This is a genomic window from Portibacter marinus, assembly GCF_021533195.1.
Taxonomy (GTDB): domain Bacteria; phylum Bacteroidota; class Bacteroidia; order Chitinophagales; family Saprospiraceae; genus Portibacter; species Portibacter marinus.
In genome coordinates this window covers 865,072-922,742 of sequence record NZ_JAJNKB010000001.1, presented here as the reverse complement: position 1 = coordinate 922,742, position 57,671 = coordinate 865,072, and the positions used below count along the sequence as shown (strand labels likewise).

Sequence of the window (57,671 nt, the reverse complement as noted above, 5' to 3'; positions counted from 1 at the left end):
AATGAATCAGACATCTCATCTATTTTCGTCACCACATTAGAAGATGAGACACCTGATACGCTAGCACCAACACCACCTACCAATTTAGTAGGGGCCCCAAGTTTTAATTCTGTATTACTGAGTTGGGATGCAGCAATAGATGATACAAAAGTGAATGGATATATCGTTTATCTGGATGGAGAGTACTTTGATTCTCTGGGAAGCAGTGCCTTGTCAGTTCTCGTAGGTGGATTGAATGCAAGTGAACTTTACACATTTGGTGTATCTGCTTTCGATCTCGCAGGGAACGTATCTGAAACGACAGAAATAACTGTGATGACGACTGAACCACTTGAGACTGCGGAACCTGGTTTGGTTGCACATTATCCATTCAATAACAATGCTGAGGATGCCACTCCATACATGAATCACGGGAATATAGGTGGTGATCCGACTTTTGAAGATGCAACACACCCTCATGGAGGTACAAATATCAAGTTTAATGGTCAGGATTCAATATTGGCACCTAATGGCGTACACTTGCTATCAGACTTCACCTCAATCGCTTTTTGGATTAGAGTTGATTCCACTAACCTTAGTGATGCTGAAGCTTACGTGCTTGACTTTGGACATTGGGACGAAAGACTTAAGATTTCACTACCTCAACATTTGAAGATCGTTTTCACCACCAATAGTAAAAACCAACAGTTTGATAACTTCATATCCGACATGGATAGTGGAGATGGAAATGAAATGGTTAAAAGTTTTTGGTGGCACGTTACGATGGTGCATGATGGGGATAACGACATCATTTATGTCAATGGTGTGGAGGCCAATAAAAAACCAGTAAATGGAATATTAAACAATACCGCAAGACCACTGGGTATTGGAAATAACCCAATAGATGGTGGTCAATTTTTCCTTGGTGGATTAGATGAAGTAAAAATTTACAATCGTGCATTGACACCGGAAGAAGTCACTAAGCTTTACGATAATAATACTGTTGGCGTCTATGATGAGATCGTCATCCAAAAGTATGTAGACAAAGTATTTCCTAATCCGGCTGTTGATGTTTTAACCATCACACACGGATTGCCGGATAAACATGATGTCACGTTAAACATTTACGACGGGCAGGGAAGACAAGTCGGAAAGCAGGTGGTAAAAAGATCAATAATTGCCCAGGGAAGTTTAGAGGTGAATGTGAGAAATCTTAAAAGTGGTGTTTATTATATGAACTTCAATTATGGAGGAAAGAATCTCGGTTCTTTGCCATTTATAAAGATGTAATTGAATTTCCGATATTGATTTAATTGCTGCCCCTGTCGTTTTGACAGGGGCAGTTACTCAAACAGTCAAACAAAAATGGAGAAAAGATTCACTGCGAACCCTATCATCACCAAAGCAGATTTAGAGCCAAGTAGGAGTGACTGGCAAATAGATTGTGTTATGAACCCCGGGGCTTTCACCTTTGATGGAAAAATTTGGCTTCTTCTAAGGGTGGCAGAAAGACCCATTCAAAAGAAAGGAAAAATCTCTTTACCCATTTATACGGTGGACGGAGATGTACATATTATCGAGTTTGATGAAAACGATTCCAGCTGGGATACCTCTGATCCAAGAAAATTTTTGCACGATGGTTCTACTTACTTGTCCACTATTTCCCATTTGAGATTGGTTTGCAGCGAAGATGGCATTCATTTTGACAAGCCTGACGACATACCTGATATCCTTTCAAGCCAAGGAATTTATGAAACCTATGGTATTGAAGATTGTAGAGTGAGTCAGATCGAAAATCAATATTATTTAACGTATACTCAAGTCTCAGAGCTTGGAGTTGGCGTTGGAATGAGAACGACCAAAGACTGGATTAACTTTGTAAAGACAGATATGATCTTTCTCCCCCATAACAAAGACTGTGCATTATTCGAGGAAACGATCAATGGGCAGTACTTTGCTTTGAATCGACCTTCTGGAGTTGGATTAGGTGGTAATTTCATTTGGTTGTCTTCTTCTCCAGACCTTTATCACTGGGGAAATCACCATTGTCTTATGATGACCAGAGAAGGTATGTGGGATAGTGAGAGGGTAGGTGCCGGCACCTCACCCATAAAAACTGAAGATGGCTGGCTTATGATCTATCATGGTGCAGATCAAGATAGCAGATACTGTTTGGGAGCAGCACTACTGGACTTGAACAATCCTACTAAAGTTATTGCCAGGTCAGTTAAACCATTAATGGAACCAGAAGCACCTTATGAAAAAGAAGGGTTTTTTAAGAAAGTGATCTTTACTAATGGACATATCGTACAAGGTGATCGAGTGACCGTATATTATGGTGCTGCTGACGAAGTGATATGTGGTGCTACATTTTCAATCGAGGAAATATTGGAATCCATACTAACGGAATCACTTGCAGAATGAGGCTAGCCAATGGATATGATGTATAAAAGCGTGATCATATTTTTGCTTGTCTTTGTTGCAATGAGCTGTGATAGGTCATCCAGGAAGGATGCTGGTGACCTGGTTTATTGGTCGTCCAATAATGGCGGGGAAATAGAGTTTGCCAGGTGGGCCGTGGACACTTGGAACAACCAAAATCAAGTCCTTGTCAGTTATCAACCCATTCCCGAAGGTCAGACCAGTGAAGAAATACTCCTGGCAGCTGTGGTGGCTGGTACTACTCCAGATATTTACTCCAATATATGGCAGGGTGCTGTCGAGTTTTATAGGGTTTCTGATGTATTGGTGGCCATGGATACCCTAGATGGTTTCATGGAATTTTTAAAGGAACGATGTGATTCAGCCACCATCGCCGAAATTACAGCGGATGATGGTCATATTTACCAGTTCCCATGGAAAATTAATCCCATCATGACCATTTACAACAAAAATTTGATCAAAGAAATCGGATTATCAGACCCACCGAAAACATATTCCTCCTTTCTAAGAGCGGCTGAGGCCTTTCAAAAGGATCAGGACGGAGATGGATACGTTGATCAATGGTTTGGCAACACATCGGTGAAATTGGCCTGGCACCAAAGACTTTTTAATTTTTATCCTCTTTATCTGGCGGCTTCGGGCGGTATGCCTCTGATCAAAGATGGAAAAGCCCATTTTAATAACCGATTCGCAGTGGAAGCCTTTCGATTCCTTCAGACCATGTATGAAAACAATTACTTTTCGAAGCAATCTCAATCTGCCGGCCAGGATTTGTTTGTTGCACAGAAATACGCGACGAAATGGACCGGCCCATGGGAAATTCAATACCTGGATCGCTTTACAGGTGATGATTTTGAATACGACTTCTACCATATACCGGTTCCCGATGGTCATAAAGGTCCTATTTATACCTATTGCGATCCAAAAAATATGGTGATATTTAATACTTGCAAAAATCCTCAAGCGGCCTTTGAATTTATTAAGTCGATGACTACAACGGAAGCTGATCTAAAGTTTCTAAATCTCACGAATCAATTGCCCAGAAGAAAAAACTTATCCGATTTGCCATCTTATAAGCCCTATTTTAGTAGAAATCCAAAAATGGAAACATTCGTCAAACAAGCCGAACACATCAAAGGCGTGGGCAACAGTGAAGTGATGACAGAGATTTTAGACATCATTTCACAGGAATATGAAGCTTGTGTTTTGTATCAAATGAAAAGTCCCGAGGAAGCCATTGCTGACGCGGAAAGAACGGTCAATGTTTTATTGAGAGTCGAGTCATGAAAGCTTTTTGGAATAAAATATCACCCTACCTGATCATATCTCCGTACATCATCCATCTGGGATTATTTGTTCTGTTTCCGGTTATTTTTTCCATTGTTCTGGTGTTGCATAAATGGAATATCATTTCGCCTATGGAATATGTAGGACTGGATAATTTCCAACGCCTGTTTAGCGATCGGCTGTTTTGGAAGGCGTTGTGGAATACTTTTATCTTTATTTTGGTGCATATTCCATTACAAATTGTAATAGCACTTTTTCTAGCCTACTTCCTGAACGAAAAGATATTGGCACGCTCATTTTTTAGGGCAGCATTCTTTATGCCAGTCGTGATTTCCGGTGTGGTCATTACCATTTTGTGGCAACAATTGTATGGGCTGGAAAGTGGCGTAATCAATCGAATGCTGATATCATTAGGATTAAATAGAGTGGAATGGTTGTCTAATCCCAACATCGCCATGATATCTATTGCGATCATGGCTACATGGAAAAATGTCGGTTTATATGTCATCTTGTTTCTCGTGGGCCTGCAGACGGTTCCCAGAAGTTATTATGAAGCTGCAGAGGTAGAGGGAGCTAGTGCCTGGCAGCAATTCAGATACATCACGATACCTGCGATTAACCCGACTATTTTTATGGTTGTGATCCTGTCTACAATAGGTGGTTTTAGTCTTTTCATCGAGCCATACATTATGACCGATGGCGGTCCCTTGAATAGCACTTTATCAGCGATGCTGTACATTTACAAACAGGCATTTGGCTACTATCATATGGGGTACTCTGCTACGCTAAGTATCTTCTTCGCCATCATCATCATGGGAGTGGTAGTTGTTCAGAAAATTTTTGTGGAAAATGAAGAGCATTGACGGATGAGAAGACTTAAGAAAATATTGTTTTATTTCATTTTAACCATTGCAGCCCTTACCTTTTTGTATCCATTCTATTGGATGATTGTGGCCTCTCTTACTCCTGAAGAAAATATTGGAAACCTCAGTCTAGTACCACAAGGTCTTACCTTTGATCACTACAGCGACATGGTTGAAAAAATACCAATATGGAGAGCTTTGTTCAACAGTTTATTGGTCGCTACCATCAGTACATTTGGAGTTTTGGTTTTTGGGTCAATGACGGGTTACGCATTGGCTAAAATGCGCTTCAAAGGGCGCAATTTGCTTTTTTTCACGATCATTTTTACAATGACCCTGCCTTTCCAAATCACATTGATACCTAATTATATAATTATGGTCAATTTTAAATGGGTGGATACTTTAGCTGCTTTGATTGTACCGGCATTGAACAGTGCTTTTGCAATATTGCTGTTTCGGCAGGCATTTCTGACCATCCCGGATGACTTGATCCATGCAGCCCGAGTGGATGGATGCGGTGATTTAAGAATCATTTTTCAGATCCTTTGGCCTAATATTTTGCCAAGTCTGATAACTGTAGGTATTTTAACTTTTATGACCTCCTGGAACGATGTGCTTTGGCCATTAATCGTCATCAGACAGGAGGAACTAATGACGATGCCTCAATTGGTCACCCTATTCGCCGTAGGAGGAAGATCTGAAGCACAATTAGGTGTAAAATTGGCATCTGCGGTTTTACTCGCACTACCCATAATAATTGCTTACATCTTTTTACAGAAATATTTTATCCAAAGCATGGCCTCATCCGGAATAAAAGCTTAATGAAATGAAAACAGACAATGATAATAAGGTAGGGATAAAGCGGACGCATGTTAGATTATACGCAGACGTTCGTAAGGTTTTATTAAGATATCTCGATTTTGGACTAGACAGGCAAAGAATCATGCCCATCTATGACCACATCCGTAAAATGAGTGACGAACAAGTTGCTGAGGAACTGGAAAGGGTATACCAACTTTTTAGTCATAGGCATGATAACCTCGAAGACAGGTTGGATCAGAATTATACAAGAGTATCTGAAGTTCTACCCCAATCGCTTGAAAAGCAGAGGCGACTGCTCCTGGGTTCCTATTTTACGCATGAATACAGTGTTCAGGCTGCTGCACTTTTTAACCCTTCTATTGTGCCACATCCCGATCGTAAGGGTGTGGATGACAAGGACATTAGGTTTGTGTTATCTTTAAGATCAACCGGCGAGGGACACATCTCTTCCATTTCTTTCTGTGAAGGAATTTCAAAATCATCTGGTGAAATTGAGTTGGACGAAATGAGTAATAAAATGAGCAGTGGTAAAATAGGGTTTGCTGAAGACTACTATAGCGTACAATTCGATGAGGACTTGCCACTCAGTGGAAGAGTCTTATTTCCGCAGACCCGGGAAGAGAGAATGGGAATGGAAGATGTCAGATTTGTTTACATGGAAGATGAAAAAAAATATATAGGGACTTACACTGCTTATGATGGCTTTAAAATCAAACCGGAGATCATCGTCACCAAAGATTTTAAAGACTTCAGAATTGGAGGTCTGAAGGGATCTGCTGTGACCAATAAAGGACTGGCTCTATTTCCCAAAAAGATTGATGGTAAATATGCCATGATAGGCAGACAAGGAGGCAGAAACCTTTCCATTATGTTTTCTGATGATCTCTATCATTGGGACGATTCCGAACTACTACAGGAACCGCAAAGAACCTGGGAGTTGTTGCAAATTGGGAATAATGGAAGCCCTATAGAAACAGAAGCGGGTTGGCTGTTGCTGACTCATGGGGTAGGACCTATGAGAAGGTACACCTTAAGCATGAGCCTGCTGGACCTAGAGAATCCCGCAAAATTGATCGCCAGTCTTGAGCAGCCACTGATGAGTCCTAATGAAGAAGAAAGGGAGGGCTATGTGCCTAATGTGCTCTACACTTGTGGCATGATGAAGCAAGGACAGGAATTAATTATACCTTATGCTATGTCAGATAGTGCAATTAGTTTCGCGCGAATATCCATTCCTGAAGTTCTCAACCACCTTAAAAAACAAGCATGAGATTGATCTATCCGATTATCGCCATACTGTTGTGGAACTGCAATCCAACAGAAAAAAAGGCCGCTGATATTATTAATGGTGATCACCTTCATCATCTTTATGAATCCTTTGTTAAGGATGGGAAAGAAATCGGAACCATTTGGATATACTGCGAAGCGCCTGATTATCATTTGGTCACAGATGATGACGAAGGATACACGTGCGTGGACGATGTAGCAAGAAGCCTTGTCTTTTATGCTAAAGAATATGAGAACTCACCCAATGACAGCATCTTAAATAAGATTATTCCATTGACGAGATTTGTCCTTGATATGCAAGCAGAGAACGGATTCTTCTATAATTTTATATTCCCCGATAAATCTATAAATAAGACGCATGAGAATAGTGTAGCCGAGGCCAATTGGTGGTCCTGGAGGGCATTCTGGTCACTATCTGAATTGATGAAGTTAGAAAATGCCCAATTGGATGACATTAAGATAGAGGCTCAAACCGCCTTAGATGACTTACTACCTCACATGATAGAAATATGTGTGGATAGAACAGATACCTTTATGATAGAAGGGATTTCCAGCCCAATTTGCATCCGTGAGATGGGAGGTGATCAAGTGGCTCTTGTGATGATAGGCCTTTCTAATTACTACAAATTGCATCCGGATCAAGCTGTTCGAGATCAATTGATTAATTTGGGTGAAATATTAATGGCCCAACAATTGGGAGCTGTAGACACTTTCCCTTATTATGCATCGATGTCCTGGCAAAACATATGGCATGGCTGGGGTAATTCCCAAGCCTATGCATTATTGAAAACGGGTGCGATTGTCAACGATGATCGCATGATTGAGGCGGGTTTGAGAGAAGTTTTGAATTTCTTTCCACATTTTCTCTCAGAAAAACCCAGCTATTTCAGACTCGCTAAATCACCAGGAGGCTATGAAGTTTTAGAGACAGATCGATTTCCTCAAATTGCTTATAATTTGAGGCCGATGATCTACGCGGCCATTGAAGCATACCGACTGGACCCGAAGGAAGAATATAAGGAAATAGCTCTGGAATTGGGGGATTGGTTTTTTGGTTCTAATCAGGCGGGGGTGACCATGTATGATTACGCTACAGGCAGAACATTTGATGGAATCGTTTCACCGGAACAAGTCAACCGTAATTCAGGTGCAGAATCCACCATCGAAGCCTTGCTATCCATTCAGGCTTTGAGGGAATTTACAGAATGGACTAATCGTCACCTCAAAAAATAAGGCAGCTAATGGCAAGTGTTAAATTCAATCAGGTAACGAAATCTTATGGAAAACAAGAAGTAATACAATCTACCTCTTTTGAAATACAGGACAAAGAGTTTGTAGTTTTAGTGGGACCGTCCGGATGCGGAAAATCTACCATGCTTCGAATGATCGCCGGTCTGGAAGAAATTACGACTGGCACTATTGAGATAGGAGATACAGTGGTGAATAAATTACCGCCCAAAGATCGGGATATTGCCATTGTTTTCCAGAATTACGCACTGTATCCTCATATGACTGCATATGAAAATATGGCCTTTGGACTAAAAATTCGGGGAATGAGCAAAAGCGTCATTGAAGAAAAGGTCATGAAGGCTGCTAAAATTTTAGACATTGAGGACTTATTGGACCGCAAACCTAAGGCGATGTCAGGAGGTCAAAGACAAAGAATCGCTATAGGTAGAGCCATCGTTCGTAATCCGAAGGTTTTTCTATTTGATGAACCATTGAGTAATCTGGATGCCAAGTTACGAGGACAGATGAGGTTAGAAATATCGTTATTGCACAAGAAGCTTCAAGCGACAATGGTCTATGTCACGCATGATCAGGTGGAAGCCATGACATTGGGAGATCGGATCATAGTATTGAACAAGGGTGTAATTCAACAGATTGATACGCCGCAAAATCTTTATAATCATCCGACCAATCAGTTTGTTGCGGGATTTATTGGTTCGCCTACGATGAATTTCATGAAGGGTAAGATTTACCAGGAAGATGAAATAGAGGTCTTTATCTCAGAAGACCAAAGTTTTAGGTTGAGCTTAAACACAGTTTACGGCTTGAACCCATATCAAAATGTGATATTGGGCATAAGGCCGGAGCATATCTTTTCAAGTCAAACTTTATTGAAGAATCCACTCCAATTCCAGGCTGAAGTGCGGTGGGTAGAGCTATTAGGACATGAAGGTTTTGCATTTTTCGATTTAGGAGGTCAACAGTTATCAGCAAGGTTGAGAGCGGATGAGCTTAAGGATCCACCATTTTCTAAGAAGCTTTATATAGAAGGTGAACGCTTGCACATCTTTGATGCAGATACTGGGTTGAACTTGATGTAACCGATTTAATTTACTCAAAAAACGCAATACTGCCTCCAACCCAGGTTTTATTTTTATTGTATTTCACGCCAACCATCTTTCCTTTGGTCAGCCTGGCGAGATTGCATACCACATCGAAGCGTTGCGTTTCAGAATTTAAGATGGTCATCATTCTGATCTCACACATCGCCGGATCATCCATGGTTTTGATTGCTGGCTTATATTTTACTTTCTTCTGTATGATATAATTATCTCGATCTTGTATTTCATCAAGAATTTCAGGGGTCAAGTCAAGTAAAACTCCAGAACCGGCAAAGGAAAATAATGGTTTTAACACAAAATCTTCCAGATTCGACGGGTATCGTTCAAGTTGATTCAAGTAATAGGATTCGGGAACGTATTTATTCTTAAGCAGTGGTAGGGTATACTTGCTAATTCTAAAGAACCACGAAGGGTGTCCTATCCATTCAACATCTACATCATCACTGAACCTGAATTGTCGTTCTAAATCAGTCCTTTGATTCAGTTCATCAAATATCACCCTATTGAAAATCTTTAAAATCCTAATCTTTTCTCCTGCTTCATTGATATAAAAAAGCGACCTACCTTCCTTAATCAATTTGGTGATACAAAGCTCTTTAATCCCGATCATCTTTTGGGCACATAAAAAGTCAATCCTGGTGGTTTGTTTCTCGGGTTCAACTTCTAATAAAACCACCTGGTGAGCTGGCGTATCTCCAACTATCTCTTTCTCTAAAATATCCAGGTATTGTGCACGGTCGAGACCTTCAGGAAACACTGAGTATTCGGCAGGAATGTCATAGTACTTCTGATACATTGCCCCAAGTAGATCCTGGTAGAAGTAAAGCGAAGGGAAGCCCTGCAATTCTATCAATTTCGGATGAACCTCGCCGTCTTCGTCTTCACACAGGCCAAAATCCAGTTGAATAAACCGACACGGGTTGTCATATGCAGGCATATTCAAAGAAGGATGATCCAAGATAGCCTTAGTAGCATCTCCAAATTCAGGGCCTGAGATGTACTTTAGGATAACCGCACACGCGTCGAGTAGTTTTGCTTTTAGGTCTCTATTGATAAATACTGGTGTCTCTGCTATTCGAAAAGGTGGTGTGTGATCTACCGTTTCGACGATTTCAGTAATAAACTTTTTATATTTTTCTTCAGTGTAGTTCTTATTAAAGGTCTCCCGATAAGTAGCGATCATATTAAATTCAATTCTTCCTTCCTAGTTTTGAGGGAAGTTAGAGAATTTCTGATAAACTGTGGCAATAAGGTTTCATGAGTCAATTTAATTTTTTCTGGATCTTCCAGTTGGGCCAAGGTTTCCTCGTATTTCTGAAGATTAAAATTTTTGATAATCTTAATCTTATTTTCTTCAGTCAATAGATGATTTTTCATGCCATATGGATCAGCTTCGGGATGAAACTGAGTTCCCACCATTGTGGAAGAAAACCTGACCGCCATGATCGCCCTTTCATATTCCACATTGGTACGAATTTTTTCAAGACTCAAAATCCTGGCTTTCAGTTTCCGGAATCTGGTCATATCTGGTTGAACGACTTGCCAATCTCTGGAGTCTACAGCGTAATATGGATCAGAAAGTCCTTCCAGGAGAACATCCTCACGACCTGCCTTTGTTTTATGTATGGGATATACACCAAATGAAGTTCGCCTTCTTTTGGTCACCTTACTCAACCCAAAATGATAACAAGCCAATTGGAACGAGTAACAAATAAAAAACACATGCTTCCCTTTTCGGCGAGCTTCATCCATTAGTTTGAAATATGGCTTTCTCCACTCACCCTGTTCATGGGGACTTCCGGGGCCTCCACTGCTGATATAGATATCATGGGTCAAATCAGGAAATTCGTTCTTGTGTCGCACATCATAAATCTTCCAACTCGCTTCATCATCAAACTGCTCCACAATCTCTTTAATACAGCGCAGGCCCTGGTTTGGAACATTGTTGTTCATATCCAGAATCGCTATTTTAGGTCTCTTGTCACTCATTATCATACTTTTCATTCAATATCTTCTGTTGAGAAACAGTATAAAACCGGAATAGATTTCAAAGTTTGAAATTATTTGACCTACATCACTTTTCATCAGTTTTCTTTGAACGGGTGGTTTTTGGTTTACGACCAGCTGCCTTCGCTTTTGTATTGTTAGTCTTACTCCTGGTTGCTGGTTTGCTCTTAGCTGTAGCTTTTGCAATCTCTTTCGTAGTGTCACCGGCTTTGGAAGAAACAGATTTCATAATAGATGCCCTTGAAGTCGCTGCCTTTTTTACTGGCGCTTTCCTTACAGCCTTTCTTTTTGAACTGGATTTAGGTGACACCGCTATTTGGTCTTTAATAAAGGTGCCCCAGGTCAAATTCATTTTTCCTTCTTGATGTTGTTCGGCCTTTTCAATGGCAAGTAAAGCTGCATTTTCCACGATCCATTCGAAGTTTTCCTCTCCCACCGAATGAACGTCTGCATCTGGTGCAGGATTACAAAAGTCAATGGCATAGGCTACCCCGTCTCGAACAGCAAATTCTACCGTATTGAAATCATAACCCAGCGCTTGATTCAACTTAATGCAACCTTCTTCCACCTGCTTGAGAATCTTTTGATCTACGGGTGGAGCATCTTTGACATATCTAAGATGATGAGGATTTCGCGGCTCATATTGCATAATGTGAACTTTATGACCTCCAAGTACATAGCATCTGAAATATTCCGTAAACTGGATTTCTTCTTGCAGCAGCATGACCAATTGCCCTGTCTCCGCATGCTTGTCCCATAGATCCTGCGGATTGTTGACTTTGTAAACATTTTTCCAACCACCACCATCATGTGGCTTCATATAGGCCGGCCATCCTACATACTCGAAATTTTCCTCCCAACCATAAGGAAATTTTAAGTTCCTAAATGATTTCTCACCAGTATCGTCCGGTCTTTCATGTGAGGGTAGGATTACCGTTTTCGGCACTGGAACACCGACTTTCTCGGCAAGCGCATTGTTAAAGAACTTCTCATCAGCACTCCACCAAAATGGGTTGTTGATCACACAGGTTCCAGATAAAGCTGCATTTTTAAGGTATGCTCGGTAGAAAGGTACATCCTGTGAAATTCTGTCAATGATGACTGCATATTCTGTGGGAGCCGCTTGCTGTACCATATCGATCGATACACTTTCAGCCTTTATGTCTTTTAAACCTTTAGCATTTACTCTGTCGATGAAAGCTTGAGGAAAAGTATCCTCCTTACCATATAATATTCCTATTTTTTTCATTTGATTTAGTTTATAGTGTCGATAAATAATGTGGAAACATGTCTCTCCATATCGGCCAATCGTGTTTAGCCCACTTTCTTAGATCATACCAGTGCGGAATGTTCTTTCTGTTCAATATTTCTGACATTTCCTGATTCGAAGCCAGGCAAATATCCCATTCACCTACGCCCAGGATAATTTTCATGTTCCAGAGATCGGGATGATTACTATCCGGCAAAAAATCTACGGGATTGTTAAAATAGACATTGTCATCGTAATAGCCATCCATGAATGACTTAATGTTAAATGAGCCACTCATGCTAAACAAGTGACTTACTCTATCTGGATGCCTGAAGGCAAAATTAGCGGCCTGATATCCACCAAAAGAGGGACCCGCAACGGCTACTTTAGAAATTCCATTTTGATGACAAATACTGTTCACAATCTCTTCCATTATAAAGGCATCATACCACATATGGTTCTTCACCCTTTCAGCAGGATGTATGGACTTGTTGTACCAGCTCAAGTCGGTAATGCTGTCAGGGCAATAGATTTGCACCAAGCCTTGCTCTAAATACCATTTAACGGAATCAATCAGATGGAAATCCTTACATTCATAATATCTGCCCAGGGTGGTCGGAAACAGAATGACAGGATATCCTGCATGTCCGAAAACAAGCATTTCAATCTCTTTACTTAAAGTCGGAGAAAACCACTTCTTATATTCTTCTTTCATAAAGCTGCAAAGGTCGTTTAAGTTTTTCACAAATTAACAATTATTGTAATAGTTTTGCTGTGGATGAGGTTAGCGGTTTTAATATTATTTTTGGTCAACGTGAGCACATACGCTCAATCAGAAATCTACTATATCGAGAAGACTTCTAACAATAAGACTTTTCAATTGCACTCTACCTTGAAAGATTTAAGTGTGATCACAAGGACAAATGATCAGGAATCCCTTGTTTTTCGCAATCACAATTGGTCCACAGGTTTCTATATCAAGTGGAATCTAGCAGAGCTATTTGTGGCCATACCACTGAAAGCGATTGATAATAAGGTAGCAGGCTCTCCGAAGGCTTTTGGAACAGGATTTGGCTTAAACTTTTATCCACGAAATTGGCACTTTAATTATAACTTCAAATACATACAAGGTTTTGAAAGCATCAACCAGGTTTGGACGGATAAACTTCAAACATTGGACAGCCACAACTTTTTCCTTTTTAATCGACTTAATTCACATTATATAGACAATCCGAATTTTTCATTGAAAGCTGCTTTGAGGTTTAACGAAAAACAGCTTTTATCAGCGGGCAGCCTGTTGCTGGCGTTTCCAATGAGTTATCACTATGCCAATGTTAGTAGCGCTTCGATGACTGATTTTGCTTCGTTTTCAAGAACCAGTGTTGGAGCGATGGCTGGTTATGGTTATTCTTATGTCTATCAAGGTTGGTCTGTTTCACTTATTCTGAAAGGAGGTTTGGATTTTCGGTATGTTTCGTTTGAATCCAATACGAATTGGGAATTGGTACCTTCCATAAATGTCATTGCCTCTACAGTATACCATTGGGACCGTAATTTTATGGGCATTATCTATAACGATTACCCTGAATATTACGGAAGTGGTGAAGTCAGTTTTAAAGTGGTGAATTGGAAGGCTAGAATTTATATTGGGAAAAGGTTCTAAATAAAAACGGCTTTGAGTAATACCCAAAGCCGCTTGTAAATTTTTTCAAATGAATTATTTCGCTGCCAATTCAGGATTTAGCAGGTCATAAAACTGATTCAATTTAGGTAGAATGATGATTCTTGTTCTTCGATTCATTGATCTACCTTCTGCGGTGGCATTATCAGCAAGCGCATTGTACTCGCCTCTACCCGCTGCAATAAGCTTATTCGGATCAACACCATAGTCAGATTGCAGTGTTCTTACCACTGAAGTAGCTCTCATAACTGACAAATCCCAATTGTCTTTAATGCATGCAGTATTGATAGGATTTGTGTCAGTATAACCTTCAACCATGACTTCGAGGTCTGGCTTGGTTTTGATGATCTGTGCTATTTTTGAAAGAACTTCTCCAGCTCTGTCACTGATCTCTGCACTTCCACTTCTGTATAACATTTTATCCGATAGATTAATAAAGACCACTGTTTTGTCCACCTTTACTTCTACATCCTCATCTGCAATACCTTGAGCCAGAACTGATTTCAAATTAATGGCCAATGCCAGATTTAAAGAGTCAGCTTTATTTTTGGCCATATTCAGAAGTTGAATATATTCATCCTTTTTCTCTAACTGTCTGATTGTTTGGCCAATGTTTTCGTTGGCGGACTTTGAAAGTACAGTAAGATCTCCCAATTGGGTCACTTGTTGATCACGTTGCTTTCTTAAGTCAGCGATCTGTGCATTCAAGGAATTAATCAATTGTTCGTTGCTATTCACTTCAACTTGTAATTGCGCTTTTTCGCTTTGCTCTTCCGAAACTGTTTTCTCGGTCATGGCCAACTTGTCATTACATTCCTGTAATCTATTTTGATAGGCTCTAAGGTCATTACTGGTTTCCTCAAGCTCTGTTTCAAGAGTCATAAATTTCTTTTTAGAAACACATGAGGGCATGATAGATCCGATCAAAAATACCAAAGACAATAATTTCAAATATCTCATTGATTTTGTATTAGTTAAAAATTTATTAGTTAATAATATGTCTAAATTACCTTATTCTTTGACATTGATTTAATCAAAGAAAAACAGTGTAATATCTAAAGTTTAACAAGTGTGATAAACGAATATTTCTAGTTTTTAATTTCAGTTAAGAGTAATAAGTATAGGCACTTATATTAAAAACTCAAACAGATACTAATCATAACCCATATCTAAATTTCATGTTCGATCACTCATACTGTGAAATTAATGATTTTCGATGATATCGAGCGTTTACCAAATACAGGGAAATACGCTTTCGGTTATCATCAGCAGTCTCAGCAAATCCTGCATGCTTATGAAGTGAGCTCAAATTAAAAAAGCTGACCTTATCGGACAGCCTTCAAAATAATTTGCGGTGAGAGGGGGATTCGAACCCCCGGTACCTGTTTCCAAGTACGCCGGTTTAGCAAACCGGTGGTTTCAGCCACTCACCCACCTCACCGTGAAATTAATGGCTTTTCAAAAGCGATGCAAATATATAGTTTTATCCAATAAATCACTTTATTACATCTATTTTTTTAGAAATCTATAGTTTTGCAAATTCAAAGGATATAAATGGAAAATGTAAAGGAATTAGAGGATTTACTGAGCCTCGAACAGATAGAAGTCAATATTTTTAGAGGTCAAAACTTTAGATCACCCTGGAAAAGAGTATTTGGAGGTCAAGTACTTGCACAATCGATTCATGCGGCTTATAGAACAGTGCCGGAAGATCGATTTTTACACTCGATGCACGCCTATTTTATCTTAGCAGGTGATATTGATATGCCGATCGTTTATGAAGTAGACGTAGTCAGAGATGGTGGAAGTTTTACAACCAGAAGGGTAGTGGCCATCCAGAAAGGCAGACCCATTTTTATCATGGCAGCTTCCTTTCAGTTAGAGCAAGATGGTGTCAATCATCAGATCGAAATGCCGGAGGTAAAAGGTCCGGAAAACTTAATTTCAGACCACGAAATCATAGAATCAATCAAAGATGAATTTCCTAAAATTTATGCGGCATATAATCATGATCGGCCAATTGAGTTTAGGCCAGTTGAAAACTTTGGTCCACTGCTACAGCAAAATGGAGAGCCCTATCAGCATATATGGTTTAGAGCGAAAGGTGAAGTTTCAGGGGGCTTGTCCCGCCACCATGAAGTCTTGGCATATGCAAGTGACTACAACTTGCTGACCACAGCTACACTGCCTCATAGGGTGAAATTGAATACCAATAAAAGTTTTTTAGCCAGCCTGGATCACGGGATGTGGATTCATCGAAAATTTGATATTTCGAAGTGGCATCTCTACGCATTGGACAGTCCAAGCGCTTCGAATTCCAGAGGATTTACAAGAGGCAATATTTTCAATACAGAAGGGAAATTGGTGGCATCTGTAGTGCAGGAAGGGTTGATCAGAATTATAAATTAATTTTTTTTTAACACATATTGGTAGAATGTCTAATGTGTAAAGATATGACTTGTAAATGAGTGTAACACATTTTATTTTTTTTATATATACATGACTGTCGCTTAGAACACTTAAACATTTGAAAAAAGGAAAATTGTCTTATTTTTGAGTGTTTAATAATTTGTTATAACCAACTCAATCTCATGAATAGAAAGTTTACACTGAAGGCTTTTAGCCTAAGTTTATTGACCGCTTTTCTGACTATTTTTTCATTTTCAAGTTCGAATGCTCAATGTGAGCTGATCTGTATAGGCCAATTGAATGCCTCTATTGATACGGCGGGTTGTGCTGCAGTGATTACTGTAGATATGGCATTGAATGCGATAGATGATCCTACTACCTGTCCAGATTTGGCCATTGAAATCGTAGGGCAAAATGATGCTAGTATTAGAGTCGTGGGCACTTATGAATATAAGGTAGTCAATACCGCCAATGGTAATGCATGTTGGGGTGAAGTGATTGTGGAAGATAAAACTGCACCGATTCTGGAATGTCCAAGGGATATCACCATTTCGTGTGCTGATGATGATGACCCTGCTAATGTGGCCAGAATCTTAAAGGTTCAGGATGCAGCACCTGGAAATGGTAGTGAGTTTGCTGTGTTGTCCTTGCCGTATAATGGACCCGAGAATGCAGCAGCATGGTGTGTAGGTGTTGTAGAATGTTCAAAATATAATTTAGAATTTGTTGATCGCTTTGTAAATGGCGAATGTGATGGAGATACCATTTATAGGACTTTTAGAGCAACAGATGAATTTGGAAATATTACCAGATGTACACAACGAATTTATTTGGAGCCGCAGGATTTAGAAGATATTTCGTTACCCGCCGATTATGATTGTGTGGATGGTCAAACTGGCATATTCCGATATGATGTGGATCGCGAACTAGGTGAAAGTGGAAGGGTTACTGGTTACATTGAAACAGATGGTACTATAGGTTCTCTACTTGCAAACAATATTGTTGCTTTTGATTTGACTTTGAAGGCTGGAAACGAAGTAACTACATTAATAGGTCCTGATTTCTTTACAACTGGTGTACTTATTGAAGGAGATGATTTCATTGCTGATGAGACTAATCTTTATTTTAATTATAGAGAGAATTCTGGAAGTTATGTAGACTTCGATGGTATTGATGGTTATTATACAAATGAAAATGATCTGAACGTGCTATTTGCAGCCATGTCTGAAACAGTTATTGTCGGTAATGAGCAAGTTACTGTTGAAAGAAGTGGAATGGCCATCATTGGAAATTGTGGATATGAAACTTGCGATGATAGAATTGAACCTTATGGCAATGTTGAAAGATTAGCGCCACTTAATTGTGATGGCGCAGGAACAGATTGGGCAGTTTTACCAAATGGCAATCCTGCTCCTGACGACAAAATTACTCCCGAAGGAGATATTATTCCGGGTACCGGAAGAGTAGGCGGCATTAACTGTGGGACGATCCAAGCGGGTTATACGGATATTGTGGTACCCATTTGTGAGGAGCCTGGCATGGAGTGTGCGCAGAACTCACCTAGTTTTAAAGTGGTCAGACAGTGGAAGATATTAGACTGGTGTACCGGAGCGATTATAGAACACAATCAGATCATTAAGGTGATGGATAAAGAACCACCGGTGATCGAAGAGTTACCTGATGTAACGATAACGACGACTTTATGGGATTGTAGTGCTTCTTTAGAATTACCAGTGGGTGAATCGAGTGACAACTGTTCAGAAGACATTAGAGTAGCATATAGCTCCACTGCTGGAAGTATTGTAGACGGTGTATTGTATTTGGAAGACAATGCGAAGACTATGATTGGAGGAGATACGGTTCAGGTGATGGTAGATTACTACGATTGCTGTGGCAATACGACGAGTGACACATTTGCAGTAGTGGTTCAGGATTTGATACCACCGGTTGTGGTTGCAGATTTACATACGACGGTAGCCTTATCCAGATTTGAAGAAGATGGTTTGGCGAAGATTTATGCGGAGACATTTGATGATGGAAGTTTTGACAATTGTGGTCCCTTGAGCTATGGAGTCAGAAGAATGGATGGAGTTTGTAGCGGATTTAGAGGAGAGGATAAAGATGGAGAGTTTTTTGAGTTCATACATTTTTGTTGTAAGGACATAGGCGAACCGGTGATGGTAGAATTCAGAGTATGTGATGATGCGGATATGGATGGCTTAGCCGGCGGAATATTAGGAAGAATAGGACCTACGGAAGCCGAAGATGTTGACTTTGAAAATGACCCTGATGATAATTGTAATTATGCGATGATTGAAGTGGAGGTACAAGACAAGTTGCCACCAGCATGTTCAGCACCTTCTGACATTACGATCGACTGTATAGATTTTGCAGCATTGGGAGATATAGATAGGATCCGGGAGGGAGATTATGATGATATATTTGGGGAAGCAGCAGGAGCAGCGATATGTGATGTAGATATTGAGCAGGAGTTGACCAGCACGGAAGATTGTGGATTGGGAGAGATAGTCAGAACAATAAAAGTAACGAACGAAAACAATGGTATATCTGCTACTTGTTTTCAGGTTATCACAGTAGTGGTAGCGGATTCATCAGAGAACTTCTTGGTATGTAGTGACATCAATTTCCCACCAAATAGTGTGGAAAGACAAACATTTGATGCTGCAGGATATGACAATGTATGGTGTGAGACCAATCCATTTAACATTGGAGATCCAGCCGATGATGGAGAGGACTTACCAGCCATAGATGTAATGGACTGTGAAGGCGTTAATATAACAGCACCGATCATTGACATTGATAATTTATGTTCAGAGGTAGGGATCAACTTGACACTGGATACCTTTGATTTTGGAGGAAGTGCATGTAAGAAGATCTTGGCCCACTGGGAGGTGATTGATCAGTGTTTATTTGATGAGAATTTCTTCATAGACGGCGAGGTGGATCCATACAGACCTGAAAACGGATACTTTGAGTTGTATGTAGAATATGACTTGTTTGATACAGAAGGACCGGTGATTGAATGTGGAGATGGTTTTAATGCGGAGTGTGATGGAAGTCTGGCAGGCCAACTGTCAGCCAGTGCGACGGATAATTGTACAGAACCGGAGTTTTTCGGATGGAACTGGAGATTGGATGTAGGAGCGGATGGCACAGTTGAGTTCGAAGGAGAAGGCAATACGATCGAACCAGAAGACATTGGAATGGAAAGTTTCCCAGAAGGTCAGCACATCGTCACATGGATCGTTAGTGATGGCTGTGGAAACTTAAGCAGCATGGATTGTCCATTAGGCTTTGAGGTAGTGGATTCTAAAGAACCTACACCATACTGCTATGATGGACTAGCAACAGCATTGATGGAAATGGGCGGAGTGACTTTATGGGCAGCGGATTTTGATGCAGGGTCATTTGACAATTGTGGTGAAGTATTCGTAACCATCGTACCGGAGAGTGATGTGGAAGGTTTAAGTGATGCAGAAGCATATGCAGCATCATTGAACTTGGTAAGAAACATAGAGACCGGAAAAGATGAGTATGGCTGGACATTTGGATGTGAATACATTCCGAATGGCGTATCTAATATCATAGATGTCAGACTATATGCAACGGATGAAGCCGGGAACTTTGATTACTGTACAGCTAGTTTGAGGTTACAGGATAATTTAGGGGCATGTGAAGATGATGAGGATGGATCGGCGACCTTGGGTGGAAACATAGCGACCAGAGATGATCAGATGGTCAGCGAGGTAGAAGTAGAAGCGATGGCGTCGAATCCTGAATTTCCGAAGTATACTTCTACGGATGCAGAAGGTAACTACGCATTTTATAATAACAAGCTTGGCCTGGACTATGAGATTACGCCAGGTAAGACAGGAGACTATAGAAATGGCGTGACAACCCTTGACCTGGTATTGGTTCAAAAGCACATATTGGGACTAGAGGAGTTGAGCAGCATGTACCAGTTAATAGCTGCGGATGTGAACAATGACAGGCAGATCAAGGCCAGTGATTTACTGCAATTGAGAAAGTTGATCTTGGGAGTCTATCCAGAAGATAAACTACCGAGCAATGATTCATGGAGGTTTATGAGTAAGCAGGATGATCCGGAAGACAAGACTCAGCCATGGCCATTTGAAGAAGTGGCGAACATCCAGAATCTAAGTTCAGATATGATGAGTGCAGATTTTGTAGCGATCAAAGTGGGAGATGTGAACGGAACGGTAAGTGTAAGTGAAAAGGGTACGGCGCAGGTAAGAAATGCCAGAGCGATCAATTTAGAAATAGTAGAGCAGCGTTATGCACCTGGTGAGGAAGTTAAGGTAGCTTTCACCTCTGCTGACTTTAAGGAGGTATATGGATACCAGTTCACTCTGGCCTTTGGAAAGGACCTTGATTTTGTGGGATTTGAATCAGGAAGTTTAGAATTGAGCGAGGCTAATTTTGGTTGGAACAGATTGTCAGAAGGGTTGATCAGTACTTCATATGATAATGTAAAGGGAGTGAGTACGATGGCAGAGGAAGTGCTGTTTACGATGATCTTCAAGGCCAAGGAAGTGGGAACAACTGCTTCATCGATCCAGATCAATTCCAGAGTGACTAAAGCAGAATCCTACATAGGCAACGGATTAGAGATTACTGATATTCAATTGAGAACGAATACAGATCAGAAGGAAGCAGGCTTTGTGTTGTATCAGAATGAGCCGAATCCATTTAAGCAATTGACGAATATCAGTTTCAATTTACCGGAAGCGGGCAATGCAAGTTTGAGAGTCTATGATGTGACAGGAAAGACATTGTATTCTCAGAGCGGCACCTATGCTAAAGGATTGAACACGATACAGGTGAAGAACCTGGGATCAACAGGAGTGATGTACTACCAGATCGAATCTGGCGAATACACAGCTACTAAAAAGATGATTGTGATTGAGTGATTAGATATATAAAAATTCAAAAGCCCTGTTCATTAATTTGAACAGGGCTTTTTTATATTTATTTTTTACTCATATATAAATAGTCATTACATATATTGTTCTCATTACTAAAGTTATTGCTTTTAATTTAGAAGTTGTGAGTATTCAGCCTTGACTTCTAGCCATAATTTGAGTTTTATTTTAGCGGATTTACCTGTACCTTCGTAAGCGTATATTATAAAACCAACTCTTGATCTTATGAGCTTAAACTTACACTCTAGGCTAAGGATGTATTCCGTCCTTGTAGCTACTATTACACTCCCCTTTCTAATGCTTGGTCAACTGAGTATTCCTATGTCAGGTACATCTGCTACCATTGACTTTGAGAATTCAGTAACCACAGTCAATAATGGAAACTTCACTGCTACTGTTGACCCTGCTCCAATGCCAGCAGAAGGTGGATTAAGTTCAAATGCATGGAATTTTACCGGGTTTGGAACATCGTCAGATCTAGTTAGAGGTACTGATACTGATGGAGGTGTTACTACGGGGGGGATTTATGCCTTTGTAGTCGGAGTAGACACTTTTCTGGGAGTCCAACCTGCAGGTTCAGATTTTACACCCGGAACCATCATTTTGTCTGTGACCAACAACACGGGTCAGGGTATTGCTGAAATTAACCTTTCCTATGAAAATTGGATTAACAATGATCAGACACGAGCTAATTCGCTGAACGCAGAGGTTTCCGTAGACGGTTCCACCTATATTCCTTTGACAACGTTCACTTCTCCGGAAGGTCCTGATACCGATGGTTTTATCGCAAGTGCACAATCAGGTACTACAATGCTACCATCGATTGTTCCTGTAGGTGCTACATTTTTTATCAGATGGTCAGGAGATGATGTTTCTGGCTCAGGTTCTAGAGATGAGTTTGGAATTGATGACATAGTTGTTACAGCTACGCAACTGGTTCCACCACCATGCATGGGAGATGCGGGTCCTAATCAAACCATCAACGAAGGTGAAAGTGCTATCATGAATGCAAGTGCTGAAGAAGAAGGTACCTGGTCGTCTGATTTTGGCACATTTAGTAGTCCTAATGATCCGATGGCTAGTTACACACCTGGCCCGATTCTAAACGATACCGTTGTAACGCTTACCTGGACTTCATCTGCAATTGAAAGTGGATGTACCGCAACCGACTATACCCTGGAAGTGACCATTCTCGCAGACATTAATGCTGATTTTAGCTACGATCCTGCTATGATTTGTCCTAGAGATGGAGTAGGGATTCCGATTTTTACTCCGGATGCAAAGTCAGGTATATTCTCATATAGTGTAGTTTCTGGAGGACCTTATCTGGAATTAGACCCCCTAACAGGTGTGATTGAAGCTGCTGAAAGTGACGAAGGCGAATACACCATTACCAACACGGTAACCGGATGTGGTAATTTAATCATCACCGGAGTTGTAGATGGTGATCTGACTGGAGGGCTTCCTAAAGCGGTAGAATTGTATGCACTTACAGACATTGCAGATTTGTCAGCATATAATATTGAAGTTGTAAACAATGGAGCTGGAATTGATCAAGGTATAGACTTACCTAAAAGATCACTATCTGCTGGTGATTACTATTATATTTCTTCTCGTTTGACAGAGTTTCAAGACTTTTTTGGGTTTGCTCCTGATCTGGTAGATGGTGAAATTAATGGAAATGGAAACGACGCCGTAGTTTTAAAATGTAATGGTATCGTAAGAGATGTTTTCGGAGATCCAGATATGGATGGGAGTGGGGAACCATGGGAGTATACAAATGGATGGGCTTATAGAATGGACGATCAAGAAAGTAATAGTGGTTCTTTTGATGCAGCCAATTGGGAATTTTCAGGACCAAACGGACTCATGGATGAGATGACCAATGCAAATGCAGCAAACCCTATGCTTGTAGGTAGTTTCAGCAATAGTGCACCACCTCCCAATACTGATGTGTCTTCAGATTTTAATGTAATCATAGACTTTGATGCTAATCCAGGAATTACTTTAGTTTGTAAAGGAGATGTCAATATTTCAATTGATTCAGAGACCTGTTTTGCAGAAGTCACTTATTTGATGTTATTGCAGAATGTTGATCCCGATGGGTGCTATGATTATGATATTGAAATAGAAAATTTAGAAGGCAATTTAATATCTAATGCAGGGACCTATAAAGTTTCTGTAGTAAGTGGTTATGATGGAAATTCATGCTGGAGTACAGTCAATGTTGAAGAAAAAGTCGCTCCCATTTTAACTTGCCCTGACGACGCCACGCTTGATTGTGCCATTGAACCTACCCCCGAAAACGTCAGACTGTTTGGTATTACCGAAGATATGACTGCTGGTCTGGTTGATCATAACGATTATGATGGTGAAGCCAACGCGGCAGCATGGGGAGTTGGAGTTCAAGAGTGCTCAGAATACAACTTGACTTTTAGAGATTACAGGATAGAAGGAGAATGCGATGGAGATACCATTATTAGAACCTTTACAGCAAGAGATGAAAATGGATTGCAGTCGTCTTGTGAGCAAGTCATCTTCCTGAATCCTGAGGATCTTGATAATATTACTTTGCCAGATGACTATGATTGTTTAGCCACCAATGTTGATTTATGTACGGACAGAAGATATCCTTACGGAACCGTAGATCGTGTATTTCCGCTTAATTGTGACGGTGCAGGAACGGATTGGGCTGTATTGTCTAATGGAAATCCCTCACCAAAGGATTCTTTTGATATAGCTGGTAACCTTGTTGCGCCGGGCACCGGGCGCATTGGCGGCATTAACTGCGGAACAATCCAAGCGGGTTATACGGATATTGTGGTACCCATTTGTGAGGAGCCTGGTATGGAGTGTGCGCAGAACTCGCCTAGTTTTAAAGTGGTGAGACAGTGGAAGATATTAGATTGGTGTACCGGAGCGATTATAGAACACAATCAGATCATTAAGGTGATGGATACAGAACCACCGGTGATCGAAGAGTTACCGGATGTAACGATAACGACGACTTTATGGGATTGTAGTGCTTCTTTAGAATTACCAATGGGTGAATCGAGTGACAACTGTTCAGAAGACATCAGAGTAGCATACAGCTCCACTGCTGGAAGTATTGTAGATGGTGTGTTGTATTTGGAAGACAATGCGAAGACTATGGTAGGAGGAGATACGGTTCAGGTGATGGTAGATTACTACGATTGCTGTGGCAATACAACGAGTGATACATTTGCAGTAGTGGTTCAGGATTTGATACCACCGGTTGTGGTTGCAGATTTACATACGACGGTAGCTTTATCCAGATTTGAAGAAGATGGCTTGGCGAAGATTTATGCGGAGACATTCGATGATGGAAGTTTTGACAATTGTGGACCGCTGAGTTATGGAGTCCGAAGAATGGATGGAGTTTGTAGCGGATTTAGAGGAGAGGATAAAGAAGGAGAATTTTTTGAGTTCATACATTTTTGTTGTAAGGACATAGGCGAACCGGTGATGGTAGAATTCAGAGTATGTGATGATGCGGATATGGATGGCTTAGCAGGCGGAATATTAGGAAGAATAGGCCCTACGGAAGCCGAGGATGTTGACTTTGAAAATGACCCTGATGACAATTGTAATTATGCGATGATTGAAGTAGAGGTACAAGACAAGTTGCCACCAGCATGTTCAGCTCCTTCTGATATTACGATCGACTGTATAGATTTTGCAGCATTGGGTGATATAGATAGGATCCGAGAGAGAGATTATGATGATATATTTGGGGAAGCAGCAGGAGCAGCGATATGTGATGTAGATATTGAGCAGGAGTTGACCAGCACGGAAGATTGTGGATTGGGAGAGATAGTCAGAACAATAAAAGTAACGAACGAAAACAATGGTATATCTGCTACTTGTTTTCAGGTTATCACAGTAGTGGTAGCGGATTCATCAGAGAACTTCTTGGTATGTAGTGACATTAATTTCCCACCAAATAGTGTGGAAAGACAAACGTTTGATGCTGCAGGATATGACAATGTATGGTGTGAGACCAATCCATTTAACATTGGAGATCCAGCCGATGATGGAGAGGACTTGCCAGCCATAGATGTAATGGACTGTGAAGGCGTTAATATAACAGCACCGATCATTGACATTGATAATTTATGTTCAGAAGTGGGGATCAACTTGACACTGGATACCTTTGATTTTGGAGGAAGTGCATGTAAGAAGATCTTGGCTCACTGGGAGGTGATTGATCAGTGTTTGTTTGATGAGAATTTCTTCATAGACGGCGAGGTGGATCCATACAGACCAGAAAACGGATACTTTGAGTTGTATGTAGAGTATGACTTGTTTGATACAGAAGGACCTGTGATTGAATGTGGAGATGGTTTTAATGCGGAGTGTGATGGAAGTCTGGCAGGCCAATTGTCAGCCAGTGCGACGGATAATTGTACAGAACCGGAGTTTTTCGGATGGAACTGGAGATTGGATGTAGGAGCGGATGGCACAGTTGAGTTCGAAGGAGAAGGCAATACGATCGAACCAGTAGACATTGGAATGGAGAGTTTTCCAGAAGGTCAGCACATCGTCACATGGATCGTTAGTGATGGCTGTGGAAACTTAAGCAGCATGGATTGTCCATTAGGCTTTGAGGTAGTGGATTCTAAAGAACCTACACCATACTGCTACGATGGACTAGCAACAGCATTGATGGAAATGGGCGGAGTGACGTTATGGGCAGCGGATTTTGATGCAGGGTCATTTGACAATTGTGGTGAAGTATTCGTGACCATCGTACCGGAGAGTGATGTGGAAGGTTTAAGTGATGCAGAAGCATATGCAGCATCATTGAACTTGGTAAGAAACATAGAGACCGGAAAAGATGAGTATGGCTGGACATTTGGATGTGAATACATTCCGAATGGCGTATCTAATATCATAGATGTCAGACTATATGCAACGGATGAAGCCGGGAACTTTGATTACTGTACAGCTAGTTTGAGGTTACAGGACAATTTGGGGGCATGTGAAGATGATGAGGATGGATCGGCGACCCTGGGTGGAAACATAGCGACCAGAGATGATCAGATGGTCAGTGAGGTAGAGGTAGAAGCGATGGCGTCAAATCCTGAATTTCCGAAGTATACTTCTACGGATGCAGAAGGTAACTATGCATTTTACAATAACAAACTTGGCCTGGACTATGAGATTACGCCAGGTAAGACAGGAGACTATAGAAATGGCGTGACAACCCTTGACCTGGTATTGGTTCAAAAGCACATATTGGGACTAGAGGAGTTGAGCAGCATGTACCAGTTAATAGCTGCGGATGTGAACAATGACAGGCAGATCAAGGCCAGTGATTTACTGCAATTGAGAAAGTTGATTTTGGGAGTCTATCCAGAAGATAAACTACCGAGCAATGATTCATGGAGGTTTATGAGTAAGCAGGATGATCCGGAAGACAAGACTCAGCCATGGCCATTTGAAGAAGTGGCGAACATCCAGAATCTAAGTTCAGATATGATGAGTGCAGATTTTGTAGCGATCAAAGTGGGAGATGTGAACGGAACGGTAAGTGTAAGTGAAAAGAGTACGGCGCAGGTAAGAAATGCCAGAGCGATCAATTTAGAAATAGGAGAGCAGCGTTATGCACCTGGTGAGGAAGTTAAGGTAGCTTTCACCTCTGCTGACTTTAAGGAGGTATATGGATACCAGTTCACCCTGGCCTTTGGAAAGGACCTTGATTTTGTGGGATTTGAATCAGGAAGTTTAGAATTGAGCGAGGCTAATTTTGGTTGGAACAGATTGTCAGAAGGGTTGATCAGTACTTCATATGATAATGTAAAGGGAGTGAGTACGATGGCAGAGGAAGTGCTGTTTACGATGATCTTCAAGGCTAAGGAAGTGGGAACAACTGCTTCATCGATCCAGATCAATTCCAGAGTGACTAAAGCAGAATCCTACATAGGCAACGGATTGGAGATTACTGATATTCAATTGAGAACGAATACAGATCAGAAGGAAGCAGGCTTTGTGTTGTATCAAAATGAGCCGAATCCATTTAAGCAATTGACGAATATCAGTTTCAATTTACCGGAAGCGGGCAATGCAAGTTTGAGAGTCTACGATGTGACAGGAAAGACATTGTATTCTCAGAGCGGCACCTATGCTAAAGGATTGAACACGATACAGGTGAAGAACCTGGGATCAACAGGAGTGATGTACTACCAGATCGAATCTGGCGAATACACTGCTACTAAAAAGATGATTGTGATTCGTTAGAGGCAACATCAGAATACATATAATCATAGACTTAAAGAGCTGGATGAGATTCATTCAGCTCTTTTTTAGTAGCTCAGATTTTTTAGCAGTTTCACTTTTGATCTCTGAGACACTTTAAGGTTTTCAGAAACTGGTTGGCCTGCCTGCGGCCCAATTTCAACTTATAATTTTTTTCCTTATTCTCAAATGAGATTCCAACTACCTCCGAATTGGATATTAATTCAAATTTACTTTCCTCAACAGATGATTCGTGGAAGTTGATGGTCATCAAAGATTCACAATTGGCGATATGTGCACTCGCACACGTGACCACCTTTCCCTGAAGGAGATGAAATGACACATCAATATTGTTATCGAGGCAAAGATTTTTCGCTGCTTTGAATGCCAGAGTATATTCATCATGGGTTTTAAACCATACTAGATCAAAAGTATTCTTACCATTATAGTCTCGAATGATAATTTTTTCTTTAGCGATATGCCGCTCAACACCTGTTAGCTTATCGACATATTTGTCCGTTAATTCAGAACAAATCACTTCTTTTGAAGCTTTGAAAGTATCAAAGCTAGTTGATGTCAAAAATATAGATAGATACAATAGTATTGTACTAAAATGTAAAGTTGATTTCAAATCAGATTCGTTTTATATCTGACTACTTTGCAAATAAGATACCAGACTTGAAATAATAAGGCATAATTTTTAAGAATAGATAATCACCCTTATTTTGTGCCCAAAATATAATGCAAATGATCGAAACTATACCTTTAATTGTAATGCCAGACTTTTCAGATTCTTCAATTTGGTTGAGTTTGATTACACTGACTTTCCTTGAAATCGTTTTAGGAGTAGACAATATTATCTTCATATCGATTACCAGCAATAAACTTGAAGAAAAAGACAGGAAAATGGCCACCAACGTCGGGCTACTATTAGCTATGGGATTGAGAATTGCGCTGCTTTTTGGAATATCCGTTCTGATTGCTATGGAAAAACCCTGGTTCTACATCGATTTCTGGAATATAAAAGGAGGATTTTCTGGACAAAGTTTAATTCTTATACTCGGTGGAATTTTCTTACTATATAAAAGTGTATCCGAAATACACCATAAATTAGAGGGGCAAGAGCACAGCGAGGGTACTAAAAAAAGAACGACTTTGACCAATGCGATCATTCAAATAACAGGTATTAATATCATCTTCTCCATAGACAGTATTCTGACGGCGGTCGGTATGACGAATGGTCTGCAAGGGGCCTTAATATTAATGATCATTGCAGTAGTGGCTTCGGTTCTGGTCATGATGCTGTTTGCACAGCCAGTAACTAAATTTGTCAATAAGCATCCAACTATTCAAATGCTAGGGTTGTCTTTCCTGATACTAATTGGCTTTATGCTGATCATTGAAGGCGCACATTTAGCCCACATTACTTTTGGCGGAAATGAGATAGGGGCAGTGCCAAAAGGGTACCTGTATTTTGCCATTGCTTTTGCATTGCTGGTTGAAGTGCTGAATATCCGTATGAGAACCAAACGCAATCCGGTTCAACTTCACGGATATGCCGAAGAAGCTGTAGCTGAAGGATTAATAGAAAAAAATAAATAATGAAAGTAGAATTGTTAAAGTCTAAATTACAACAAGTCATTGTTACAGAAGCTAATCTGGCTTATCGTGGTAGCATAACCATCGATGAAGATTTGATGGATGCTGCAGATTTGCACGAGTGGGAATTGGTCCATGTGAACAATGCTTCGAATGGTACAAGACTCATCACCTACGTACTAAAGGGACAGCGGGGAAGTGGAGATATATTAATGAATGGAGGAGCAGCTTTACATGCGAAAGAAGGCGATAAAATTCATATCTTGTCTTTTTGTAATATTAAGAAATCCAAGGCGAAAAATCATGAACCAATAATTGTGCTCACGGATGAGAACAATAAGGTAAGTGGTTATAAGAGCGGAGGAAAATAAATTTCAACATGATAAAGAAAGATTTAGCTAGTCTAATACTTCGGGTAACGTTTGGCACGACCATGTTAATTGGTCATGGTTGGGGGAAATTTTTAAAATTGATAGACGGTGGTCCTATTAAGTGGGCAGACCCCATAGGTTTAGGCCCGGAATTGAGCCTGGGGCTTACTACTTTCGCAGAAGTGCTTTGTGCTGCTTTATTGGTTTTAGGTTTGTTTTCACGACTAGCGGCCATTCCATTGATCATCACCATGCTTGTAGCTGTATTTGTGGTACATATTAATGATCCGTTTGGTAAGCTAGAGATGCCTATCTTATACTTGGTTGGGTATACGGCCATTTTACTATTGGGTTCCGGAAAATACTCATTAGATTACCTTATTAGGCGAAAAAAGTGATCAAAAGAAGCTGTGCCTTGCTGGTAATCGTTTTATTTCTTGCTGCGTGTAAGACCCATCCCGTGGTTAAGTACAATAGTATCAGCGGTAGCACCATGGGTACAACATACAACATTATTTACCAAGGCTTAGATCCAGATCAACTTAAATCTGAAATCGATAGTGTACTTATAGAGGTTAATGCGGCCTTGTCTACCTATGAACCAGGGTCAGTCATTTCTTTATTTAATAAAGCCTATTCAAAATATGTAGTCAATGATGACGCCATATTAAACCATCATTTTATCGAAAATTTCGAGCTGTCATCAAGGATTAATCGTGAGAGTAAGGGAGCGTTTGAGCCTACGATCATGCCAGTGGTCAATTACTGGGGTTTTGGATATACCGGTAAAATTAAAGTGACGAATGTGGATTCAACTATGATTAGTCAATTAATCACTAGAGTAGGGTTGGATAAGATAAAGCGAACTGAAAACAAACTCCTGAAACAAGACACCCTTGTTGAGTTAGATTTTTCAGGAATAGCAAAAGGTTATGGTGTTGACTACATTGCAAAGTATATAGAAAATAAAGATGTTTCCAATTATTACGTGGAGATAGGCGGAGAGGTATATGCAGAAGGAGTTAACGAAAGAGGACAGATTTGGCGTACAGGAATATCCGTTCCCTCACCGGACGCGACTTCGAATGACTACCAGGAAATCATTGAAATATCAGAAAAAGGTATCGCTACATCGGGAAATTATAGAAATTTTTATGAATCCGACGGACAGATATTCAGCCATACTATTAATCCTGAGACTGGCTTTCCAGAACGAAATGCCATACTAAGTGTAACCATCATCGCACCTTCTTGTGCTATAGCCGATGGTTTTTCGACCGCTTGTATGGTACTTGGGCTTGAAAAATCTAAAAATATAATACGTGCCAATGGGGAAATCGAGGGAATCATCATTTATGCCAACGAAAATAACGAATTGACCATATTTGATTCGAGAACATAATACTTGGTAAGTACTAGACCATTATTTAATAATCCTAAATCATCGGGTATAGGTGTTCTTTTTTTAACTTCCGTATCTTCACATCATATTTGATGAAAAAAAGCTCATCGAATAGTTATTAAAACAACCTGATAAAAGAAAACAATGATACACTTTAATCTGAAAAGGCCACTTGTATTTTTTGATATAGAATCCACCGGTCTAAATGTAATACGTGACCGAATAGTACAAATTGCATTGGTAAAGTTCTCTCCGGAGAAAAAGGAACCAGATGAAATGGAGATGCTTATCAATCCAGGCATTCCCATTTCAAAGGAAGCCATGGAAGTTCATGGGATCACTCCTGCAGATGTGGCCAACAAACCTACTTTCCCGCAAGTTGCCCATAAACTTTATGAATTTATTGGTAACGCAGACCTTGCCGGATACAATTCTAACCGTTTTGACATTCCCATGTTGATGGAAGAATTTGCGCGCGCTGGTTTGGAACTTTATATTGATCAAAGAAATACCATCGATGTCCAACGGATCTTTTATAAAATGGAGCCAAGAACGCTTAAGGCTGCTCTAAAATATTACTGTGGTAAGGAGCTCGATGATGCCCATGATGCCATGGCGGACGTGAAAGCAACGGTGGAAGTGCTAAAAGGACAGCTAAAGGCGTACGACGGTGTTGACTATATAGATGGCGATGGCTTTAAGATTGAAGCACCAATTAAAAATGATATCGATGCGCTGAATGATTTTAGCAATGATCTAAAAATTGTAGATGTTACCCAACGTCTGAAGTATGACAACAATCAAAACATCGTTTTTAATTTTGGCAAATACATGGGTAAGGAAGTGGGGAAAACGCTGTATAATGATCGGCAATATCTGAATTGGATTCTTGAGAAAGAATTTACGCATCAAGTAAAAAAAATTGTTCAGGAAGAGGTAAAGTCTTATGCGAAGTTACATCGTACTTAGTCTGATTGTGATCTGGTGTATCTCTTGCTATGAAAAACAAGAAGGATGCCTGGACATAAGAGCAAGAAACTACGATTTTACAGCTGATGAACCATGTGAAGACTGTTGCACTTTTCCCAATATGCAGTTGCGTGTCACACACACTTGGGGAGACACGACTTTAATTCGTGATTCTGTTTATACGAACGAATTGGGACAGAAATTAAAGATTCTGAAAGCTGAATTTCTATTGTCCGATATATCATTATTGTTGGATAATGAGGCCTATACCGTGATCGACTCTGTGGAGGTGATTGATGTTAATGGTTCAATCATAGCTAGAGCAGATAACTTTGCACATGTTCGAAGTGACCGATTTAATTATACCATTGGAAGCTTTGACAAGGCTCAGGATTTTACAGCTATTAGTTTTGTTTTTGGGGTCAATGGAAGATTTACAAACAATGACTTAGTGGAAGATAATACCATGTTTAACGATACAACATTGACCTACACCAATTTCAAAATGCAGTATGAGTTTAATGATGATACATTGAACTATACACTCAGAAGTCCAGTAAATACGGTAGATTTGATCATTCCTGGCAACTTTAATCTTCCGATTGGTACTGATTTTACGATTCAAATTTTTGTCGATTATCAAAAGCTCTTGAATGACATCAATGTTCTCGAATTGGGTCAGGCCTCCACAGACCAACTGATTCTTGAAAGGATTCCGTTCTTTTTCGGACTTTAATTCCAACAAAAGAGAAATCTCACTCGTTGTACAATCAAGATTCCTAGATGATGAGAAAAATTTTGTTGATAGCTGCAATTGCTGCGGTTTTGACTTCTTGCAAGGAGGAGGGGATGATTGAATTTAATATTATTCCATTATACGATGGTCAATCAGTAGAATTGAATGAAGCTGTCCAGTTTGGTGATATGCAAGTCAGATTTGAGAATTTGGCCTTGTACATGACTGATATATCTATAGTGAATAATGGAGAGCAAGAATATGCACTTTCTGAACTCGAATTGATACAGCTTAGTGATGGAATCAGGGGGCAAACCATACTTTACGAGGAGGTGCCTGGTGGAAATTACTCAAAGTTGAAATTTAATGTGGGTATCACAGAAGATCTGAATGCTCAGAGTCCGGGAGATTTTAGTGTTGAGGAACCATTGGGCAGGACTGATTTCTACTGGGTTCCCTGGAATTCATATATTTTTTCAAAGACTGAGGGTAGCGCGGATCCAGATGGTGATGGCGTTTTCGACCTAAAATGGTTCTATCACACTGGTAGTGATGCATTATTAAGAAGTTTATCCATTGACATAGATTTGGCAGTTGATCAAGGTGCAAGCTCTATTTTGGCACTATCCATAGATTATGGAAGATTGCTAAGCAATGAAGATGGATCTCGGTTTGATATAGTTAGCAAACCGAGAAATCACAATCCCGACGATACTGAAATCATTAAAAAATTGGTCGACAATTACAAAGTCTCGATAAAAGAAGAGTTTTAAAATGTATCTCAAAAGCATTACACTTTTCTTGGTTCTTTTATTATACTCTTGTGAAAAAGATAGAATGTCAGAGGAAGGGGTGGACTTGACTGATATAACCTTTTCTCCTGTTAACTACGAACTAGAAATACCTGATCACCTTCCATCTTTTAATATCCCGGAAGACAATCTTTTAACGATCGATGGTGTACGATTAGGTCAACACTTGTTTTTTGATCCCATCTTATCTGCAGATAGCACACTGTCTTGTGCCAGCTGTCATTTTCCTGAAAAAGCATTTACAGATGGAACCGCAGTAAGTGTGGGTGTCAATGGAAATGTAGGCCGAAGGTCATCTATGTCTTTAGTTAATATAGCTTATACTTTCAATGGTTTATTCTGGGACGGCAGAGTAGAAACATTAGAAAATCAAGCTTTAGAGCCCGTGGAGGATCCGTTGGAATTGGTAGAGGATTGGGACAATGTTGAGCAAAAGTTGAGAAGAAGTCAGCGGTATCAGGAATTGTTTCGCAAGGCTTTTGGAATTAGCAAAGCAACAGAAATAGATCGTTTACTTGCAGTAAAAGCCATTGCTCAATTTGAAAGAATCATTATAAGTGCCGATAGTAAGTTTGATCGAGTGGAATACTACGATACCGAAGCTTATACTATATCTGAGCTGAATGGTAGAGATATGTTTTTTGATGCAGATCCCATGACGCCGGATGCAGAATGTGGACATTGTCATAATGGGCCACTTTTGACCACTCAACAGTACGTCAATAACGGAATCGAGAAAGTCGATGACTTAGTAGATTTTCCGGACAAGGGTAGGGGAGAAGTGACCGGTCTTCTTTTTGATAACGGTAAATTTAGGGCCCCAACACTTAGAAATATTGCTCTTACAGCACCATACATGCATGACGGACGCTTCAATACCCTTGAGGAGGTGGTCGATCATTATAATTCAGGCGGACATTTCGCTGAGAATCTGGATCCATTAATCCAGCCGCTAGGGCTAAGTGAGCAACAAAAGGCAGATATTGTGGCTTTCATGCATACCATGACAGACACTTCCTATCTGCAAAATCCATTTATTATCAACCCATTTGAGTAATAATCAGTCAAAATTTATTAGTCAAAATAATATTTTTTGAACAATTATAGATAACTGATGCATCATTTCGCTAAATGATGGTATTCTTGAAGAGAAACTAAAACATATTATAATAAAAAATATATAACAATATCGCTTTTTTGTAGTTGTCCTGTTGAAATTAAATTAAGATCATTGTAATGTGATTGCTAGATAACGTGAAGAGTGACTATAATTTGAGATTGAGTTTTAGTTATTATATAACATTCTTGGTAGAATAAAAAAAGATTTATATCTACTTTGGATATGTTCATGGGATTATAATTTGCATAAGTTAGTCGTATCTGCTGCGACTAACTTTTTTTTGCTCGTTTCCAAAGTCGACTTGTTCCCACTTCCTTTTATGTGCTTTTCAAGGAGCCCTGGTTTCCACTTCTCATCTATTTAATTAAGCGCAAGCATATAGTGTTTCTTAACTTTGATGTCATAAGTGAGGTTTAATAGTTTAGTTCTGTTTGTTAGTAAAGTAACCATACAGAATTGGGCATTAGTCATAATAAATTATCCTAATCTTCTGTTCTGAATGGTAATAATCCTTATATTTCGAATTGAGAGGCTCATAGGTAACAATGGAAAAATCTTATCTGCGTAGAGGCTCACTAGTTTTATGTAAAAAATAAATGGTATGTATTTTAACTCAAAAGGAGACGCCGAAGTCACTTATGATGCAATTGTTGTAGGTTCAGGCATTAGCGGAGGTTGGGCTGCTAAAGAATTAGCTGAAAAAGGTCTAAAAACCGTGGTATTGGAAAGAGGACGTAAAGTTGAGCACGTCAAAGATTACACCACAGCTGCAATGGAGGTATATGACTGGCCTGGAAATACAGAGGAATCCTCGCCAGAAACTTTAAAGGATTATCCGGTTCAGAGAAGGACAGGGTATACGACCAGAAGGGGACATAGACACTGGTTTGTAAAAGATACAGAGCATCCATTTGTAGAGGTGAAACCTTTTAATTGGATGAGAGGATATCATCTTGGTGGTCGTTCCATCACTTGGGGTAGACAGAGCTACAGGCTTTCACCGATGGATTTTGAGGCCAATGCTAAAGATGGAATAGCCGTTGACTGGCCCATTCGATATGATGATATGAAACCCTGGTACGATTATGTTGAAAAGCATATTGGAGTTTCAGGTCAAAATGAAGGACTAGCCCAGCTTCCTGATGGCGTTTACCTTCCACCTATGGAGATGAACTGTGTAGAAGACAAATTTAAAAAAGGGGTGGCTGAAAACTTTGGAGGCAGAATGGTCACTATAGGCAGGACGGCACATATGACTGGCCCTTTAAGTCACAGCAATGATAGTAAGCGTGGACAATGTCAATTTAGAAACCGATGCATGCGTGGATGTCCTTATGGCGCATATTTTAGCAGTCTTTCTTCTACACTACCGTACGCGGAGCAAACCGGAAACCTTACCATAGTTTGCAATTCTATTGTCTCTGAAGTGATCTACGACCCTGAGACCAACCTGGCAAAAGGAGTTAGGGTGATTGATGCTGAAACTAAAGAAACAAGGGATGTTTATGCTAAGATTATTTTCCTGAATGCTTCGGCCATTGCTTCGGCCTCTATTCTGTTAAACTCCAGATCAGACCGATTTCCTAATGGTTTGGGAAATGATAGTGGAGAGCTGGGTCATAACATTATGGATCACCACTTAGGAGTGGGAGCAAGAGCAGATTTCGAAGGATTCGAAGATAAATATTATACAGGTAGAAGACCTAATGGCATTTACGTACCAAGGTTTGTTAATCTAGACAAGTCCAGTGAGAAAAAGGACTATTTGAGAGGATTCGGTTATCAGGGAGGAGCATCAAGACAAGGATGGTATAAAGTGATCAGAGAAATGAAATTGGGTAAAGAATTGATGGAAAGTCTTCAGACTCCGGGCGAATGGACCATGGGCATCGGAGGTTTTGGTGAGTGTCTACCTAATCATGAAAACAAAATGTATCTGGACTATGACAACATGGATCCCTTCGGAATGCCTATGATCAAAATAGACGCAGAATGGAAGGAGAATGAATTGACCATGAGAAAGGATATGGCTTCTGCTGCAGCAGAAATGTTAGAGGCAGCAGGAGGTAAAGACGTAAGATCTTATGATTCCATAGATGATAATGAGGGAAAGAACAGAGCGATGGGAATTGGAATTCATGAAATGGGTACGGCTAGAATGGGTCGAGATCCCAAAACTTCTGTATTGAACAAATTTAACCAGATTCATGCATGTAAAAATGTATATATGACAGATGGAGCAGCTATGACTTCAGCAGGATGTCAGAATCCTTCTTTGACTTACATGGCTTTGACAGCAAGAGCAGCAAACCATGCAGTAGAAGAACTTAAAAAGATGAATTTATGAAAATGAATAGAAGAGAAGTATTGAAAACTGCAGGACTGGTATTAGGATATACCATAACTGCTGGATCTGCTGCTGCTATACTCGGTGGCTGTTCAGCTGATCCAACTCCTAATTGGACACCTGAAACATTGAAGGATGATCAGGTTAAGACTCTTGAAAAAATAGCCAATGCAATAGTGCCGGGTACGGACCAATTGCCAGGTGCAAAAGATGTCAACATTGCAAAGTTTATGGACGAACGACTTTCAATTTATGCAACTGAGGAGGAAAAAACAGCTTTCCAGGAAGGTTATAGCAGCTTTGTAGAAAATCATAAGGTCACAGGTATGTCAGATCAAGAGATATTAGATCTGGTTAAATCTGAAATAGAAAATGGATCTGATTTTATGAAAGCTGTTCACGAGCAAAGCATCATTGGTTTTTGTACCTCTGAAAGAGGAATGAAGGAAGTATTGGTTTTCAAGCCCATACCCAGTGAACAAAAAGGTTGTGTACCATTAGAGGAAGTAGGAGGAATATGGGCGATATGAATATCAATAGAAGAATTTTTCTACACAAAAGTGCTGTCATGACCAGCGGTATTTGTCTTGGAAGCCTATTAAGTGCTTGTGGAGGAAAAGAAAAATCGACGACTATGTCTACGAATGAAAATTCTAGTAAGCCTTCTGATATCAAGATTTCTTTAGCAGAATGGTCTTTAAATAAGCAGATATTTGGTAATGAAATTGACCACTTGCAATTTGCTGCGGAAGCGGCCGGAATGGGGTTTACAGGCATTGAATATGTGAATCAATTTTTCCCGGATAAAGCCAAAGACAAGGTCTTTCTTGATGAAATGAACCAAAGAGCTAGTGACGCGGGGGTAGAACAACTCTTGATCATGATAGATAGTGAAGGAGGTTTAGCTCAAACCAACTCAAACGATCTTAAACAGGCAGTAGAAAATCATAAGAAGTGGGTGGAAGCTGCTCAGGCCTTAGGTTGTCATTCTATCCGAGTGAACGCTTACGGGCGTGGAACAGCGGATGAAGTTGCTTCAGCTGCAGTTGACGGTCTGGGAATGTTAGCAACATTTGCCAAAGACTACAATATCAATGTTATCGTTGAAAATCATGGTGGATATTCAAGTAATGGTCAGTGGTTGGCAGGAGTGATGCGTGAAATTGACATGGAGAATTGTGGAACGCTTCCTGATTTTGGAAACTTCTGTATCACTCGAAACGAAGACCGCTCTTGTAAAGAAGAATATGATAAGTATAGAGGTGTCGAGGAATTGATGCCTTATGCCAAAGCTGTCAGTGCCAAAACACATGATTTTGATGATAATGGTAATGAACCCGATATTGACTATCATAGAATGATGAAAATAGTGCTGGATGCTGGTTATAAGGGATATGTTGGAGTAGAATACGAGGGCTCCAGGATGGAAGCCAAAGAGGGTATTATAGCAACCAAAGAACTCATAGAAAAAGTGTTGAGTGATTTAGGATAAGTAACTCTCCATTTTATTTGTTATCATTGCTTTACAGCAATTTCAACATTTTGAGCCGTAACTACTTTAAAGATAAAACCATTTGGATAACAGGGGCTTCTAGTGGATTAGGCGAGAGCTTTGCCAAATCATTATCAAAAAGGGGAGGTCACATCATTCTTTCTTCAAGAAGAAAATCAGAACTGCAAAGGGTACAAAGTGAGTTATTAAATCCCGAAAAAAGCCGGATAGTGACTGTTGACATGGAGCAAAGTGCTTCGATTGATGCCGCTTCTCAGTCTATTCTAGATCTTGAAAAAGTGGATATAGCCATTTTGAATGCGGGTATATCTCAAAGGTCTTCAGCACTTGACACTGATTTGGAAGTGGAAGAAAAAATTATGGCAGTCAACTATTTCGGGGTCGTCAGAGCCGCAAAGAATATTTTACCCACCATGCTCAGAAGTGGTTTTGGTCACCTGGTTATTATAAGTAGTGTGACCGGAAAAATAGGAGTACCTCACAGAAGCACATATGCCGCATCCAAACATGCTCTGCATGGATATTTCGATTCATTGAGAGCAGAGTTAGAAGAAAAAGGTATTAAAATTACAATGATCTGTCCAGGTTATGTTCATACTAAAATTTCCTCGAATGCTTTAGATGGGAGCGGGAAGCCACAACAAAAGATAGATGAAAATTCTAAAAATGGAATGACGACGGAAGCATTTATGAGGAAAGCGATTCCAGCGATTGAAAATCAAAAAAGAGAAGCTTTAATTGGGGGTAAAGAAACGTTGGGCGTATATTTAAAACGATTCATTCCTTCTCTACTTTTTACAATAGTCAAAAACACCAAAGCATGATTAAAGCGATACAATCTGATCTGTTTACCAGAATGCGAGAGGACATGGGACCTTTAGGTAAATACTCTGAGGTTGCAGAAGGATATTTTATTTTTCCTCGACTAGAAGGTCCACTTTCCAATAGAATGATTTTTAAAGGAAAGGAAGTCATTAACTGGTCTATCAATGATTATCTGGGACTGGGGCGAAATCCAGAGATCATAGCAGTAGATCAGGAAAGTATTGCCGAAAATGGAATGGCGTATCCCATGGGCTCTAGAATGATGTCAGGCGATACAGCATTGCATGAACAACTTGAGATAGAATTATCCCAGTTCATAGGCAAGGAATCGACACTTCTATTAAACTTTGGGTATCAGGGAATTATGTCTGCGATAGACGCATTGTTGACCAGGAGAGATGTAGTGATCTACGATGCGAATTGTCATGCATGTATAGTAGATGGGGTAAGACTGCATACAGGGAAAAGGTTTGCATACAAACACAATGATATCGAGAGCCTGGAGAAGTATTTGAAGTTTGCAGAAAAGATTGTTGACGATACGGGAGGCGGAATATTGGTCATTACTGAGGGAGTATTTGGAATGCAAGGAGATCAAGGAAAGCTCAAAGAAGTGATAGATTTGCGATCTCGATTTAGCTTTAGATTGTTAGTTGATGATGCCCATGGATTTGGTACACTTGGAGAAACTGGAGTTGGGGCTGGAGAAGCACAAGGTGTTCAAGATGAAATAGATCTATATTTCTCTACATTTGCTAAGTCAATGGGCAGTATAGGTGCATTTATTTCTGGAGAAAAAGACATTGTTAAATACCTTAAATATAATGTAAGGTCACAAATTTTTGCTAAGTCTTTGCCGCATGTGGTTGTAAGAGGCGCGTTGAAAAGACTTGAATTGATCAGAAAGGACAGAACACTTATTGACAAATTGTGGTATAATGTAAGAAACCTTCAGGATGGTTTGCGTAGTGCTGGATTTAATCTTGGCAACACGAACTCTTGCGTTACACCGGTAATGTTAAGTGGTTCAGTAAATGAGGCGATGAATCTTGTAAAACACTTAAGAGAGTCTTTTGGTATTTTTTGTAGTATAGTGGTCTATCCGGTAATTCCGAAAGGAATGATACTATTAAGATTGATACCTACTGCAAATCACACTGACAAGGATATCGAAGAAACGATAAATGCTTTTAGCTCAGTCAATTCTAAGTTGACTTCAGGAGGTTATGCATAATATTAGTAGCATACAACAGGTAGGTTTGGGTTCCGCTGATGTGCAGGAAGTATACAAATGGTATAAGAAGCATCTCTGTATGAACATCCAAGTGTTCAGTGAAAAGGCAGAAGCAAAGCTGATGTCCAACTATACAGGAGGTAAAATACATAGTCGTCACGCCATTTTGGCGCTCAATAAATTTGGTGGAGGTGGAATTGAGTTTTGGCAATTTACCTCACGAGACTCTGAGCCTGTAAGTTTTAAGATTAAGCCTGGCGACCTTGGAATTTCCATGATGAAAATGAAAGTTTCAAATATAGAAGAAGCTTTTGCTCGCATCAAAGAGTTAGAGGTCAATATTTATTATGAAGTGGGTGATAATATTATGGACCCATCGTCTTTCGCCTTCCAGGATCCTTTCGGAAATGATGTCCAGATGATCGAATCATCTAATTGGTATGATCCCAAAAGAAAAGATAAGCAAGGTGGTGTAATAGGAGTAACCATAGGTGTTACCGATATGGATCAATCTATTAGTTTCTATAAGGAGTTGTTGAATTTTGATATAGTTAGAAATCTTCATTTAGAAACTTACAAGGATTTGGATAACATAGCTGGTGAAAAGCTTAAGTATAAGCGTGTGGTATTGGAACATTCTAAACCAAGAAAAGGCCCGTTTGCTAAATTATTGGGTTCTAATGAAATTGAACTCATTCAAGTATTGGATCGCGAACCGAATAAAATATTTGATTCAAGATATTGGGGTGATCAAGGCTTTATACACCTATGTTTTGATGTTCAACGAATGTCAGCTTTGAAAAAGAAGTTTGCTGGTAAAAACATCAGATTTACGGTTGACTCCTCTGATAGTTTTGACATGGGAAAGGCGGCAGGACGATTTGCTTATATCGAGGATCCTGATGGTACTTTGATCGAATTTGTTGAAACTCACAAGATCCCCATTATTCCTTGGCTTGGTTGGTACTACACGGTGCCTAAAGACCTCAGCTCCAGCTTACCGGATTGGTTGTTCAGGTTGATGTTTTTCTTCTCATGATTCGTTTTAGATACTAGTAAAGCTCCGGACGGACTTGTGACTGACAAAACTTCATTCTCACCCCAGCTGCCGGGGACTGACAGAATTTCATTTTTTTCCCACTGCCTTGGGACCAAAAATTCTATTTGCCAGAAATAATGCGTTTCATTCATTATTCCATCACGTCAAGCAAAACACCAGTAAATTGCTTGTTGTCAAATCGGGAAGACTACTGATTTATTCTTTGCACCAACTTTCCAATGGTCAGCCCTTGAATCAAAATTGAAAAAACCACTACAATATAGGTGATGATGAGAAAAAGATCCTTGTTCATCGAGTCTGTCAATGAGAGGGCCAATGCTATTGAAATTCCACCACGCAACCCACCCCAGGTCATGATCAATGCTGTTTTAGGCACAAAGTCCAGATATTTATCGAAAATAGTGACCAAAGGATATAAAGACACATACCTTGAGATCAACACAATGGGAACGATGATCAATCCTAGTAATATATAACTGAGATTGTAGGGTAGAATCAGAATTTCCAGACCAATCAAGACAAAAAGTATGGCGTTCAGATAGGTATCTATTAGCTCCCAGAACTTGTCAATGTAGCTCTCTGTAATTTCTGACATAGAAGTAGTCCTGCTATGGTGAGTGCCAATCAAAAGCCCTGCAGCAACTACTGCTAATGGTCCTGAAAGATGTAGAAACACAGCAATCCAATGCACCCCAAGAACCAAAGCAATCGTGATCATTACCTCCACTTCCCAGTTATCTATCGACTTCATTAATCGATGAGACAACCAACCTGCGATCAACCCTAAAGTCAGTCCTCCTATTACTTCTTGCGCAAATAATACGGCAACTGACTGATTGTGCTCCGCTGATTCAATATTGGCAATATTAAAAATGGTCAGAAAGACCACAACTCCTACGCCATCGTTGAATAAGGATTCTCCGACAATCTTTATTTCAAGATTTTTAGGCACCTTGGCCTTTTTTAAAATACCTAATACAGCAATGGGATCGGTCGGAGAAATTAAAGCTCCGAATAACAAACAGTATATAAAATCAACTTCTAATTGAAAAGCAAGTAAAAGCAGGTAGACCAGTCCTCCTACAATAAATGTAGAAGCCATCACCCCTAAAGTGGCGAAACTTATGATTGGCCAACGATATTCTTTCAACTTCTGAAAATTGGTATGAAGAGCACCTGCAAAGAGTAGAAAGCTCAACATCACATCCAATAACAGTGTCCGAAAGTCTATCTGATTGATAAATTCAAACACCAAATCATGAAATTGATCATTATAAAGACCAACAAGAAAAACCAATCCGCTAAAAAGACAAGCAATCAACATCATACCAATGGTATGTGGAAGCTTCAATATCCTTATATTGATGTATCCAAATGTCGCAGCCAGTATGGTCAGTAATGATAAAATTCCGAAAATATCCATGGCATAAATGTACTTATTTGCTTACTTTTCCAGGGATTAGGTTGCATTAATTTCTTTTTCTACGTCTTTTTCTTCGTTCACGGTCTCCGCGCTCTTCATCGTCTGGTCCAGGTACTCGAGTACCACTACTATCGGTCTTAATAATATCAACTAACCAAAGTATGAAAAATACATTGCTAGCTACAGCAGCTACCAAACCGAGAATAAGCAATAGAAAGAATAGTAAAATGGCAGCATCTGTGGCCACTATAACGGCAAATAAATATCCTCCGGTAATAGAAACAAGTGAGAAGATTGATAATCCAATCCATGCAATGAGGAACTTCTGACCTCTTTGTGTCATGACTTGAAAGTACCTACCTGCTTTTTTTACAGCTCCACCTAAGGTTCGCTTTATTCTTTTAAATAGATTTTTTCCTTCATTAACCTCTGCTTTCTGACCTACATGACCACTAAAATGTACTTCAGCTGAGTGGCTTACAGGGTTTGTCGCGTTGGCATACCCACTGAATAACAACAGCATGAGATAGAACAATGTACTCGAGATGTTTTTCATGATGAACGGTGTTTAAATTAAAAAATGATAAGCAATCTGTTTTGCAACTTCCTCAAGAATAAATAACATTTAAGCCAATACATCTTTGACCACATGTCCGTGTACATCAGTCAATCGAAATCTTCGGCCTTGTGTTTTGTAAGTGAATCTTTCATGGTCGATCCCCATCAAGTGCATGAGTGTTGCCTGAAAATCGTGAACATGGACCGGATTTTTTACGATATTGTATCCAAATTCATCGGTTTCTCCATAAGTGACCCCTTTCTTGACCCCTGCACCTGCCATATAAATGGTAAAACATCTGGGGTGATGGTCTCTTCCATAGTTATCTTTTCTTAGCTTCCCTTGTGAGTAACAGCCCCGACCAAACTCACCTCCCCAAATCACCAATGTGTCCTCAAGCATGCCACGCTGCTTTAAATCTTTAATCAACGCTACAGAAGGTTGATCCACGGTTTTAGACATTGCAGTGATCTGACGTGGCAGGTCACCATGAAAATCCCAACCCATTTGATAGAGCTGAATAAACCTTACCCCGCTTTCTGCCAACTTTCTGGCTTGAAGGCAATTATTAGCAAAGGTACCCGGAACTCGTGCATCCGGGCCATACATATCAAAAATATGCTGAGGCTCTTTCGAGAGATCTAAAGTTTCCGGAACAGACATCTGCATTCTAAATGCCATTTCATATTGTGCGATTTTTGCCTGCAGAGCGGGATCCTTGGTCTTTTCATATTGATTTCTATGTAAGGATTCCAGATGTTGAAGCATGTTCTTTCGACTTTCTCTGGACATTCCATCTGGATCATTTAAATACAAAACTGGCTCATCTCCAGATCTAAACATGACGCCTTGATGTTGTGATGGTAAGAATCCATTACCCCATAGCTTGGCATAAAGCGGCTGACCTCCGGGTACTCCTCTTGAAAGCAGGACCACAAAGTCTGGCAAATTTTTATTTTCACTACCCAGGCCGTAACTCAACCAGGAACCAATACTCGGTCTGCCCGCTTGCTGTGATCCCGTCTGTATAAAAGTTATCGCAGGATCGTGATTTATGGCTTCCGTATGCATGGTTTTGATAAAACAGAGTTCATCAGCAATCTCACGGTGATAAGGCAATAAATTACTCAACCATGCTCCACTTTCTCCATATTGGTCAAAAGTAAAATCTCCCATGGCCAAAGGGAAGGATTTTTGATTCGCAGTCATACCAGTCACCCTTTGGTCTCCTCTTATGGATGCTGGTAGCTCCTGTCCAAACATTTCCTTCAGTTTGGGCTTGTGATCGAAAAGTTCAAGTTGGGACGGTGCCCCACTTTGGAAAAGAAAGATGACACGCTTGGCTTTTGGAGCAAAATGCGGAAGTCCCATTTCGTTTCCTCCCATGTTGTGCAACAAATTGCCACCGAACATCGATGCCAGAGCGGTCCCACCTAAACTATATAAGCTGTTTTTCAGGAAAACCCTTCTATTCATCGCTGAAACCATATCATTAAGTCTTTCCATAATTATCTTTTCATTACAAATTCATCATAGTTCATTAAAGTGGATGCAACAACGGTCAATGACGCAATTTCTGCTATTGAATCTTCAACTTTTATTTCAAACTCTCCGATATCGAGTAACTTTCTCGCACTTTCTTTATCATTCTGGTACATTTTTAATTCATCCCGATATAACCCTTCCATTATTTCTTTTTCCTTCTGACTTGCTTCTCGCGAAACCAAGGCTATGTACAGTAGATCCAATTGATCATCAAAATTACCTGTTGACTTTTGATGGACGGTCAAGGCAAGAACTTTTGAGGCCTCAAGATATTGAGGGTCATTCATCAACACTAATGACTGAAGCGGGGTAGCCGTTTTTTGTCGATTGACTGTGCATAAGTAGCGATCTGGTGCGTCAAAGTTTAACATGGATGGTGGCGGAGCACTGCGCTTCCATATAGTGTACAGACTTCGCCGATATAAATCCTCACCACTTCCCTGGTGATATTCAGTTGCGTTACGAGTAGCCAAAGCTTCCCAGATTCCGTCAGGTTGATAAGGGTACACACTTGGACCTCCTAAAGAATCTACTAACAGACCAGAAGAGGCAAGCGCATGATCTCTAATCATTTCTGCAGATAGACGATGTGCGGGAAACCTGCTGTAATATTGATTTCCAGGATCTTTTTTCAGGTGTTCTTCACTCGCTACCGAGCTTTGCTGATAGGTTGAAGAAAGTAAAATCTTTCGAATAAGTCTTTTAGTATCCCATCCATTTTCCATAAAGTCTATGGCAAGATGGTCCAACAATTTGGGATGCGTGGGCAGATTACCTTGATTTCCGAAATCCTCCTGAGTTGAAACAAGACCTTTACCAAATAGCATACTCCATATTCTATTGACATGGACTCTTGAAGTCAATGGGTTTTGTGAACTTACGGTCCATTCTGCAAGATCCATCCTGCTGGATATTGCTGAGGTATCTGTCGATGCACCAATTGCTTTAAACTTTGAAGGTGTTGCCGGTTTCACCATTTCTAGTGGCGAATCATACATCCCTCGATCTAAAATATATGCCGGGCGATACTCCTTTTTCTCACCCATCACCATCACTTCCAAAACATCCGTAGAGATCAGATTTTCTTGCTTTCGAACTTCGGTAATTTGTGCCAACACTTCATTGAACCGCTCATTCTTTCCGCTTAACAAATAATACTCTACCAATTTATCGTCACTGATCGAAAGCATCGAACGTGCTCCAGCAATTTTTTCCACCTCTACTTGCGATAGTTCACGATTAAAAACCATCAATTCATCCATGGCCACATTCTTGGTAGATCGCTCTTTTTCTTTCCCTAGAATAAAAGGAAAACTCGACCAATTGCTTCCATATCTACCGTGTTGCAAGCTTTTATTTAGATTGTCTTCGTGAAGGAAGTAATCAGGCACTTGACCATCAATATAAAATCTTAAACCATCAGCTCTACTGCTTCCATCGTAAGTCATTACGATATTGGTCCATTCATTGACCTTAACCTTATCTATAGTCTGATAATCAATACAATTGTCCGGCCAAACATGATTCAGCTGGAAGTTCAAAGTTCCGTCTTCGTTGAGTTTACATATCCAACCTCTGTAACCTTCAAAATCACCATTGGTATTATTAAAAATCGGTCCCTTTTCCCCTTCTTTCAATACTTTAATCCATATACTGACAGAAAATGGCTGATATCGATCATAATCCATTCGTCTGTTGAACCTTACACCACAGTCGCCAAGAAATTGAAGTCCATTACCCCTATATCCTTCCACGATCATAGGTTTACTGGCTTCGTCACCAAAGATCGCTGCATCTGGTTTAGAAGAAACGCTATCGACATAGGCAGTTGTGGTGCCGCTGTTCCCGATTCCAGCCCAACCTGAAGATTTTTCACCATCCAAATTCAACTTTCTTTTCTCCACTTCTAAAGCCTCTTCAAAGTCAAATTGTGCTACTTTACCATATTCTACTTCAATTTCATTACCAGCTTCATCCAACCACGTTTTGAGATCAGCTTTATAGTTTTCAGATACCAATTGTTCTTCCAATTCTGAAATATGAGATTGAAGAGAATCAAGCTGTTTCTTCTCATGAGGAGTAGGTAGCATCACTGTCGGTGCAGCTTCTCCATTATACGGCACTATTCCAGAATCGTTATTATTATTGAAGTAGGCCGAAAGAGCATAGTAGTCTTTTTGTGTAATGGGATCGTATTTGTGGTCATGACACCTTGCACACTCCATGGTCAGACCTAAAATAGCCTTTCCATAGGTGTTTGTTCTATCTGCTACATATTCAACACGGTATTCCTCTTCCACAACACCACCTTCCTGAGTCTGTGGATGGTTTCTATTGAAACTGGTTGCCAGAACCTGAGCGTTCGTAGCATTAGGAATAAGATCACCTGCCAATTGTTCTGTAAGAAATTGATCATAAGGCATGTTATCGTTAAAGGCATCTATGACCCAGGTTCTCCATGGCCAACTGTTCCTGAGACCGTCGTCCTGATATCCATGGGTGTCTGCGTAGCGGGCAGCATCAAGCCAAATGGATGCCATCCTTTCTCCATATTCGGGTCTACTTAATAACTCATCGATGGTTTTCTCATAGACTTGAGGATCCGAACTTTTTACGAATTTTTCAATCTCCTCTACTGTTGGTGGAAGACCAGTAATGTCAAGACTTATTCTTCGAAGCAGTGTTGTTTTATCCGCTTGGTGTGATGGATTTATACCATGCTCTTCCATCTTATTGAGGATAAAAAAGTCTATGTCCTGAGTCGGCCAAGTTTCATTTTTTGTTTTAGGGATTTTATTTTTCGAGGGTGGGTTAAAGGACCAGTGTTCTTGATATTCAGCGCCCTCCTCAATCCATTTGGTGATGATTGCTTTTTCTCGGTCAGTCAGTTGTAGATTTGACTCTGGAGGTGGCATCATATAATCAATGTCGTCAGAAATCATCCTTAGAAATACTTCGCTTTTGCCAGGATTTCCTGCAGTTATGGAATGGCTGGCTACACTTTGTTCACTTAATACAGTTGAAGTAGCATTTTTTCTGATATCAATTCGAAAATCAGCTTTCCTCTGATTGGCATCTGGACCGTGACATTTATAACATCGATCTGAAAGAATCGGTTTGACATGGATATTGTAGTCTATCCTATCCGGAAGACTTGCCAGTTCTAACTTTATGTTTTCAGGAACTGATTCAGAGCATGCGGATAACATGATCAATGATATGCATACCAAAAAATATCTAGTCATAGCTACTTGCCTCTTAGCATGAAAATAATTATTTCCCTATAAAGAATGCCAATAACAGAAAGTTTCCTTTTAAAAGGTTAGTTTTTAGCGGGTTTCGAATAAGCCGGAGGAGAGATATCGTTACTCCTTCCCTTTATTTGTTGCATCAAGATTTCTACAGCTCTTTCAAGTTGGGGATCTCTTCCATTATTTAATGACTGGGCATCTTGCCTCACCGGAACATCAGGAGCTATCCCTTTATTCTCACCGATCCACTCGTTGTTAATGGGATCAAATACAGCATTATCAGGTGCGGTCAAGGCACCACCATCGATCAATCCATAATGTACGGACGACTTAACCAATCCTCCCCAGGTGGTTGCACCCACCAATTGACCAGCGTTTTGTTGTCGGAATACCCAGGGGAAAAAATCACCACCTGAACCTGCCATCTCATTAATTAATAAAACTTTTGGCCCCAGAATGCCTTGTGGAAGCCTCATGGGTTGACCATTTGGGACTTCATTGGTGATGGCAGCTCTTAAGCTTCTGGTCATCAAATCGACCATATAGTCATCCAATAGACCTCCACCATTGAAACGTTCATCGATGACAGCGCCCAATTTATCCTGCTGGGCAAAATAATAGCGATTGAATGACACGAAACCCGGTCCACCAGTGTTCGGCACCCATACATAAGCCAGTTTCCCGTTTGATAATTCGTCAACCATTCTTCTATTATCTTCCACCCATGCGCGCTGCCTAAGCGCATTTTCGCTTGATATGGGTTTAACAATCTCTGTCCATGAACCTTCGAATGTAGGTTCTGAATTCAAGTGCACCACAGTCTGATTACCTCTGGTCCCATCCAGGGCGAAATAGGGATCTTGATCCGCTGTCAATTCTCTACCATTTATACCCACAAGGTAAAAGCCCTCTTTGACATCAACATCCGGCCTATCTAATGGACTGGACAAATTGGGATTCCAACTTTCGGTATTAAAAATTCGTGTAATCTTCCATCTGCCTTGATCTGCCACCAGGTCAGCTCCTAATAAACCCACTTTATCGTCGTCTGTTTCTGGATAGTCACCACCAAAAACGAAACTATGTCCAACAGACAACTCGCCATTCATCTGGTCCAGTACATAGGTAAGATCATATCTATGCTTGATAAAAGGAACTAAAGGAGCATATCTTTGATACACAACATCCCAGTCTCTGCCGTGCAGATCGGGATCATAGAAATAATCTCTTTGGTATCGCCACGCTTCCTCAAAGATTTGTTTCCATTCTGAGGATCTATCCAATTTCATATCCAGATCAATCTTTAAGGACTTCCCATCCTTGCCGCTTGGCCCTCCTGTTCCCGTAATTTTCCAGTCGTTACCTACCTGAACCAACATGTTTTTACCATCATATGTAGATTCAAACCATCTAACACCATCCAAAAACTCTTTTGCTTCTCTGTCTTTCAAACTAAATTTATGCAAGACAGCCCCCCTGGAATCTGGTTTTCTTTCTGCAATAAATACATGTCCTTCTGGCCCTCTGTCCGTTGCTCTATAATTAGCGACAGGTAAAGGTAAGGCTATGGTTCTTCTTTCGACATTTTCAAAATCTATCTTCATAGGTTGCTTTTCATCGTCAACCTTTTCTTTAGAATCAGATTCAGAATCTTTGTCCTCCTGACTATCTTTATCTTTTGAAATATCCTCCTCTTCCTTTTCGTCTTCTTCCTGTATCTCTTCTTCATCACTTTCCGGAATAAAAGGAGATTCATCATCAGCATCAAGATTAATAAGGTAAGCCGCATATTCAGGGCGAGCAGTCATAGCACTGGTATTGGCCCAGCCTGATCCCAATGCAAGGTCTGTGCTCGCTAAGAAATAAAGATGCTTCTCATTTAAGTCCCACGTGGGTGAAAATGCATCCGCAAAACTATTGGTCAGCGGCTTTGCTTCACCGCTATCCATTGAATATACTTTGATTTGACGGAATCCATTACCTGCAGTTTTGGTATAAGCAATCCATTTTGAATCTGGCGACCAACTGATATCCATATTTCCACGTTCCAAATTCATACCTCCTACATCAGCTGTAATTATTTCTTCTGTTTCCAAATTTACTATCTTTAACCGTACGTCATCATCCCCAAAAGCGATGTATTGACCATCCGGGGACCAGGCAGGTTCCCACCCCAATTTAGATTCCCCCAGAGAGATTTTTTTATGGATGGTCAGACCATCTTGCGAAGCAAGAATGAGTTGGTAACCATCTCCGTCCATATCAGAAAACCATGCAATCTGATCACCTTCTGGAGACCAAATGGGTCGTCGATCAGCTGTTCCGGAAGATAATGTTATGTTTCGTGTATTTCCCTTTTCTGCGGGAACAGTAAACAATTCGCCTCTTGCCTCTAGAATGGCTCTTTTAGCATTGGGTGATATGGCGGCATTCCCGGCTGATCTGCCTACATCCTCCCATTTTGTCTCAGCCCAGGGATAATCTCCCTTCACAGAGATGGTCAATTTTTGAACATCTCCAGACATCAGATCATAGAGATGCAAATACCCATCTCTTTCAAAAGCTAATTTATCTTGAGTACCAGATAGCCATTTGATGTCAGAACCTTCAAATTCAGTCAATTGCTCTATTTCCTGATCATCAACACTATAAGACAAGATATTCATCACTCCATCTCTGTCAGACAAAAAGTAAATCTTGTCTCCTACCCAAGTTGGGTGTATGTCTGTAGTTTTATCATGGGGCAATAAGACCTCTTCATTAGAGTCAAGATCTAATATGATGAGTGGTGTATTTTGACCACCTCTGTAACCGCGCCACTCTGAATCCCATCGACTCACCTTGTCTAATGCAATGCGCTGGCCATCAGCTGAGAATGAGCCATCGAATCCCCATTGTTGATTAAGAAGTTCCGATGGTCCCCCATTTTTGTTAACCGTCCAAAGTCGATTATATCTCGTAGGCGCAGATTCTCGTGAAGAAGAATACAGAATCTTGCTTCCATCAGGAGTCCAACCTCTGACCAACGCGGGGGCAGGATACCAGGTCAATCGCTCTGGGGTGCCTCCTTCTATTGAAACAGTATAAACAGATGGTCCTCCTGTTCTATTGGAAGTAAAAGCCACTGTGAGTCCATCAGGTGAAAGGTGAGGTGCACTTTCTATAGCGGCAGTGGAAGTTAATCGTTTTACGGTTTGATCCTGCAAATTCATAGCCCAAATATCCGCGGCATATGCAAATACAAGATGCTTTTCACCCAGATCAGGTGATCGGAGTAAACGTGTCTCTTGTGCTTTAAGGGAGTATGTGAAGAGGATTAGAGCTAGAAAAGGAAATATCGCTTTCATCAGTTGAATTTTAGCTAACTAATGTATCACTTTTGCCTCTAATTGACTTAATTTATAGATAAAGTATGTTTGAAAAGCGATAGGATATCTGTTCATTTGGATAGCTTCAAAACTTCGGTGTGGTTTATTTATATTGGAAGCTATATGTAGCCCATTGACATAAAAAAACCCTCAGATAAAATCCGAGGGCTTTTTATTATTCGCAATCTATAAGATGATCTTACATCATTCCTGGCATTCCTCCACCACCATGCATGTGAGGTGCTCCCCCAGCTTCAGGCTCAGGTTTGTCACTGATCACACACTCAGTAGTCAAAATCATCCCCGCGATCGATCCTGCATTTTCAAGAGCAATTCTGGTTACTTTTGTTGGATCAATTACTCCAGCTTTTTTCAGATCTTCATACTTGTCCGTTCTGGCATTGTAGCCGTACGCACCTTTGTTGTCCATGACTTGACGAAGGACAACAGATCCTTCCACTCCAGCATTGTCAGCTATAATTCTCAACGGCGCTTCTAATGCTTTTCTGACGATCTGAATTCCAATTTTTTCATCTTCGTTTTCGCCCTTCACCTTGTTCAATGAATCAATGGCTCTAACCAAAGCAACACCACCACCGGGAACAATTCCTTCTTCCACAGCAGCTCTTGTCGCATGTAGTGCATCGTCAACCCTGTCTTTCTTCTCCTTCATCTCCACCTCTGTGGCTGCACCTACATAAAGTACGGCAACACCTCCTGCCAATTTTGCAAGTCTTTCCTGTAACTTCTCTCTATCGTAATCAGATGTAGTAGTTTCAATCTGAGACTTAATCTGATTGATTCTTGCCTGAATGGCATCGTTCTCACCGGCACCATTGACAATGGTCGTATTATCTTTATCAACCGTAATTTTCTCAGCAGTACCCAAATGCTCTAAATCAGCATTTTCTAACTTATAACCTTTCTCTTCAGAAATCACGGTACCTCCAGTTAGGATAGCGATATCTTCAAGCATTGCCTTTCTTCTATCACCGAATCCAGGTGCTTTAACAGCGACGATTTTAAGCTGTGCTCTCAACCTGTTCACCACTAAAACTCCTAAAGCCTGAGACTCAATGTCTTCCGCAATAATTAGTAAAGGTCTGTTTGCTCCTACCGCTTTCTCTAACACAGGGAGAATATCCTGCATATTAGAGATCTTCTTATCATGAATCAGGATGTATGGATTTTCATACTCAGTCACCATATCGTCCGCATTGGTCACGAAATATGGAGAAAGATATCCTCTATCAAACTGCATCCCAAGTACTTCATCTACATAAGTATCTGTTCCTTTAGCTTCTTCAACAGTAATTACACCGTCTTTTGAAACTCTTTTCATTGCGTCAGCAATTAAAGAACCAATCTCATTGTCATTGTTAGCGGAAATAGATCCAACCTGCTTTATCTTTTCAAAGTCGTCACCGATCACCTCCGTTTGCTTTTCAAGATCTTTAATGACAGCTTTTACGGCTTTATCAATTCCTCTTTTAAGATCCATTGGATTGGCGCCCGCAGTAACATTTTTCATTCCGGCAGTTACCATAGCTTGTGCAAGAACGGTGGCAGTAGTAGTACCATCACCTGCTATATCAGCAGTTTTGGACGCTACTTCTTTCACCATCTGGGCACCCATGTTTTGTACAGGATTTTCTAACTCGATCTCTTTTGCAACTGTGACACCATCCTTTGTGATAGACGGAGCACCAAAGCTCTTTTGAATAATTACATTTCTTCCTTTTGGCCCTAACGTTACTTTAACAGCATTGGCTAGTGCATCTATACCTGATTTTAGCTGTTCACGTGCTTCGGAATCAAAGCTAATCTCTTTAGACATATCTAAATCTTTTTTTCGTTTAAAAATAAATTGGTTAAAATAATGTGTTATAGAACGACTAGTATGTCATCCTCTCTCATGATGAGGTAGTCCTCACCTTCATAGTTCAACTCCTGACCGGCGTATTTTCCATATAGTACAATATCACCTTCAGCAACAGTCATTAAATTTCCATCTTTCCCTGGACCTACAGCAATCACCTCACCTCTTTGAGGTTTCTCTTTAGCCGTGTCAGGAATGATAATTCCCCCTTTCGTTTTCTCTTCAGCCGGGGCTGGCTTAACTACCACTCTATCGTTGATTGGCTTCATTTTATAAAAAGTTTTTAGTTTGATAATTCTATTTACACCCACTATACATCATTTTGTGTGCCAATGGGTGCTTTTATGACATTTTTGCAGTTATTCGGAAAATCAGCTGAAGTCCCTGAATTTATTGCAGCTTTGCTTGCCATTTTGGCAAAAAAAAAAGCCACGTTTAACGTGGCCCTGATAAGTTAATTTTTATTGGGATTGGAGCGGAACCAAACTTCCGTCGCCCACTGATTGTCCGTTTACAACTAAAACAGTAACTATACACATTGCAAAAAGTGCAATAGCAAGACCCCAAGTCAGTTTTTCTATAAAGTCAGTAGACTTTGCAGCTCCAAACATTTGGTTTGCACCTTGTCCTCCAAAAGTAGAGTCAACTCCCCCACCTTTAGGGTTTTGGATCAACACGACAAGCATCAAAAGTATGCATATCAGAGCAATAATAACGGTTAAAAAATTTACCATTTTACTTTAATTTTTCAATTTGAAGTGCAAAGAAACTACTTTTTTCTGGAAATATCAAACTTAACTTTTCATACATGTCTTTTGCTTTCTCCTTATGCCCTTGCTGCGCCAGGATGTTCGCCAATGCCTCCGTAACAATCTCATCTTTCTTAATCACACTCCTTTCGATCTTCTTTTCCAATTTTGATTTCTTCTTTTTCTTCTTTTTCTTTTTCTTTTTTTCAACGGTAGTTAGATCTGAGAGACTTAATACCCATTGAGCAAAATCTGAAAGGTCTTCTGTTTCGAATTGTACCACCTCTGGTTCCTGTGCGGTGAGGCTTTCTATTTTACTTGACGATTCAACTGACTCCTCTCGGGCATCCATTGACAGATTTACGTCTTTACCGTCTTCCTGACTAATTGTATCTCCTGATTGTGGTGCCCCATAACCTTCGATATTCATTTCTAATTCAGAGTGCGTCATTCTTTCCTGCAGGTAAGCTCTATCAACTGCATAGAAAGAGGCTTTATGATAGACATTCATATCATCCACAAATCCTTCGAGTTGGTGTTTTTTAGCCATTAGGAAATGGACTACCTGGCTGTATGGGTATTTATCCCTCCATTCCCCAAGCTTTTCCAGACTGAGGTCATGAATTCTGTTAAGGTCCTCAAGATAATATGCTAGATCTTTATCTTCCATGCTTACCAATCTGCGAAGGATTTGTTGAAAATCTGTTCAATAATTTGTTCGTAAATGTCAGCAATAGCTTGATCCTGGACGCTCAGGAGGTCCTGATCAGGAGAAAAATCGAAATTTTGACTAAAAGTTTGTTTCCAGCTTAAGTCTTCATTCCGATGATTTGTGTATTCTACGGCAACCGATACTCTTAATCTATTCAACGAACTCTCTTGATCGCGAGTGGGTGCCAATTGCTGAAGTGTAAAGCTGGAAATACTCCCATTGAATTCCACATCTGGGTCAGTATCGTTGGCCACTAATTTAGTTTGCTGATTGATCTTATTTTTTAAATCCTCTGTAAAAACTTGATTGATTAGTGGAGGAGCATTACGGGCCTTCAGGTCAAAATTGGCAACATAATAACTTTCGACATTTTCAGGAATAGTGATACCGTTCAATGTATAGCAACTAGCCATAGTGATGAATGTCAATGTATATATTAAAACTCTGATCATAATACTTTCATAACAAATTAGGATTGAGCAATGGTTACTTGCTAAATCTCATATTCTTTAATCTTCCTATACAACGTTCTCTCGGATATGCCTAGTTCATCTGCTGCATCCTTTCTTCGACCACTATGTTTTTTCAGGGCTTTTTTAATCCACTCCTTTTGCATTTCGTCAAGGGATAGATTTTCCTCGATTACCTCGGATTGCTGATATCCACCTTGTTTATTTTGGTCAATTAAAATGGGACGATCATCATTGTTAAAATCATGCCGGACTTCATCAGAACCATTATTTCTGTATTCTGCAAATTTTTCTGGTAGCCGATCCACGCTATTCGAAAAGTTGTTCATATTCGGAAACTCAAGATTATTGGTCTGAATGAGTTCGAATACAAGTGACTTTAAGTCATTGAGGTCACTTTTCATTTCAAATAAAAGCTTGTACAAAATTTCCCTTTCTTCGAATCCTGGTGTGCTTCCGGAGTTGGGGATGCTTGGCAAATTCCGCTGAGTGATATTGGGGATAAGTGTAATCAATTGTTCCGCAGAAATTTGTGCATTATCACTTAGCACGCTTAATTGTTCCACTACATTTTTAAGTTCGCGAATATTTCCCGGCCAGTTGTAGTTTTCAATCAGCATTCGTGCTCTTTCGTCGAGCCTAATGATCTCAGTGTTGTATTTGTCAGAAAAATCGACAGCAAAACGCCTGAACAGAATGAATATATCTTCTGGCCTTTCCCTTAATGGGGGAATATGAATGGGAACTGTATTTAATCGATAAAAAAGATCTTCTCTAAATTTACCTGCCTTGATCTTATCCTTGAGGTCCACATTGGTAGCAGCGATGACCCTGACATCTGTTTTATGCACCACAGAGGATCCCACTTTAACAAATTCGCCGTTTTCCAGGACCCTCAGCAAATACGCTTGAGTGTCTAATGGCATTTCTCCGATTTCATCCAAAAAGATGGTTCCATTATCAGCCGTTTCGAAATAACCTTTTCTATCACTGGTCGCACCGGTAAAAGCGCCTTTCTCATGCCCAAAAAGTTCTGAATTGATCGTACCTTCAGGGATGGCACCACAGTTGATCGCAATCAATTGATTGTGTTTTCTGGGACTGAGATGATGAATGACTTTTGAAAAGATTTCTTTTCCGACACCACTTTCTCCTGTGATCAAAACAGTTAAATCCGTGCTGGCCACTCTCGATGCCGTACTTAATGCATGTTCAAGTGATGGAGATCTGCCTACTATCCCAAACCTCTGTTTTATTGCTTGTAAACTGCTCATCTCTCTTTAGGTCTTGTTCTTGAAATATTACTTTGGTTGAATAGTTGTACAGATTGTGCTCTTGAATTTTTCAATTGATAATAGACAAATGCAGGTAATGTCAATGTAACCAACCAAATGAAACCCATTTGAAGCAGAACTATAGTCATAATCATAAAGATAGATACAGCCAATATGATGTAAAGTATTGTGTTCGATGTTCCCTCTTCCGCCATTACTTCATTGACATGATATTCTTTGTCAATGTGGCAATGGGAACATGTGGCATAGAAATATCTGCCGAGTTCATCTTCTAACTCGTGTCTTGAAGGAGCATTTGATTTTATTTTAAATGCCTTCTGACAATTTTTACAGATTAATTTTCTAATCATATCAATTACAGACTATATACTCTGCCAGGCTAGTCAATTCACCTTGCCCAGGGACCGGCAAAACTTTCGGGACTTGCAAATTCTATTTACCATGTACTCACACCCATCTACATTGTGAATCACGCTGCCTCGGGACTGGCAAATTCCATTTGCATCCTTCTCTAACCTTCGACAATCTCCCCAATCAAGGTAGCACTCGTACTGGTTTTCACTTTTACCTTACAATAATCTCCAGGCTTCAATCCTTTTTTCTTTGGAAAAACCAGCTGCTTGTTTTGGCTGTTCCTACCCTTGAAATCTTGATCAGACTTTTTCGAGTCCCCTTCGATTAAAACCTCGAATACCTTTCCAACATCCTTTGCATTCAAATTGTGCGAGATCTGGTTTTGCAACCTTATCACCTCATTTAAACGCCGTTTTTTCACTTCCAATGGAACATCATCCTCATATTTTCTAGCAGCCAATGTACCTGGTCTTTCACTA

Annotated in this window: 45 protein-coding genes and 1 tRNA gene (2 of these 46 only partly in view); 26 read left to right on the top strand and 20 right to left on the bottom strand. The window is 40.2% G+C overall.

The window, feature by feature from the left end; all coding sequences use genetic code 11:
• The 8 genes from L2567_RS03805 to L2567_RS03770 form a co-directional block, all read left to right on the top strand.
• Window positions 1-1,269, top strand: the 3' end of a protein-coding gene (locus L2567_RS03805; protein ID WP_235296369.1) for a LamG-like jellyroll fold domain-containing protein. The gene continues 2,808 nt to the left of window position 1, outside the view; 1,269 of the gene's 4,077 nt are visible here — the last part of the coding sequence; the start codon falls outside the window, past its left edge; its stop codon occupies window positions 1,267-1,269.
• A gap of 75 nt (window positions 1,270-1,344) precedes the next feature.
• Window positions 1,345-2,403: a glycoside hydrolase family 130 protein gene (locus L2567_RS03800; protein ID WP_235296368.1), complete on the top strand. Its 1,059-nt coding sequence runs from the start codon at window positions 1,345-1,347 to the stop codon at window positions 2,401-2,403.
• A 15-nt stretch (window positions 2,404-2,418) separates the two neighbouring features.
• The gene (locus L2567_RS03795; protein WP_235296367.1) at window positions 2,419-3,708 is read left to right on the top strand and encodes an extracellular solute-binding protein; all 1,290 of its coding nucleotides are present in this window, start codon (window positions 2,419-2,421) and stop codon (window positions 3,706-3,708) included.
• The gene (locus L2567_RS03790; RefSeq protein ID WP_235296366.1) at window positions 3,705-4,571 is read left to right on the top strand and encodes a carbohydrate ABC transporter permease; all 867 of its coding nucleotides are present in this window, start codon (window positions 3,705-3,707) and stop codon (window positions 4,569-4,571) included. The genes L2567_RS03795 and L2567_RS03790 overlap by 4 nt, the downstream gene beginning before the upstream one ends.
• 3 nt (window positions 4,572-4,574) lie before the next feature.
• Window positions 4,575-5,393: a carbohydrate ABC transporter permease gene (locus tag L2567_RS03785; RefSeq protein WP_235296365.1), complete on the top strand. Its 819-nt coding sequence runs from the start codon at window positions 4,575-4,577 to the stop codon at window positions 5,391-5,393.
• Between the two features lie 4 nt (window positions 5,394-5,397).
• On the top strand, window positions 5,398-6,663 hold the full coding sequence (locus L2567_RS03780; protein WP_235296364.1) for a glycoside hydrolase family 130 protein: 1,266 nt from the start codon (window positions 5,398-5,400) through the stop codon (window positions 6,661-6,663).
• Window positions 6,660-7,913 (top strand): hypothetical protein, encoded by a 1,254-nt coding sequence (locus tag L2567_RS03775; RefSeq protein WP_235296363.1) that lies wholly within the window; start codon window positions 6,660-6,662, stop codon window positions 7,911-7,913. Before L2567_RS03780 ends, L2567_RS03775 begins: the two co-directional genes overlap by 4 nt.
• Window positions 7,914-7,921: 8 nt before the next feature.
• Window positions 7,922-9,010 carry an ABC transporter ATP-binding protein gene (locus L2567_RS03770; protein WP_235296362.1) on the top strand — a complete coding sequence of 363 codons (1,089 nt, stop codon included), beginning with the start codon at window positions 7,922-7,924 and terminating at the stop codon, window positions 9,008-9,010.
• 10 nt (window positions 9,011-9,020) lie between these two features.
• On the opposite strand, the gene L2567_RS03765 is transcribed toward L2567_RS03770, so the two are convergent.
• From L2567_RS03765 to L2567_RS03750, 4 genes are all read right to left on the bottom strand, one after another.
• Window positions 9,021-10,214 (bottom strand): hypothetical protein, encoded by a 1,194-nt coding sequence (locus L2567_RS03765; protein WP_235296361.1) that lies wholly within the window; start codon window positions 10,212-10,214, stop codon window positions 9,021-9,023.
• Window positions 10,211-11,020 carry a type 1 glutamine amidotransferase gene (locus L2567_RS03760; protein WP_235296360.1) on the bottom strand — a complete coding sequence of 270 codons (810 nt, stop codon included), beginning with the start codon at window positions 11,018-11,020 and terminating at the stop codon, window positions 10,211-10,213. The genes L2567_RS03765 and L2567_RS03760 overlap by 4 nt, the downstream gene beginning before the upstream one ends.
• A gap of 85 nt (window positions 11,021-11,105) precedes the next feature.
• Window positions 11,106-12,287 carry an ATP-grasp domain-containing protein gene (locus L2567_RS03755; protein WP_235296359.1) on the bottom strand — a complete coding sequence of 394 codons (1,182 nt, stop codon included), beginning with the start codon at window positions 12,285-12,287 and terminating at the stop codon, window positions 11,106-11,108.
• Window positions 12,288-12,297: 10 nt separating this feature from the next.
• A complete protein-coding gene (locus L2567_RS03750; protein WP_406626650.1) occupies window positions 12,298-13,002 on the bottom strand; it encodes an esterase family protein in 705 nt (234 codons plus the stop codon).
• A gap of 99 nt (window positions 13,003-13,101) precedes the next feature.
• On the opposite strand from L2567_RS03750, the gene L2567_RS03745 reads away from it, so the two are divergent.
• Entirely contained in the window at window positions 13,102-13,950 is an 849-nt protein-coding gene (locus L2567_RS03745; RefSeq protein ID WP_235296357.1) for a DUF4421 family protein, read from the top strand.
• A gap of 54 nt (window positions 13,951-14,004) precedes the next feature.
• Here L2567_RS03745 and L2567_RS03740 read toward each other — a convergent pair whose 3' ends face one another.
• Complete coding sequence (locus L2567_RS03740; protein WP_235296356.1) at window positions 14,005-14,928, bottom strand: OmpA family protein; 924 nt, start codon at window positions 14,926-14,928, stop codon at window positions 14,005-14,007.
• A gap of 392 nt (window positions 14,929-15,320) precedes the next feature.
• A tRNA-Ser gene (locus L2567_RS03735) sits at window positions 15,321-15,409 on the bottom strand.
• A 113-nt stretch (window positions 15,410-15,522) separates the two neighbouring features.
• Between L2567_RS03735 and L2567_RS03730 the strand changes: the two genes are divergently transcribed.
• The 3 genes from L2567_RS03730 (at window position 15,523) to L2567_RS03720 (ending at window position 27,602) form a co-directional block, all read left to right on the top strand.
• The gene (locus tag L2567_RS03730) at window positions 15,523-16,377 is read left to right on the top strand and encodes an acyl-CoA thioesterase (protein ID WP_235296355.1); all 855 of its coding nucleotides are present in this window, start codon (window positions 15,523-15,525) and stop codon (window positions 16,375-16,377) included.
• 182 nt (window positions 16,378-16,559) lie between these two features.
• A complete protein-coding gene (locus L2567_RS03725) occupies window positions 16,560-21,329 on the top strand; it encodes a T9SS type A sorting domain-containing protein (protein ID WP_235296354.1) in 4,770 nt (1,589 codons plus the stop codon).
• Window positions 21,330-21,566: 237 nt separating this feature from the next.
• Window positions 21,567-27,602, top strand: a complete 6,036-nt coding sequence (locus L2567_RS03720; protein WP_235296353.1) for a T9SS type A sorting domain-containing protein — start codon at window positions 21,567-21,569, stop codon at window positions 27,600-27,602.
• 91 nt (window positions 27,603-27,693) lie between these two features.
• Here the strand turns inward: L2567_RS03720 and L2567_RS03715 are convergent, their stop codons facing one another.
• Window positions 27,694-28,230: a hypothetical protein gene (locus L2567_RS03715; RefSeq protein ID WP_235296352.1), complete on the bottom strand. Its 537-nt coding sequence runs from the start codon at window positions 28,228-28,230 to the stop codon at window positions 27,694-27,696.
• Window positions 28,231-28,346: 116 nt separating this feature from the next.
• On the opposite strand from L2567_RS03715, the gene L2567_RS03710 reads away from it, so the two are divergent.
• The 14 genes from L2567_RS03710 to L2567_RS03645 all read left to right on the top strand — a co-directional run bounded on the left by L2567_RS03710 (window position 28,347) and on the right by L2567_RS03645 (window position 41,566).
• Window positions 28,347-29,201: a TerC family protein gene (locus L2567_RS03710; protein ID WP_235296351.1), complete on the top strand. Its 855-nt coding sequence runs from the start codon at window positions 28,347-28,349 to the stop codon at window positions 29,199-29,201.
• Window positions 29,201-29,569: an aspartate 1-decarboxylase gene (gene panD, locus L2567_RS03705; RefSeq protein ID WP_235296350.1), complete on the top strand. Its 369-nt coding sequence runs from the start codon at window positions 29,201-29,203 to the stop codon at window positions 29,567-29,569. The genes L2567_RS03710 and panD overlap by 1 nt, the downstream gene beginning before the upstream one ends.
• A gap of 8 nt (window positions 29,570-29,577) precedes the next feature.
• Window positions 29,578-29,967 (top strand): DoxX family protein, encoded by a 390-nt coding sequence (locus L2567_RS03700; RefSeq protein ID WP_235296349.1) that lies wholly within the window; start codon window positions 29,578-29,580, stop codon window positions 29,965-29,967.
• A complete protein-coding gene (locus L2567_RS03695; RefSeq protein ID WP_235296348.1) occupies window positions 29,964-30,971 on the top strand; it encodes an FAD:protein FMN transferase in 1,008 nt (335 codons plus the stop codon). The genes L2567_RS03700 and L2567_RS03695 overlap by 4 nt, the downstream gene beginning before the upstream one ends.
• Window positions 30,972-31,115: 144 nt before the next feature.
• Complete coding sequence (locus tag L2567_RS03690; protein WP_235296347.1) at window positions 31,116-31,940, top strand: 3'-5' exonuclease; 825 nt, start codon at window positions 31,116-31,118, stop codon at window positions 31,938-31,940.
• Window positions 31,918-32,676 carry an MbnP family protein gene (locus L2567_RS03685; protein WP_235296346.1) on the top strand — a complete coding sequence of 253 codons (759 nt, stop codon included), beginning with the start codon at window positions 31,918-31,920 and terminating at the stop codon, window positions 32,674-32,676. Before L2567_RS03690 ends, L2567_RS03685 begins: the two co-directional genes overlap by 23 nt.
• 50 nt (window positions 32,677-32,726) lie before the next feature.
• Window positions 32,727-33,449, top strand: coding sequence for an MbnP family protein (locus L2567_RS03680; protein ID WP_235296345.1), 723 nt, complete (start codon window positions 32,727-32,729; stop codon window positions 33,447-33,449).
• A 64-nt stretch (window positions 33,450-33,513) separates the two neighbouring features.
• On the top strand, window positions 33,514-34,545 hold the full coding sequence (locus tag L2567_RS03675; RefSeq protein ID WP_235296344.1) for a cytochrome-c peroxidase: 1,032 nt from the start codon (window positions 33,514-33,516) through the stop codon (window positions 34,543-34,545).
• Between the two features lie 664 nt (window positions 34,546-35,209).
• Complete coding sequence (locus L2567_RS03670) at window positions 35,210-36,955, top strand: GMC oxidoreductase (protein WP_235296343.1); 1,746 nt, start codon at window positions 35,210-35,212, stop codon at window positions 36,953-36,955.
• Between the two features lie 2 nt (window positions 36,956-36,957).
• Window positions 36,958-37,485 carry a gluconate 2-dehydrogenase subunit 3 family protein gene (locus L2567_RS03665; protein WP_235296342.1) on the top strand — a complete coding sequence of 176 codons (528 nt, stop codon included), beginning with the start codon at window positions 36,958-36,960 and terminating at the stop codon, window positions 37,483-37,485.
• Window positions 37,482-38,447 carry a sugar phosphate isomerase/epimerase family protein gene (locus L2567_RS03660; protein ID WP_235296341.1) on the top strand — a complete coding sequence of 322 codons (966 nt, stop codon included), beginning with the start codon at window positions 37,482-37,484 and terminating at the stop codon, window positions 38,445-38,447. The genes L2567_RS03665 and L2567_RS03660 overlap by 4 nt, the downstream gene beginning before the upstream one ends.
• 50 nt (window positions 38,448-38,497) lie before the next feature.
• Window positions 38,498-39,292: an SDR family oxidoreductase gene (locus L2567_RS03655; protein WP_235296340.1), complete on the top strand. Its 795-nt coding sequence runs from the start codon at window positions 38,498-38,500 to the stop codon at window positions 39,290-39,292.
• Entirely contained in the window at window positions 39,289-40,527 is a 1,239-nt protein-coding gene (locus tag L2567_RS03650) for an aminotransferase class I/II-fold pyridoxal phosphate-dependent enzyme (RefSeq protein ID WP_235296339.1), read from the top strand. Before L2567_RS03655 ends, L2567_RS03650 begins: the two co-directional genes overlap by 4 nt.
• Entirely contained in the window at window positions 40,520-41,566 is a 1,047-nt protein-coding gene (locus L2567_RS03645; RefSeq protein ID WP_235296338.1) for a VOC family protein, read from the top strand. The genes L2567_RS03650 and L2567_RS03645 overlap by 8 nt, the downstream gene beginning before the upstream one ends.
• A gap of 208 nt (window positions 41,567-41,774) precedes the next feature.
• Here the strand turns inward: L2567_RS03645 and L2567_RS03640 are convergent, their stop codons facing one another.
• The 13 genes from L2567_RS03640 to miaB all read right to left on the bottom strand — a co-directional run.
• Window positions 41,775-43,010, bottom strand: coding sequence for a cation:proton antiporter (locus L2567_RS03640; protein ID WP_235296337.1), 1,236 nt, complete (start codon window positions 43,008-43,010; stop codon window positions 41,775-41,777).
• Between the two features lie 46 nt (window positions 43,011-43,056).
• A complete protein-coding gene (locus tag L2567_RS03635; RefSeq protein ID WP_235296336.1) occupies window positions 43,057-43,566 on the bottom strand; it encodes a hypothetical protein in 510 nt (169 codons plus the stop codon).
• 69 nt (window positions 43,567-43,635) lie between these two features.
• Window positions 43,636-45,075 carry a DUF1501 domain-containing protein gene (locus tag L2567_RS03630; protein WP_235296335.1) on the bottom strand — a complete coding sequence of 480 codons (1,440 nt, stop codon included), beginning with the start codon at window positions 45,073-45,075 and terminating at the stop codon, window positions 43,636-43,638.
• Between the two features lie 2 nt (window positions 45,076-45,077).
• The gene (locus tag L2567_RS03625; protein ID WP_235296334.1) at window positions 45,078-48,359 is read right to left on the bottom strand and encodes a DUF1553 domain-containing protein; all 3,282 of its coding nucleotides are present in this window, start codon (window positions 48,357-48,359) and stop codon (window positions 45,078-45,080) included.
• Between the two features lie 77 nt (window positions 48,360-48,436).
• Window positions 48,437-51,712, bottom strand: coding sequence for a S41 family peptidase (locus L2567_RS03620; RefSeq protein WP_235296333.1), 3,276 nt, complete (start codon window positions 51,710-51,712; stop codon window positions 48,437-48,439).
• Window positions 51,713-51,932: 220 nt separating this feature from the next.
• Entirely contained in the window at window positions 51,933-53,570 is a 1,638-nt protein-coding gene (groL, locus tag L2567_RS03615; protein WP_235296332.1) for a chaperonin GroEL, read from the bottom strand.
• Between the two features lie 47 nt (window positions 53,571-53,617).
• Entirely contained in the window at window positions 53,618-53,881 is a 264-nt protein-coding gene (locus tag L2567_RS03610) for a co-chaperone GroES (RefSeq protein WP_235296331.1), read from the bottom strand.
• Between the two features lie 192 nt (window positions 53,882-54,073).
• Window positions 54,074-54,346 (bottom strand): preprotein translocase subunit SecG, encoded by a 273-nt coding sequence (gene secG, locus L2567_RS03605; protein ID WP_235296330.1) that lies wholly within the window; start codon window positions 54,344-54,346, stop codon window positions 54,074-54,076.
• Between the two features lies 1 nt (window position 54,347).
• Window positions 54,348-55,031 carry a hypothetical protein gene (locus tag L2567_RS03600; protein WP_235296329.1) on the bottom strand — a complete coding sequence of 228 codons (684 nt, stop codon included), beginning with the start codon at window positions 55,029-55,031 and terminating at the stop codon, window positions 54,348-54,350.
• Window positions 55,032-55,033: 2 nt separating this feature from the next.
• The gene (lptE, locus tag L2567_RS03595) at window positions 55,034-55,486 is read right to left on the bottom strand and encodes an LPS assembly lipoprotein LptE (RefSeq protein WP_235296328.1); all 453 of its coding nucleotides are present in this window, start codon (window positions 55,484-55,486) and stop codon (window positions 55,034-55,036) included.
• Between the two features lie 80 nt (window positions 55,487-55,566).
• On the bottom strand, window positions 55,567-56,817 hold the full coding sequence (locus L2567_RS03590; RefSeq protein WP_235296327.1) for a sigma-54 interaction domain-containing protein: 1,251 nt from the start codon (window positions 56,815-56,817) through the stop codon (window positions 55,567-55,569).
• Window positions 56,814-57,188, bottom strand: coding sequence for a hypothetical protein (locus tag L2567_RS03585; RefSeq protein ID WP_235296326.1), 375 nt, complete (start codon window positions 57,186-57,188; stop codon window positions 56,814-56,816). The genes L2567_RS03590 and L2567_RS03585 overlap by 4 nt, the downstream gene beginning before the upstream one ends.
• Window positions 57,189-57,349: 161 nt before the next feature.
• A protein-coding gene (gene miaB / locus L2567_RS03580) for a tRNA (N6-isopentenyl adenosine(37)-C2)-methylthiotransferase MiaB (RefSeq protein WP_235296325.1) crosses the window boundary here: on the bottom strand, window positions 57,350-57,671 show its 3' portion. The gene runs 1,112 nt beyond the window's last position; 322 of the gene's 1,434 nt are visible here — the last part of the coding sequence; its start codon lies off the right edge, out of view — the gene reads right to left on this strand; it ends in the stop codon at window positions 57,350-57,352.

Bases quoted from the DNA above. Each gene is read 5' to 3' on its own strand.
- L2567_RS03800 (WP_235296368.1), top strand. From the start codon at position 1,345: ATGGAGAAAAGATTCACTGCGAACCCTATCATCACCAAAGCAGATTTA.
- L2567_RS03795 (WP_235296367.1), top strand. From the start codon at position 2,419: ATGATGTATAAAAGCGTGATCATATTTTTGCTTGTCTTTGTTGCAATG.
- L2567_RS03790 (WP_235296366.1), top strand. From the start codon at position 3,705: ATGAAAGCTTTTTGGAATAAAATATCACCCTACCTGATCATATCTCCG.
- L2567_RS03785 (WP_235296365.1), top strand. From the start codon at position 4,575: ATGAGAAGACTTAAGAAAATATTGTTTTATTTCATTTTAACCATTGCA.
- L2567_RS03780 (WP_235296364.1), top strand. From the start codon at position 5,398: ATGAAAACAGACAATGATAATAAGGTAGGGATAAAGCGGACGCATGTT.
- L2567_RS03775 (WP_235296363.1), top strand. From the start codon at position 6,660: ATGAGATTGATCTATCCGATTATCGCCATACTGTTGTGGAACTGCAAT.
- L2567_RS03770 (WP_235296362.1), top strand. From the start codon at position 7,922: ATGGCAAGTGTTAAATTCAATCAGGTAACGAAATCTTATGGAAAACAA.
- L2567_RS03765 (WP_235296361.1), bottom strand. From the start codon at position 10,214: ATGATCGCTACTTATCGGGAGACCTTTAATAAGAACTACACTGAAGAA.
- L2567_RS03760 (WP_235296360.1), bottom strand. From the start codon at position 11,020: ATGAGTGACAAGAGACCTAAAATAGCGATTCTGGATATGAACAACAAT.
- L2567_RS03755 (WP_235296359.1), bottom strand. From the start codon at position 12,287: ATGAAAAAAATAGGAATATTATATGGTAAGGAGGATACTTTTCCTCAA.
- L2567_RS03750 (WP_406626650.1), bottom strand. From the start codon at position 13,002: ATGAAAGAAGAATATAAGAAGTGGTTTTCTCCGACTTTAAGTAAAGAG.
- L2567_RS03740 (WP_235296356.1), bottom strand. From the start codon at position 14,928: ATGAGATATTTGAAATTATTGTCTTTGGTATTTTTGATCGGATCTATC.
- L2567_RS03730 (WP_235296355.1), top strand. From the start codon at position 15,523: ATGGAAAATGTAAAGGAATTAGAGGATTTACTGAGCCTCGAACAGATA.
- L2567_RS03725 (WP_235296354.1), top strand. From the start codon at position 16,560: ATGAATAGAAAGTTTACACTGAAGGCTTTTAGCCTAAGTTTATTGACC.
- L2567_RS03720 (WP_235296353.1), top strand. From the start codon at position 21,567: ATGAGCTTAAACTTACACTCTAGGCTAAGGATGTATTCCGTCCTTGTA.
- L2567_RS03710 (WP_235296351.1), top strand. From the start codon at position 28,347: ATGATCGAAACTATACCTTTAATTGTAATGCCAGACTTTTCAGATTCT.
- panD (WP_235296350.1), top strand. From the start codon at position 29,201: ATGAAAGTAGAATTGTTAAAGTCTAAATTACAACAAGTCATTGTTACA.
- L2567_RS03700 (WP_235296349.1), top strand. From the start codon at position 29,578: ATGATAAAGAAAGATTTAGCTAGTCTAATACTTCGGGTAACGTTTGGC.
- L2567_RS03690 (WP_235296347.1), top strand. From the start codon at position 31,116: ATGATACACTTTAATCTGAAAAGGCCACTTGTATTTTTTGATATAGAA.
- L2567_RS03685 (WP_235296346.1), top strand. From the start codon at position 31,918: ATGCGAAGTTACATCGTACTTAGTCTGATTGTGATCTGGTGTATCTCT.
- L2567_RS03680 (WP_235296345.1), top strand. From the start codon at position 32,727: ATGAGAAAAATTTTGTTGATAGCTGCAATTGCTGCGGTTTTGACTTCT.
- L2567_RS03675 (WP_235296344.1), top strand. From the start codon at position 33,514: ATGTCAGAGGAAGGGGTGGACTTGACTGATATAACCTTTTCTCCTGTT.
- L2567_RS03670 (WP_235296343.1), top strand. From the start codon at position 35,210: ATGTATTTTAACTCAAAAGGAGACGCCGAAGTCACTTATGATGCAATT.
- L2567_RS03665 (WP_235296342.1), top strand. From the start codon at position 36,958: ATGAATAGAAGAGAAGTATTGAAAACTGCAGGACTGGTATTAGGATAT.
- L2567_RS03660 (WP_235296341.1), top strand. From the start codon at position 37,482: ATGAATATCAATAGAAGAATTTTTCTACACAAAAGTGCTGTCATGACC.
- L2567_RS03650 (WP_235296339.1), top strand. From the start codon at position 39,289: ATGATTAAAGCGATACAATCTGATCTGTTTACCAGAATGCGAGAGGAC.
- L2567_RS03645 (WP_235296338.1), top strand. From the start codon at position 40,520: ATGCATAATATTAGTAGCATACAACAGGTAGGTTTGGGTTCCGCTGAT.
- L2567_RS03640 (WP_235296337.1), bottom strand. From the start codon at position 43,010: ATGGATATTTTCGGAATTTTATCATTACTGACCATACTGGCTGCGACA.
- L2567_RS03635 (WP_235296336.1), bottom strand. From the start codon at position 43,566: ATGAAAAACATCTCGAGTACATTGTTCTATCTCATGCTGTTGTTATTC.
- L2567_RS03630 (WP_235296335.1), bottom strand. From the start codon at position 45,075: ATGGAAAGACTTAATGATATGGTTTCAGCGATGAATAGAAGGGTTTTC.
- L2567_RS03625 (WP_235296334.1), bottom strand. From the start codon at position 48,359: ATGACTAGATATTTTTTGGTATGCATATCATTGATCATGTTATCCGCA.
- L2567_RS03620 (WP_235296333.1), bottom strand. From the start codon at position 51,712: ATGAAAGCGATATTTCCTTTTCTAGCTCTAATCCTCTTCACATACTCC.
- groL (WP_235296332.1), bottom strand. From the start codon at position 53,570: ATGTCTAAAGAGATTAGCTTTGATTCCGAAGCACGTGAACAGCTAAAA.
- L2567_RS03610 (WP_235296331.1), bottom strand. From the start codon at position 53,881: ATGAAGCCAATCAACGATAGAGTGGTAGTTAAGCCAGCCCCGGCTGAA.
- secG (WP_235296330.1), bottom strand. From the start codon at position 54,346: ATGGTAAATTTTTTAACCGTTATTATTGCTCTGATATGCATACTTTTG.
- L2567_RS03600 (WP_235296329.1), bottom strand. From the start codon at position 55,031: ATGGAAGATAAAGATCTAGCATATTATCTTGAGGACCTTAACAGAATT.
- lptE (WP_235296328.1), bottom strand. From the start codon at position 55,486: ATGGCTAGTTGCTATACATTGAACGGTATCACTATTCCTGAAAATGTC.
- L2567_RS03590 (WP_235296327.1), bottom strand. From the start codon at position 56,817: ATGAGCAGTTTACAAGCAATAAAACAGAGGTTTGGGATAGTAGGCAGA.
- L2567_RS03585 (WP_235296326.1), bottom strand. From the start codon at position 57,188: ATGATTAGAAAATTAATCTGTAAAAATTGTCAGAAGGCATTTAAAATA.